At 71.0% G+C, this 55885-nt stretch carries 56 protein-coding genes (2 of these 56 running past the window's edge); 25 read left to right on the plus strand and 31 right to left on the minus strand.

The window, feature by feature from the left end:
* Positions 1 to 220, plus strand: partial view of a TetR/AcrR family transcriptional regulator gene (locus tag AB0I04_RS09145; protein ID WP_360881343.1) — the 3' end only. The gene continues 476 nt to the left of window position 1, outside the view; 220 of the gene's 696 nt are visible here — the last part of the coding sequence; its start codon lies off the left edge, out of view; its stop codon occupies positions 218 to 220.
* A gap of 497 nt (positions 221 to 717) precedes the next feature.
* Positions 718 to 1980, plus strand: coding sequence for a glycoside hydrolase family 76 protein (locus AB0I04_RS09150; RefSeq protein WP_360881345.1), 1263 nt, complete (start codon positions 718 to 720; stop codon positions 1978 to 1980).
* A 334-nt stretch (positions 1981 to 2314) separates the two neighbouring features.
* On the opposite strand, the gene AB0I04_RS09155 is transcribed toward AB0I04_RS09150, so the two are convergent.
* From AB0I04_RS09155 to AB0I04_RS09165, 3 genes are read right to left on the minus strand one after another with little or no spacing between them, the layout of a single operon-like run.
* Positions 2315 to 2872, minus strand: coding sequence for a hypothetical protein (locus tag AB0I04_RS09155; RefSeq protein ID WP_360881347.1), 558 nt, complete (start codon positions 2870 to 2872; stop codon positions 2315 to 2317).
* Between the two features lie 50 nt (positions 2873 to 2922).
* A complete protein-coding gene (locus AB0I04_RS09160) occupies positions 2923 to 3846 on the minus strand; it encodes an ATP-binding protein (RefSeq protein WP_360881349.1) in 924 nt (307 codons plus the stop codon).
* A complete protein-coding gene (locus tag AB0I04_RS09165) occupies positions 3843 to 4784 on the minus strand; it encodes an MEDS domain-containing protein (RefSeq protein WP_360881351.1) in 942 nt (313 codons plus the stop codon). Before AB0I04_RS09165 ends, AB0I04_RS09160 begins: the two co-directional genes overlap by 4 nt.
* Positions 4785 to 5110: 326 nt before the next feature.
* On the opposite strand from AB0I04_RS09165, the gene AB0I04_RS09170 reads away from it, so the two are divergent.
* The 3 genes from AB0I04_RS09170 to AB0I04_RS09180 are packed head-to-tail and all read left to right on the plus strand — an operon-like array spanning position 5111 to position 8318.
* A complete protein-coding gene (locus tag AB0I04_RS09170) occupies positions 5111 to 6478 on the plus strand; it encodes a glycosyltransferase (protein ID WP_360881353.1) in 1368 nt (455 codons plus the stop codon).
* Entirely contained in the window at positions 6475 to 7365 is an 891-nt protein-coding gene (locus AB0I04_RS09175) for an SGNH/GDSL hydrolase family protein (RefSeq protein WP_360881355.1), read from the plus strand. The genes AB0I04_RS09170 and AB0I04_RS09175 overlap by 4 nt, the downstream gene beginning before the upstream one ends.
* The gene (locus AB0I04_RS09180; protein ID WP_360881357.1) at positions 7365 to 8318 is read left to right on the plus strand and encodes a DMT family transporter; all 954 of its coding nucleotides are present in this window, start codon (positions 7365 to 7367) and stop codon (positions 8316 to 8318) included. The genes AB0I04_RS09175 and AB0I04_RS09180 overlap by 1 nt, the downstream gene beginning before the upstream one ends.
* Here the strand turns inward: AB0I04_RS09180 and AB0I04_RS09185 are convergent.
* The 4 genes from AB0I04_RS09185 to AB0I04_RS09200 form a co-directional block, all read right to left on the minus strand.
* Positions 8304 to 9449: a glycosyltransferase gene (locus AB0I04_RS09185; RefSeq protein WP_360881756.1), complete on the minus strand. Its 1146-nt coding sequence runs from the start codon at positions 9447 to 9449 to the stop codon at positions 8304 to 8306. The genes AB0I04_RS09180 and AB0I04_RS09185 overlap by 15 nt on opposite strands.
* A gap of 5 nt (positions 9450 to 9454) precedes the next feature.
* Positions 9455 to 10210, minus strand: coding sequence for a polysaccharide deacetylase family protein (locus AB0I04_RS09190; protein WP_360881359.1), 756 nt, complete (start codon positions 10208 to 10210; stop codon positions 9455 to 9457).
* 337 nt (positions 10211 to 10547) lie between these two features.
* Positions 10548 to 11666 carry a glycosyltransferase family 1 protein gene (locus AB0I04_RS09195; protein WP_360881361.1) on the minus strand — a complete coding sequence of 373 codons (1119 nt, stop codon included), beginning with the start codon at positions 11664 to 11666 and terminating at the stop codon, positions 10548 to 10550.
* Between the two features lie 159 nt (positions 11667 to 11825).
* Entirely contained in the window at positions 11826 to 15119 is a 3294-nt protein-coding gene (locus AB0I04_RS09200; protein WP_360881363.1) for an AAA family ATPase, read from the minus strand.
* 175 nt (positions 15120 to 15294) lie between these two features.
* On the opposite strand from AB0I04_RS09200, the gene AB0I04_RS09205 reads away from it, so the two are divergent.
* The 3 genes from AB0I04_RS09205 (at position 15295) to AB0I04_RS09215 (ending at position 21372) form a co-directional block, all read left to right on the plus strand.
* Entirely contained in the window at positions 15295 to 16968 is a 1674-nt protein-coding gene (locus tag AB0I04_RS09205) for a LuxR C-terminal-related transcriptional regulator (protein ID WP_360881365.1), read from the plus strand.
* 122 nt (positions 16969 to 17090) lie between these two features.
* The gene (gene lanKC / locus AB0I04_RS09210; protein ID WP_360881367.1) at positions 17091 to 19652 is read left to right on the plus strand and encodes a class III lanthionine synthetase LanKC; all 2562 of its coding nucleotides are present in this window, start codon (positions 17091 to 17093) and stop codon (positions 19650 to 19652) included.
* A 439-nt stretch (positions 19653 to 20091) separates the two neighbouring features.
* Positions 20092 to 21372, plus strand: coding sequence for an MFS transporter (locus AB0I04_RS09215; RefSeq protein WP_360881369.1), 1281 nt, complete (start codon positions 20092 to 20094; stop codon positions 21370 to 21372).
* A 213-nt stretch (positions 21373 to 21585) separates the two neighbouring features.
* Here AB0I04_RS09215 and AB0I04_RS09220 read toward each other — a convergent pair whose 3' ends face one another.
* The 4 genes from AB0I04_RS09220 to AB0I04_RS09235 are packed head-to-tail and all read right to left on the minus strand — an operon-like array spanning position 21586 to position 27231.
* Positions 21586 to 22734 carry an acyl-CoA dehydrogenase family protein gene (locus AB0I04_RS09220; protein WP_360881371.1) on the minus strand — a complete coding sequence of 383 codons (1149 nt, stop codon included), beginning with the start codon at positions 22732 to 22734 and terminating at the stop codon, positions 21586 to 21588.
* Positions 22731 to 23663, minus strand: coding sequence for a hydroxymethylglutaryl-CoA lyase (locus AB0I04_RS09225; RefSeq protein ID WP_360881373.1), 933 nt, complete (start codon positions 23661 to 23663; stop codon positions 22731 to 22733). The genes AB0I04_RS09220 and AB0I04_RS09225 overlap by 4 nt, the downstream gene beginning before the upstream one ends.
* Positions 23663 to 25651, minus strand: coding sequence for a biotin carboxylase N-terminal domain-containing protein (locus AB0I04_RS09230; RefSeq protein WP_360881758.1), 1989 nt, complete (start codon positions 25649 to 25651; stop codon positions 23663 to 23665). Before AB0I04_RS09230 ends, AB0I04_RS09225 begins: the two co-directional genes overlap by 1 nt.
* 2 nt (positions 25652 to 25653) lie before the next feature.
* Positions 25654 to 27231 (minus strand): carboxyl transferase domain-containing protein, encoded by a 1578-nt coding sequence (locus tag AB0I04_RS09235; RefSeq protein WP_360881760.1) that lies wholly within the window; start codon positions 27229 to 27231, stop codon positions 25654 to 25656.
* Positions 27232 to 27334: 103 nt separating this feature from the next.
* Between AB0I04_RS09235 and AB0I04_RS09240 the strand changes: the two genes are divergently transcribed.
* Complete coding sequence (locus tag AB0I04_RS09240) at positions 27335 to 27916, plus strand: TetR/AcrR family transcriptional regulator (RefSeq protein WP_360881375.1); 582 nt, start codon at positions 27335 to 27337, stop codon at positions 27914 to 27916.
* On the opposite strand, the gene AB0I04_RS09245 is transcribed toward AB0I04_RS09240, so the two are convergent.
* Together AB0I04_RS09245 and AB0I04_RS09250 are read right to left on the minus strand one after the other, a co-directional pair.
* Positions 27894 to 29156 carry a hypothetical protein gene (locus AB0I04_RS09245; RefSeq protein ID WP_360881377.1) on the minus strand — a complete coding sequence of 421 codons (1263 nt, stop codon included), beginning with the start codon at positions 29154 to 29156 and terminating at the stop codon, positions 27894 to 27896. The two genes, AB0I04_RS09240 and AB0I04_RS09245, sit on opposite strands and share 23 nt — an antisense overlap.
* Positions 29144 to 30013, minus strand: a complete 870-nt coding sequence (locus AB0I04_RS09250) for an alpha/beta fold hydrolase (RefSeq protein WP_360881379.1) — start codon at positions 30011 to 30013, stop codon at positions 29144 to 29146. The genes AB0I04_RS09245 and AB0I04_RS09250 overlap by 13 nt, the downstream gene beginning before the upstream one ends.
* Positions 30014 to 30136: 123 nt before the next feature.
* Between AB0I04_RS09250 and AB0I04_RS09255 the strand changes: the two genes are divergently transcribed.
* Positions 30137 to 30667: a hypothetical protein gene (locus tag AB0I04_RS09255; protein ID WP_360881381.1), complete on the plus strand. Its 531-nt coding sequence runs from the start codon at positions 30137 to 30139 to the stop codon at positions 30665 to 30667.
* Positions 30668 to 30704: 37 nt separating this feature from the next.
* Here AB0I04_RS09255 and AB0I04_RS09260 read toward each other — a convergent pair whose 3' ends face one another.
* Positions 30705 to 31682, minus strand: a complete 978-nt coding sequence (locus tag AB0I04_RS09260) for an NADP-dependent oxidoreductase (RefSeq protein WP_360881383.1) — start codon at positions 31680 to 31682, stop codon at positions 30705 to 30707.
* 114 nt (positions 31683 to 31796) lie between these two features.
* On the opposite strand from AB0I04_RS09260, the gene AB0I04_RS09265 reads away from it, so the two are divergent.
* The 4 genes from AB0I04_RS09265 to AB0I04_RS09280 all read left to right on the plus strand — a co-directional run bounded on the left by AB0I04_RS09265 (position 31797) and on the right by AB0I04_RS09280 (position 34001).
* Positions 31797 to 32390, plus strand: coding sequence for a helix-turn-helix domain-containing protein (locus tag AB0I04_RS09265; protein WP_360881385.1), 594 nt, complete (start codon positions 31797 to 31799; stop codon positions 32388 to 32390).
* Between the two features lie 139 nt (positions 32391 to 32529).
* Complete coding sequence (locus AB0I04_RS09270) at positions 32530 to 32871, plus strand: metalloregulator ArsR/SmtB family transcription factor (RefSeq protein ID WP_075033765.1); 342 nt, start codon at positions 32530 to 32532, stop codon at positions 32869 to 32871.
* Between the two features lie 3 nt (positions 32872 to 32874).
* A complete protein-coding gene (locus AB0I04_RS09275; RefSeq protein WP_360881387.1) occupies positions 32875 to 33381 on the plus strand; it encodes an SRPBCC family protein in 507 nt (168 codons plus the stop codon).
* A complete protein-coding gene (locus tag AB0I04_RS09280; protein ID WP_360881389.1) occupies positions 33381 to 34001 on the plus strand; it encodes a dihydrofolate reductase family protein in 621 nt (206 codons plus the stop codon). The genes AB0I04_RS09275 and AB0I04_RS09280 overlap by 1 nt, the downstream gene beginning before the upstream one ends.
* A 265-nt stretch (positions 34002 to 34266) precedes the next feature.
* On the opposite strand, the gene AB0I04_RS09285 is transcribed toward AB0I04_RS09280, so the two are convergent.
* Positions 34267 to 34677 (minus strand): nuclear transport factor 2 family protein, encoded by a 411-nt coding sequence (locus AB0I04_RS09285; protein WP_360881391.1) that lies wholly within the window; start codon positions 34675 to 34677, stop codon positions 34267 to 34269.
* Positions 34678 to 34802: 125 nt separating this feature from the next.
* Between AB0I04_RS09285 and AB0I04_RS09290 the strand changes: the two genes are divergently transcribed.
* Positions 34803 to 35633, plus strand: coding sequence for a MerR family transcriptional regulator (locus tag AB0I04_RS09290; RefSeq protein ID WP_360881393.1), 831 nt, complete (start codon positions 34803 to 34805; stop codon positions 35631 to 35633).
* Here AB0I04_RS09290 and AB0I04_RS09295 read toward each other — a convergent pair.
* Both AB0I04_RS09295 and AB0I04_RS09300 read right to left on the minus strand, forming a co-directional pair.
* The gene (locus tag AB0I04_RS09295) at positions 35622 to 35726 is read right to left on the minus strand and encodes a DUF397 domain-containing protein (RefSeq protein ID WP_360881395.1); all 105 of its coding nucleotides are present in this window, start codon (positions 35724 to 35726) and stop codon (positions 35622 to 35624) included. The two genes, AB0I04_RS09290 and AB0I04_RS09295, sit on opposite strands and share 12 nt — an antisense overlap.
* On the minus strand, positions 35714 to 36514 hold the full coding sequence (locus tag AB0I04_RS09300) for a helix-turn-helix transcriptional regulator (RefSeq protein WP_360881397.1): 801 nt from the start codon (positions 36512 to 36514) through the stop codon (positions 35714 to 35716). The genes AB0I04_RS09295 and AB0I04_RS09300 overlap by 13 nt, the downstream gene beginning before the upstream one ends.
* A 153-nt stretch (positions 36515 to 36667) precedes the next feature.
* Between AB0I04_RS09300 and AB0I04_RS09305 the strand changes: the two genes are divergently transcribed.
* Both AB0I04_RS09305 and AB0I04_RS09310 read left to right on the plus strand, forming a co-directional pair.
* Positions 36668 to 36949: a hypothetical protein gene (locus AB0I04_RS09305; RefSeq protein WP_360881399.1), complete on the plus strand. Its 282-nt coding sequence runs from the start codon at positions 36668 to 36670 to the stop codon at positions 36947 to 36949.
* Between the two features lie 415 nt (positions 36950 to 37364).
* Entirely contained in the window at positions 37365 to 37946 is a 582-nt protein-coding gene (locus AB0I04_RS09310) for a hypothetical protein (RefSeq protein WP_360881401.1), read from the plus strand.
* A gap of 144 nt (positions 37947 to 38090) precedes the next feature.
* On the opposite strand, the gene AB0I04_RS09315 is transcribed toward AB0I04_RS09310, so the two are convergent.
* The 3 genes from AB0I04_RS09315 to AB0I04_RS09325 all read right to left on the minus strand — a co-directional run bounded on the left by AB0I04_RS09315 (position 38091) and on the right by AB0I04_RS09325 (position 40517).
* The gene (locus tag AB0I04_RS09315) at positions 38091 to 38594 is read right to left on the minus strand and encodes a hypothetical protein (RefSeq protein WP_360881403.1); all 504 of its coding nucleotides are present in this window, start codon (positions 38592 to 38594) and stop codon (positions 38091 to 38093) included.
* 38 nt (positions 38595 to 38632) lie between these two features.
* On the minus strand, positions 38633 to 39430 hold the full coding sequence (locus AB0I04_RS09320; RefSeq protein WP_360881405.1) for a metalloregulator ArsR/SmtB family transcription factor: 798 nt from the start codon (positions 39428 to 39430) through the stop codon (positions 38633 to 38635).
* Positions 39431 to 39593: 163 nt separating this feature from the next.
* The gene (locus AB0I04_RS09325) at positions 39594 to 40517 is read right to left on the minus strand and encodes a LysR family transcriptional regulator (RefSeq protein WP_360881407.1); all 924 of its coding nucleotides are present in this window, start codon (positions 40515 to 40517) and stop codon (positions 39594 to 39596) included.
* A gap of 117 nt (positions 40518 to 40634) precedes the next feature.
* Here AB0I04_RS09325 and AB0I04_RS09330 point away from each other — a divergent pair, with 117 nt between their 5' ends.
* The 4 genes from AB0I04_RS09330 (at position 40635) to AB0I04_RS09345 (ending at position 44055) form a co-directional block, all read left to right on the plus strand.
* Positions 40635 to 41318, plus strand: coding sequence for a type 1 glutamine amidotransferase domain-containing protein (locus tag AB0I04_RS09330; protein ID WP_360881409.1), 684 nt, complete (start codon positions 40635 to 40637; stop codon positions 41316 to 41318).
* A gap of 113 nt (positions 41319 to 41431) precedes the next feature.
* A complete protein-coding gene (locus AB0I04_RS09335) occupies positions 41432 to 42448 on the plus strand; it encodes an NADP-dependent oxidoreductase (RefSeq protein WP_360881411.1) in 1017 nt (338 codons plus the stop codon).
* Positions 42449 to 42563: 115 nt separating this feature from the next.
* Complete coding sequence (locus AB0I04_RS09340) at positions 42564 to 43325, plus strand: SDR family NAD(P)-dependent oxidoreductase (RefSeq protein WP_360881413.1); 762 nt, start codon at positions 42564 to 42566, stop codon at positions 43323 to 43325.
* A 127-nt stretch (positions 43326 to 43452) separates the two neighbouring features.
* On the plus strand, positions 43453 to 44055 hold the full coding sequence (locus AB0I04_RS09345) for a TetR/AcrR family transcriptional regulator (protein WP_360881415.1): 603 nt from the start codon (positions 43453 to 43455) through the stop codon (positions 44053 to 44055).
* Between the two features lie 54 nt (positions 44056 to 44109).
* On the opposite strand, the gene AB0I04_RS09350 is transcribed toward AB0I04_RS09345, so the two are convergent.
* The 5 genes from AB0I04_RS09350 to AB0I04_RS09370 form a co-directional block, all read right to left on the minus strand.
* Entirely contained in the window at positions 44110 to 44523 is a 414-nt protein-coding gene (locus AB0I04_RS09350; protein WP_360881417.1) for a VOC family protein, read from the minus strand.
* A 94-nt stretch (positions 44524 to 44617) separates the two neighbouring features.
* Complete coding sequence (locus tag AB0I04_RS09355; RefSeq protein WP_360881419.1) at positions 44618 to 45145, minus strand: GNAT family protein; 528 nt, start codon at positions 45143 to 45145, stop codon at positions 44618 to 44620.
* 4 nt (positions 45146 to 45149) lie between these two features.
* On the minus strand, positions 45150 to 45953 hold the full coding sequence (locus AB0I04_RS09360) for a class I SAM-dependent methyltransferase (RefSeq protein WP_360881421.1): 804 nt from the start codon (positions 45951 to 45953) through the stop codon (positions 45150 to 45152).
* A gap of 64 nt (positions 45954 to 46017) precedes the next feature.
* Entirely contained in the window at positions 46018 to 46980 is a 963-nt protein-coding gene (locus tag AB0I04_RS09365; RefSeq protein WP_360881423.1) for a MerR family transcriptional regulator, read from the minus strand.
* A gap of 98 nt (positions 46981 to 47078) precedes the next feature.
* Complete coding sequence (locus tag AB0I04_RS09370) at positions 47079 to 47891, minus strand: helix-turn-helix transcriptional regulator (protein WP_360881425.1); 813 nt, start codon at positions 47889 to 47891, stop codon at positions 47079 to 47081.
* Positions 47892 to 48099: 208 nt separating this feature from the next.
* On the opposite strand from AB0I04_RS09370, the gene AB0I04_RS09375 reads away from it, so the two are divergent.
* The 4 genes from AB0I04_RS09375 (at position 48100) to AB0I04_RS09390 (ending at position 51066) form a co-directional block, all read left to right on the plus strand.
* Positions 48100 to 48480, plus strand: coding sequence for a nuclear transport factor 2 family protein (locus AB0I04_RS09375; protein WP_360881427.1), 381 nt, complete (start codon positions 48100 to 48102; stop codon positions 48478 to 48480).
* Positions 48481 to 48512: 32 nt separating this feature from the next.
* Complete coding sequence (locus AB0I04_RS09380) at positions 48513 to 49370, plus strand: DUF72 domain-containing protein (protein WP_360881429.1); 858 nt, start codon at positions 48513 to 48515, stop codon at positions 49368 to 49370.
* 104 nt (positions 49371 to 49474) lie between these two features.
* Positions 49475 to 50050: a phospholipid scramblase-related protein gene (locus tag AB0I04_RS09385; RefSeq protein WP_360881431.1), complete on the plus strand. Its 576-nt coding sequence runs from the start codon at positions 49475 to 49477 to the stop codon at positions 50048 to 50050.
* A gap of 206 nt (positions 50051 to 50256) precedes the next feature.
* Positions 50257 to 51066, plus strand: a complete 810-nt coding sequence (locus AB0I04_RS09390; protein WP_360881433.1) for an SAM-dependent methyltransferase — start codon at positions 50257 to 50259, stop codon at positions 51064 to 51066.
* Positions 51067 to 51126: 60 nt separating this feature from the next.
* On the opposite strand, the gene AB0I04_RS09395 is transcribed toward AB0I04_RS09390, so the two are convergent.
* From AB0I04_RS09395 to AB0I04_RS09420, 6 genes are all read right to left on the minus strand, one after another.
* A complete protein-coding gene (locus tag AB0I04_RS09395; protein ID WP_360881435.1) occupies positions 51127 to 51879 on the minus strand; it encodes a methyltransferase domain-containing protein in 753 nt (250 codons plus the stop codon).
* A 45-nt stretch (positions 51880 to 51924) separates the two neighbouring features.
* Positions 51925 to 52749: a hypothetical protein gene (locus tag AB0I04_RS09400; protein ID WP_360881437.1), complete on the minus strand. Its 825-nt coding sequence runs from the start codon at positions 52747 to 52749 to the stop codon at positions 51925 to 51927.
* A 258-nt stretch (positions 52750 to 53007) separates the two neighbouring features.
* A complete protein-coding gene (locus tag AB0I04_RS09405; protein WP_360881439.1) occupies positions 53008 to 53661 on the minus strand; it encodes a TetR/AcrR family transcriptional regulator in 654 nt (217 codons plus the stop codon).
* A gap of 265 nt (positions 53662 to 53926) precedes the next feature.
* Positions 53927 to 54598: a GntR family transcriptional regulator gene (locus AB0I04_RS09410; protein ID WP_360881441.1), complete on the minus strand. Its 672-nt coding sequence runs from the start codon at positions 54596 to 54598 to the stop codon at positions 53927 to 53929.
* Between the two features lie 323 nt (positions 54599 to 54921).
* A complete protein-coding gene (locus tag AB0I04_RS09415) occupies positions 54922 to 55632 on the minus strand; it encodes an ABC transporter ATP-binding protein (RefSeq protein ID WP_360881443.1) in 711 nt (236 codons plus the stop codon).
* A protein-coding gene (locus tag AB0I04_RS09420) for an ABC transporter ATP-binding protein (protein WP_360881445.1) crosses the window boundary here: on the minus strand, positions 55616 to 55885 show its 3' end. It continues 540 nt past the right edge of the window; 270 of the gene's 810 nt are visible here — the last part of the coding sequence; its start codon lies off the right edge, out of view — the gene reads right to left on this strand; it ends in the stop codon at positions 55616 to 55618. Before AB0I04_RS09420 ends, AB0I04_RS09415 begins: the two co-directional genes overlap by 17 nt.

The following is a 55885-nucleotide window of genomic DNA, read 5'->3' on the forward strand; positions in this document are numbered from 1 at the left end:
GGCCGAGCACGCCACCCGGGACGAATCAGCCACCGCCCAGGACGAGTGGGACGCCATCTCCCGGGCCGTGCACGGTGCGTCCGCGCAGACGCACCCGCACATCGCCGCGCTCGCCTCGCAGCTGCTGTCCGGCACCGGGCCGGAGCGGCTGTCCTGGGGCGTCCAGGCCCTGATCCACGGCATCGCGCACACTGCCACACCCGCCGACGACGTGACATGACACGACGCCGCAACGGATGACGTCCGTCCCTCCCATGCGGGCGACCGGGGTCGGTCGCCGATCCCGCAGGTGACCCATGCTCTTCGGGTCGCGTCATTTGTCTGACCGCGATGTCAATTGATGCTCGGAGGGAACGGCGGCGACCCACCCGTCTCGATGCCGACGGGCATCGCCATCCGCCCTCCACGGGCACTCAGGTCGGTTCGGTCGCACTCAAAAAATAGCCTCTGAGCTGGGATTATCATGCTCCGATGGCGCGTGACCGTCCGGAGGTGGCGACAGGCGGCGCGCGGCGGCGTCTCCGGGTCATCGCTCTCGCCGGGCCAGAGATTCGCACTCTTTACTTCTCGACCGATTTGCCATTATTGTCACTTTGCTCACACCGAGTGGCCGGATCTCGGGCGCGCCATCCGACCCCTTCCCGCCCCTCTGCGTGGCGACCACGCGCGTCGTGTCGCGCCGTCCGTCGCCCGCCTCTACTCGATCGGACGAGCGCAATGACCATCGAGCTTCACCATCACCCCGGCCGGCGTCGGCCGAGCGGGACCGGGCACGACCCGGCGCCGAAGAAGATCAGCACGACGATGCGGGTCATCTGGTCCGTGGTCGCGGCGGTGGTCGCCACCGTGCTGGCCGTGCCGCTGACCGCGGGCCCGGCGACGGCGAGCGACACCAGTGGCGCGGTGGCCCGTGCCACGGCCTCCTACCGCGCCCTCCAGCGTTACCTCGCCGCCGACCACGGCCTCTACCTCGAGACCTATCCACACCGGGAACAGGACAACCCCTACTCCTACGTCTGGCCGTACTCGCAGGCGCTCGTCGGCACGCTCACCCTCGCCGGCCTGCCCGGGGGCGGCCGCTACGCCGGCGACGTCACCGACCGGCTGCGGGCGCTGGAGGCGTACTGGAACGGCCAGACCGATCCGCCCGGCTACGACTCGTACCTGCGCCCGCCGCTCGGCCAGGGCGGCGACAAGTTCTACGACGACAATGAGTGGATCGGGCTCGCCCTCGTCCAGCACCACAAGCAGACCGGGGACAAGGCCGCGCTGGCCCGGGCCGACCAGATCTTCCGCCTCGTGGTGCACGGCTGGGACACCGACCCTTCGCACCCGTGCCCAGGCGGGGTGTACTGGACGCAGGCCCCGTGGAGCCAGGACCGTAACACGGTGTCCAACGGCCCCGGCGCGGAGCTCGGCCTGCAGCTGTACCTGCGCACACGGAAGCCGGAGTACCTGACCTGGGCGAAGCGGATGTTCGCCTGGGCGGACGGCTGCCTGCGCGCGCCCAACGGCCTCTACTGGGACCACATCGACCTCAAGGGCACGATCGAGAAGACCCAGTGGTCGTACAACCAGGGCGTGATGCTCGGCGCGGCCACGCTTCTCTACCAGGCCACGGGCGACCGGACGTACCTGGACAAGGCACGGGCGATCGCCGCCGCGGCGATCTCCTTCTACTCCGCGGACGACCGGTGGTTCACCCAGCCGGCGCGGTTCAACGCCATCTTCTTCAAGAACCTGCTGATCCTCGACTCCCAGTCCCCTGACCCGGCGTACCGGAAGGTCATCCAGCGCTATGCCGACACGGTCTGGGACAAGGTCCGGGACCAGCGGACGGGCATCTTCCCGACCGACCTGGACAGCGGCCGGTTCAGCTTCACCGGCGGGAACCAGGTGACGCTCCTGGAGCAGTCGGCGATGGTGCAGATCTACGGCCTCCTGGCCTGGAGGCCGCGCGACTATCGGCTGCTGGCCTGAGCTCACGGCCGGAGACGGCTTACGGGCGGGGTGCCGGGGGGCACCCCGCCCGTGAACCAGGGGGAAGGGGCGAGCATCGGCTCCGCTCGGCGGAGGTGCGCGGCGGGTCCGCTTCCTCGGCGGAACCGGCCGGCGGCTCGTACGTCATGGGCTCTGGAGGACGGTCCGTCCCTGTGGCCTTCCGGGACGCTATGAGGCACATCCGGGCACGTCAACAGCGTCCTGCCGACAATGTCGAACGGTGGCGCGGGCACGCCGCAGCCCAGGGCGGCTTCAGGCTCAGACCGGGTTCAGTCAGACTCAGGCCGGCTTCAGACTGCGACCGACTTCAAGCTCAGGCCGGCTTCAGGCGGAGGACGGCCGAACCGTTGCCGACCGACACCACCTGGATGACGAGCCGGTTGACCGTGATCACCGCACCGGCGTGCGCGGTCACGTTTCCCGTGTTGGTGTTCGTGCCGCCGACGACGCTGCTGTCGCAGTCCTCGTCGCTCTGACAGTCGAGGCGGTTCGCGGACCCGGGAAGCGTGATCACCAAGGACACCTGGTGATCGTCGATGGACCGGACGTTGATGGTGCCGACCTGGAATCGCCGCGCGTCCACCGGGATATCGACCCCGCGGGTCACCGTGACCTCGCACTTGCCGCTCTTGCAGGCCTTCAGCGCGCTGCGGTTCGCCGTCGGCCGCGGGGTGGGCGACGCCGGAGTCGGCGTCGCAGTCGCGGCGGCCGAGGCGGGAGCCGGTGTCGCAGAGGTCACGACCGGGGTCGTCGGGGCGCCGCCGGCAGAGCCGTGCTCTCCCCGCGCGCACCCGGTGAGGACCGCGGCGGCCGCGATGACCGTCAGGCTCAGGCGCGTACGGCGAGGAAGACCAGCACGTCGAGGCATCATCTCACCGAACAGTAGCACGATGACTACGGAGAGTATATCTCCCGCTACCGTCAGTCCGCCGAGTCGCGGCCGGTGTCCTCGGCCGGGCGGACGGCGGCGTCGATGTCGTCGGCGAACGTGAGCTTCTCGGCGAGGCCGGCGTTTCGGAGGCGTCGGTGCAGCGCTTCCGGGCCCACGATCGTGACGCTCGCGGCCGGATCCTGGTCGACGTGGTGCTGGACGGAGGACACCGAGGCCATCCCCGCGGTGTCCCAGAAGGCCAGCCCCCGCAGATCGAGGATCAGGTCCGCCGGGTGATCCTTCAGGAGGTCGGTGACCGTGGCGAGGAGTTCCGAACCCGCCCGCAGGTCCAGATCGCCGGTGGCGGTGACCACCAGGCGCCGCCGGCCGGTCTCCTCATCGGCCGGCAGGGCGCGTGAGGTGAGGTGGAAGGGCGGGCGGGGGCCCGGCCGCGGAAGCGTGAAGGTGAGGATGGCATGGGTGCCGGCCGGGCCGGAGTGGAGGCTGAGGGTGTCGGCGGCACAGCGGATGAGCCACAGCCCGTGGCCGTGCCGGTAGGGCCACCGGTCGGCGATGTCGTCACCGGGCGTCGGCCGGCCGCCTGGATGGACCGGATCGGCGCCGTCGGCGGCCGGGTCATCACGAACGGCCGAGGGCGCGCCGTCGCCATCGTCGACCTGGCAGCGAAGATGGCCGGGCAGGTGCCAGATGCGCGCCCGTCCTGCCCCGGCACCGTGCCGGATGGCGTTGGTCGCCAGTTCGTGCACGCAGATGACGATGTCCTCGGCGCGGCCCTGCGGCATGCCCGCCGCGACGGCGTGGGCCTCGACCGCCGAACGCAGGGCGTACAGGGAGCCGCCGTCGAAGAGCTGGTCGAGGATCGGCGGCGAGGCGTCGCGGGCCGCCGGCGCCGCTTCGTCACCCTGTACGCGGCCGGGGCCCGGGCGGCGGTCGTACGGCGTGTCGTGGCTCATCGTCGGCTCACATCGACGTTGGGCAGATCGGCGACGCCCAGGATCACGAACCGGGACTCGATCGCCGGATGGGACTTGAGGATCACGCGGCGAGGGTGGGCGATGCTGCGCGCGGCATCCACGATCATGCGGGTGGTGGAGACGTCGATGAAGGTCAGCTCCGCCATGTTGACGGTGATGTCGCCGTCGACGCGGATCGCCTCGCTCAGGGCGAGCGCGAGGGCCTCCTGAGCCTGCACGTCGATCTGTCCGGCGATGCGGATCCCCGGCGGCGCGTACTGACGGCAGATCCGCAGCAGTTCGTCGTCGTGATAGGTGGCCGCCGCGACCGAATGGGCGTGGAAGGGGGTGACCGAGGCGAGGGTCACGGGGTCGAACCGTTCCCGGTCGTACTGGCACAGCACCGACAGAGCGGCGGTGGCCTCTGCGGTCGAGCCCGGGCCACATGCCGTTCGCGTCGCCAGCTCGCCGACCATGGCGGCGATCTCCCGCTCGAACACGGGGAGCTGCTCGATACCGTCGACCGGCCGCAGCGCCCATGCCATGTCGAGAGCGACCCGCAGGCCCCGGTACCCCTTCCGCTGGGCGACCGCGACCTGCTCACGCAGCCAGCCCACCGCCCGCTCGACCTCGAACGCCCGCCCGGCCATCAGACCTTCCTGGCAGTCCACGACCGCGATCGGCCCGGCGCCCGCGGCCGCCGTCCCTTCGGCCGAAGGATCCGCCGGGGCGGTGGCGGTGCCGAGTCCGCGCCTGCCCAGCTCGACCGCTGCCGCCTGCGGGGTGTCGCTGAGCCATACCACCCGCGATCCCGCCGCCAGCCCGTCGCGGACGAACGCGGCGGTCAGATCGGCGAGCTCTTCGCTCTCCCCGAAGGTCAGGCACGCGTGATCGTTGACCGTCAGGTCCGTGACCTGAGCCCCTGTTTCCAAGCTCACCGCGCCACCTCTTCCACCGCACCGACGGCCGCGACCCGCCGGCGCGACTGGGATCGTACGAATGTAACGGCCCGCCGGTCCGCCCGGGGCGCAAGCCCCCAGCACGCCGGATCGCGACCAGGCCGGTCACGCCTCCCACGAACGCCGGGCACCTCCGTACGCCCCCCCGGCCGGGCCGTCCTCCCTCCGTTCGCCCCGTCTACCCGGAAAAGCGCCCTTATCACCCACTTCGCGGCTGTCCAGCGCTGATCACCCTTCGGCGAAGATTCGCCCTCAGCTCATCTCCCCGTCGCCGCCCCGCGTGCCCGAAAGGCGACTTTTCTGATGTGGGTGGTTTCAAGGTGGTGCGGCTGGCCAACGCGGTCGCACCCCATTCCGGCGGACTCCGGACCGCGCTGCGCGAGCTGGGAACGGGCTATCTCGAGGCCGGGCACGAACCGGTCCTCATCGTTCCGGGGTCCGGTCCGCACGACGAACAGACGTGTCAGGGACGGGTGATCACGGTACCGGCGCCCATCGTCCCGAAGACCGGCGGCTATCGGCTGATCGTCGCGCGGCGTTCGCTGCGGCGGCTGCTGGAGCGGCTGGAACCCGACCGGCTCGAGGTCTCCGACCGGACGACCCTCCGCTGGACCGGTGAGTGGGCCAGAGCACACGGTGTGCGCTCGATGATGGTCTCCCACGAGCACCTCAGCGGCCTGCTGCGCGAGCTGGGTCCGCCGGGATTGCCCACTGAGCGCCTCGCCGACCGCATGAATCGCGCCACCGCGGCCTCGTTCGACGTCGTGGTCTGCACCACGGACTGGGCGGCGGAGGAGTTCCGCCGGCTCGGCGTGCCCAACCTGGTCCGCGTGCCGCTGGGCGTCGATCTGGCCTCCTTCTCCCCCTCCCGGTACGACGAGGAACTCCGGTCCTCGATCGTGCGCCGCGACGAACACCTCCTGGTGCACTGCAGTCGGCTCTCCCCCGAGAAACGTCCCGACCGGCCGATCGCCGCGCTCGCCGAACTGCGGCGCCGAGGGGTACCCGCCGTCCTCGCCGTGGTCGGGGACGGGCCTCGTCGGCGTGCGTTGGAAGCGCAGGCCGCCGGGCTGCCGGTCCGGTTCTTCGGCCATGTCAGCGCGCGAGGGCTGGTCGCGTCCCTGCTGGCCACCGCCGACGTCGCCATCGCGCCCGGTCCGGTGGAGACCTTCGGCCTGGCGGGGCTCGAGGCGCTGGCCAGTGGGACCCCGGTCGTGGCCAATCGGGCGAGCGCGCTCCCGGAGGTGATCGGGCCGGCCGGGCTCGCCGTCGAGGACGACCCGAAGGCGTACGCGGACGCGATCGAACGCCTCCTCGCCCGGCAGCGTTCGTTGCGCAGGAGCCTGGCGCGCGCCCAGGCGGAGCGGTTCGGCTGGTCCGGGGCCGTCGAAGGCTTCCTCAGGGCGCATGACGTGACGGGCGGGCCACCGGGTCGCTCGGATCCGCGACGTTCGCAGGTCGCCCCGGCCGCGGGCCGGTACTGCGTGGTGGACGAGCCAACGGGCGGGGGCGGCGCGGTGCACGAGCCAACGGGTCGGGGCGACGCAATGGACGAGTTGGCCGGCCGGACCAGCGCAATGGGCGAGCCAGCCGGCCGGACCAGCGCGGTGGGCGAGCCAGCAGGCCGGACCAGCGCGGTGGGCGAGCCGGCTGCGAGCGGGGACGCGGAATGACGGCGGTCTTGGGACACACCGATGTGCTGCGTTTCGTGGCCTTGGGCGACTCGGTCACGGTCGGGCTCGGCGATCCGGCGCCCGACGGGGGCTGGCGCGGTTGGGCCGCGCTGCTGAGCGAATCGCTCGCGCCTCCGGGACACGTGGAGCTGATCAATCTCGCCCGTTGCGGCGCGCGGGTCCGGGACGTGGTCGCCGACCAGCTTCCGTACGCGTTGGCGGGGCATCCGACGCTGGCGTCGGTGGTGGTCGGCGTCAACGACACGCTGCGCGGGAGGTTCGAGCTCGCGACGATCGCGTCCGACCTGGACGAGGCCATCGCGCAGCTCAGGGAGGCCGGGGCTCTGGTACTGACCGCGAGCCTGCCGGATCCTGGCATCATGCTGCGGATCCCCGGCCTGCTCCGGCATCCCCTGGCCCGCCGGATCCAGGCGATCAACACGGTGCTCGACCACCTCGCGGCCCGACATGGCACGGTCCACCTCGACCTGACCCGGCACCCGGCCCTCTACGACCGGCACATGTGGGGGGTCGACCGCATCCACCCGAGCGAACGCGGGCACCGCCTGCTGGCGCAGCTGTTCGCGGTCATGCTCGCCGACCATGGGGTTCACCTGTGGGACCGGCTCGACCCGCGACCCAGCCATCCCGCCCCGAGCACCTGGGCCCAGGTGCACTGGCTGGCGACCAAGGGGACGGGGTGGGTGCTGCGGCGATCCCTCGACCTGCTGCCTCACCTGGTGCGCATGGGGATCAGCGAGTGGTGGCACCGAGTCCGGAAGCGGACCGCACGGCTCGACGCGCGCCTGCGCTCGGAGATCGACAACGTCCTCGCGGCCCTGACACCCGAGCCCGCCGCGGGCAGCGGTGTCCTCGAGGATTCCTGATGGTGCTGAGCGTCCCGCTGGCGCTGCTCGGCGCGCTGCTGTTCGCGGTCTCCGCCGCCCTGCAGCAACGTGCGGCACGAACCGCCGCACAGCGGCACCACGCCGCGCGGCGGCGGTCGCCGACCCGGGTCGGCGCGGGCGGCCACCCCTCGTCCGCCGAGGAGGGAGCCCCGCCGCCGCGCGTATCGAAACTGCTCGTCCGGCTCGCGCGCGACCCCCTGTGGTTGCTGGGCTGGGCGGCGGGTGTCACCGGCTTCGGCGCCCAGGCGCTGGCACTGCACTTCGGGTCGATCGTCATCGTGCAGGCTCTGCTGGTCACCCAGCTGCTGTTCGCGATCCCTCTCGGCGCGATGTTCGGCGGCCGTCGGCCACTGCGCCGGGACTGGTCGGGGGCGGCCGTGGTCTGCGCCGGGCTGGTCCTGCTGGTGACCGTCCGCGGCGCGGTGCCGCAGACCACCGGGCAGGGATCCGCCGTGGCAGTGGTGGTGGCGGTGGCGGCGGGACTGATCGGCCTGCTTCTCCTCGCCGCCCGGTCGCTCCGGTCGTACGCGCAGTCCCGCACCGCCGCGCTCGCCGTCGCGGCCGGCATCTGCTTCTGCCTGACCGCCGTATTCGTGGTGTTCGCCGGCGACGACCTGGCCCGGCGCGGCCTGCTCGCCACCGCCCTCGACTGGCCGCCGGCCGCGCTGGCCGCCTCGACCGTGCTGGGCACGATCCTGGTGCAGAGCGCCTTCGCGGGCGGTTCGCTGGCGACCGCCATGACGGCGATGACCGTGACCGACCCGGTGGCCGGCTGGATCGCGGGCATGGTGGTCTTCGACGCCCCTCCGGCCGCGAACGCCGGCGTGATCGCGGGGAGCGCGGTCGCGATCGTGCTCATCGTGGTCGGCGTCGCGGTGCTCGCCACCTCGCCGAGCCTGCACGATGAGCGACGCGGTTCACCGGGAGGGTGAGACCTCCGCGTCGGCAGGACCGATGACCTCGTAGTCGCGCAAAAGCCCGGCGACGGTCTCCGTCCAGGGGTAGCGCTCGGCGGCGGCGCGAGCCGCGGCACGACGCCGGGCCGCCGGAATCGACAGCAGGCCGCGCACCGCGTCCGCCATGCCGCTCGGCGTACCGTCGCTGACCGCCCCGGAGCCCGGGCCGTCCAGGAGCTCCCGGGCCGCTCCCTCCGGAGGCACCACGACCGGTGTGCCGCAGGCCAGGGCCTCCAGGGTCGCCAGCCCGAAGGTCTCCGCCGGGGAGGGGAACAGCGCGACGTCGGCCGCGGCGACCAGCCCGGCGACGGCCCGCCGGTCGGACAGATGCCCGAGGAAGGTGACCGGCAGGCCTCGGGCGCGACGCCGGAGCCGCCTCCGGTGCGGGCCGTCACCGATCACGACCAGGGCGGCGTCCACGCCTTGGTCGCGCAGCGCGGCCAGGGCGTCGATCGCGTTCTCCGGGCGCTTCTCCCGCGACAGACGGGTGACCGTGACCAGGCGTACCGGCCGGTCGCCGTACGGGTCCGCGGAGGTCGCGGAGCACGGCGGGACCTCGGGCTCCGGCCGGAAGGTGGCGAGGTCGACGCCCAGCGGGATCCGGCGGACGCTGGGCGCGCCGATCCGCTCGAACTCGGCGGCCGAGAAGGCGGAGGTGACGATGACCCGGTCGGCGAGGCGGCTGAGGCGCCGGTTGACGATATTCGCCGCCGTACGCAGCGGGAACCAGCGTGGCACCCTCGGCAGCAGGATCGCGTCCAGGCGTTCGTGGGAGAACAGTACGAGCGGCACGCCGTGCCGGCGGCTCCACCGGGCCAGCCAGCCAAGGCTGATCTTGTCGCTGACCTCCAGAACGTCCGGTGGCATGGCGTCCAGCAGCCGGAGCACCCGCCTTCGACCGGTCAGGATCCGGTAGTCGCCGAGGCCGGGCAGGCTGAGGCCGCGCACCGTGATGCGCTGCCCGGCCGGCGTCTGCTCCACCGACTCGGCCGGCCCCGGCACGATGAGGACCCGCTCATGGCCGGCCTGCCGGTAGCCGCGGCCGAGTTCGTCGAGCGCGATGCGCAGGCCGCCTGACGTCGGGGTGTAGAAGTTGGCGACCTGCACGATCCTCAATGCGCACTCACAGCGTCCGCCGCCACCACGTCCGAGTAGGTCATCGCCCGGCCTCCCGCCGCGAGCACCGCTTCGATCGCACGCAGCGTGGTGTCGCGCAGGCCCGGGCGGTCCAGTTCGTCGGGGTGCAGGGCGATGCGCACCAGGCCGCCGCGCTTCGCCCGCCATCGCGCCCACTCCTTCACCAGGACGGCCCCGAGCCGCTCGCCGGCGCCCCCGGGCCGGTGCGACAGCGCGAACCCGCGCCACAGCCGCCCGTTCCGCAGGTCGCGTACGCCGAAGTGCGACGTGGTGTACCGGAATCCGGCCTGACGCAGCGCCCGGTTGGTGGCGGGCGAGGCCAGCCACCCCGGTGGCGTGAAGCCCGAGGCGACCAGGCCCAGCTCCCGCAGGACGGCCCGCCCCGACATCAGCCGGTCGGCCGCCTGCACCTCGTCGAGCGCGCCGAACTCGGCCGCGCCGCGAGCGACCAGTCGGCCCACCACCCGGCGTGGCAACGACCCTTCCGGGCCGGCCTGGTGGCTCCAGCCGTGCATCACGAGTTCGTCGCCGTCCGCGGCCCGGGCCCGGAGCACCGCCGCGTACCCCGGCTCGTCGGCGAGCGAGGTGCCGCGCCACGGTCCGGGGACCACGAGGAGCGACACCGGGATCCCCAGCGAGTCCGCGTCCGCGCACCAGCGTCGCGTCTGTTCGGCGGTCACGGGAGCGACATCGTGCACGCTCACCACCAGGTGCGTCACGCCGCGCCGCACCGCGAGTCCTCGACCATCCGGTCCCCCTGCTTGTCTGAGATGATTCGAACGGACGGCGGGACGATATGCCGGGTGGCGGTCGCGGAGAGGACGACCCGGTAGCGGGAACCTTCAGGGCACCCGACCATTCCGTGACCGACCGCCGCGTCCCCCGCCGTCGTAGGTGTCTCTCCGCCCATGCCCATCGGCCGGCTCCGCGTCATCCGAGCCTCTACACCCGTGCCTGTCGGCCGACCCACCGTCATCCGGACGGCTCCGCGCGAGCGACCGGGCCGCCCGCCGATGCCCGGACGCATCCGTCGGCGTCCGGTCGCCCGGACGTCTCCGCCGCCGCGCATCAGGCGGCCTGCCGCGCGGACCGGTCGTACCGGACGGCCTGGTAGTGGCCGACCAGTTCCTCACAGACGCTGCTCCAGTCCCGCCCGCGAACCGACAGCAGGGCCTGGCCGGCCATCTGCCGGCGCAGCGCGGCGTCGCCCACCAGAGTCGCGACCGCCGCCCGGAGCATGGCCGGGTCGTCCGGAGGATAGAGCAGGCCGTTGTAGCCGGGACGGACCAGGTCGAGCGGGCCTCCGGCGGCGGGCGCCACCACCGGGACCCCGGCCGCCAGACCCTCCTGAACGGCCTGGCAGAACGTCTCGTCCGCGCCGGTGTGCACGAACACGTCGAGGGAGGCGACCAGTTCCGACAGTTCCCGGCCGGTACGGAACCCGGTGAAGACCGCGTCCGGCAACATGCGCCGCAGCCTCCGCCCGGCCGGGCCGTCGCCGACCACGACGAGCCGGACGCCCGGCATGTCGGCCAGGTGCCGCAGGAGGGACACGCGTTTCTCGACGGCCAGCCGGCCGACGTAGCCCACGAGCACCTCCCCGTTGGGGGCGAGTTCGGCGCGCAGCGCGGCCGACCGGTGCCGTGGGTTGAAGCGCTCGTCGTCCACTCCCCGCGCCCACAGCGCCAGCCGGGGAACGCCGCGCCGGTGGAGCTCGTCCAGCGTGGGTCTGGACGGTGCCAGGGTGCGGTCGGCCTGTTCGTGGATATGGCGCAGCCAGGCCCATACGAGGTGGTCGGCGCCCCGCAGGCCGTACCGGCGGGCGAAGCCGACGACATCGGTCTGGAAAACCGCGACCGTCGGTACGTCCAGTCGGCGGGCGGCCGCGACGCCGGATGCGCCGAGCGCCAAGGGAGCGGCCAGGTGGATGACGTCCGGGCCGAATTCGTTGAGTGCGCCCGTCACCTGGCGCGTTGGTATTCCGACGACGAATGAGCGGTAGAACGGCAGTGCGACCCCCCGCGTCAGCCGTACCGGCTGACCCGCATGGCCGTCGGGCCCGGGCCCTGGTGCGACCACCAGGACCTCATGGCCTCGACCGGCCAGATGCTCCACCACACGGCATACCGAGTTCGTCACCCCGTTCACGCGGGGCAGGAACGACTCGGTCACGATGGCGACCTTCACGGCCGTGAGCCTGACTGCGCCGTACGACCACCGGGCCGCCTCGCGGTTCCGACCGAGGAAACATCCGAGGAACGGCGTTGATCGCAGCCGGTGAGCGATACCTCGCCGACCGTGGAACGGTCCTATCGGCATCCGGAAGAGCCAGAGAACCTCGCGACGTCACTCGGGCGACCACGTGAGCGGTCGTTCGGCGTCCGGGGTGTAGCAGCAGGTCGCACCGGTCGTGATCGAGGATCGCAGGATGCCGCCGATCTCGGCGTCCGCAGCGTAGATGTCATCGATCGCCCGCTTGATCGCTTTTCGTACGGCGGTGCGGGCGCGCTCCCGCGGGTCCGGGAACGACCGGGTACGGCCGCCTCTGTCGGCCGTACGGCTCAGCTCCTGCAGTAGCGCCTCACGTTCGGCGTGCAACCGCTCGTCCGGTTCCGGGTCGGAGGAGGCGGCCTGCGCGAGCCGGCGGGTCAGCTCTTCGGCCCGCCTCCGGTACGCGCTTCGCGCCCTTTCGTCGACCATCGGGTGACGTGTCGGTTCGGCGAGGGTGGTGTCGCCGGTGGCGGACGTGGCCAGCTCGAGGGCGGAGATCGGCCGGTGCGGGCTGGTCAGCAGGCGCGCGAGGTACCCGACCCCGAGACGGTGGGGGACGACCGCCTGGTGGTCTCCGAGCGACAGGACCCACAGGCGCCCCTGCCGGCGGATGGTGGCATGGCCTTCGTCGAGCCGGCGGCTGCGCTGGGCGAAGCGGTCGGCCCGCGACTTCAGCCCGACGGCCTCGGCCTCGCGCCGGGCCTGCTCGAGGAGGTCGGCCGCTCGCTCGCGGTCGCCCGCCCGATGGCGCCGGAGCAGCGCCTCGGCGAGGTCGCCCAGAGTGACGGCGGTCAGCGGCCGGTTCCCCAGGAGACGATCGGCGGTCACCGCGCGCTCGAGGTGTTCGACGGCGCGGTCGGGGCGGCCGAACGTGAGGGCGGCCATCCCGAGGGGGCGTTCGACCGAGCCGAGGCAGGTCACCGCCAGCGACGGCGTGATCGAGAGCTCCGCGTACGGGACGAGCAGGTCATAGCCCTCCCGGGCGACGGCGGCGTCCCCGAGGAGGAACGCGGTCTCCACGATCGACATCATCCCGCCCAGCCACGTGCTGGACTCGGGCAGGGCGGCGAGCCCGGAGGCGGTGAGCTCGTCGAGGATCCGCCGGGCGTTGCCGTGCTCACCCACGCGGGCGGCCATGACGGCGGCGGTCGCCTGGAGCCCGAACTCGGTTGGGATGAGCGTCGGTGAGGCGACGATCTCCTCGAGCATGGGGAGCATCTCGGCGTCTCGCTCCTGGAGCCAGCGAATGGTGACCAGCTGCGCACCCAGGTAGGCGAACGCGTCGGCGTCGCCGACCTCGCTGCCGAGTTCGAAGCACTCGGCGGCCCTCGCCTCCGCGTCCTCCAGCCGACCGGCACGGATGAGGAGCATCGTCTTCATGACCTCGGCGATGTACAGGACGCTGCGGCAGTTCAGGGCGTCCGCCCGGTCGCGCAGCTCGGCGAGGGCCCGCGGCGCCCGAGGATCTCCCAGGTGGAACAGGTCGGTGGCCCGCCAGCACAGGCCCATGAGCACGAGCATCCCCGCACCCGCCGGGGACGCGACCGCGATCAGTTCCTCGGCCAGTTTCAGCCTGGTCCGCGCGTAGCGGGGAGCGAGCAGCGCGTGGTGGGTGAGGGAGAGCGCCTCGGCGAGCACGTCGCTGTGGCCGAGCCGCCGCGCCTCCTCGAGGGCGTCGAGGACGGGGTCGACCGGACCGCCCTGGTACACGTCCTCGGCCGCCAGCCGAACGGCGAGCCGGCAGCGCAGCCGGTGTTCGCCGGGGAGCAGCGCCGTCAGCGCCTGGCGCTGCAGGCCGAGGACGCGCTCGTGGTCAGGCCGGGAACGGTGCTCGTTCACCCAGACCCCGCCGAGGCCGAGCGCCGCATGGGCCAGCTCGATCCGGTCCCCCTCGGCGGTCGCGGCGTCGACCGCCCGGCCGAACAGCACACGGGCCTCCGCCAGCCGGCCGGACATGAGCACCGTCTGCGCCCATTCGACCAGCAACGCCGCGACCGGGTCGGCCAGGCCCGCCTCCTCGTGCACGTTGACGGCCGCCTCCAGGATCGAGGCGGCCTGGTCGTAGTCGAAGCCCCCGACCATGGCCCTGGCGGCGGCCCGGCAGGCGGTGATCGCGCGGCGTCCGTCCTCCGGCGAGCGTGGCGCCGCCCGCAGGGCGTGGTAGGCGTAGCGCGTGAGCTGCCGGGGGGCTGGTGCCGCGGGTGGCCGGCCGGGAGGCGAGGAGGCGGTGAGCGGCGGACCGGAAGGCGACGGGGCGGTGAGCGGCGGACCGGAAGGCGAGGAGGCGGTCAGCGGCGGACCGGAAGGCGACGAGGCGGTCGGCGGCGGGGCGAGGACGTCGGCCGCCCTGGCGTGCGCCGCGCACCGCTCGCCGACGGTCAGGAGCTCCTGCAGCGACTCGCGGACGAGTTCGTGGGTGAACGCGAAGTCGCCCTGTCCGGGCGGCGCGACCAGCCCGACCTGCTCGGCTTCGACCAGGGCCTCGCCTAACTCGGCCGTCGTACAGTCGGCGACGGCGGCCGCATGCGCGATGGGAACCGAGGAACCGAGCACTGACGAACGGCTGAGGACCTGGCGCGCCCGCTCACCCAGCCGGTCCACGGCCTGGACGATCGCGGCCCGTACGTCCTCCGGGGGCAGCCGCCCGCCCACGGGATCGGCCGGTCCCAGGGCGATCACCCGGTGCAGGAAGAGCGGGTTGCCGCCGGTGAGCCGCCACAGCGTGCGCCGCAGGTCCGGATCGACGTCGCGATAGCCGTACGACCGGAGGAAGAGGTCGGTCTCGTCGACGTCGAGGTTGCGCAGCGTCAGCGATCCGGCCTGCCCCTCGAGTTCGGCCAGCAGCCCGGCGGCCGGCGAACGGCCGCCCGCGCCGTGGCGGCGGGTGAAGACCAGCGTCAGGGGCCGCCGGGCGAGGGCGCGGGCGAGGAATCGGGCGAGCAGGACCGCTCCCGGATCCGCCACGTGGATGTCGTCGATGACGACGAGCACCGGTGAGGCGTCACAGGCACGGGCGAGCTCCTCGCCGACCGCGGCGAACCGCGCGAACCGCTCGGGGTCGACGACCGGCCCGCCGCGATCGGCTCCGAGCAGGTCCGTCGCCGCTTCACGACCCAGGTCGGCCAGGACCGCCTGCCAGGGCCACAGCGGCGGAGCTCCGCCCTCGGGCCAGCAGGTGCCCCAGCCGACCGCGAACCCGGCGTCCGCCGCACGGGAGGCGATCTCCCGGCACAGGCTCGTCTTGCCGATCCCCGGGTCGCCGGCCACCACGACGAGGCGGCCTTCCCCGCCGCGCGCCGTGGTCAGCGCGTCGTCGAGCACGCGAAGCTCTCTCCCCCGGCCGACAAGGTGACGGTCAACCCCCGGCATGCCGTCATGGTGTCACCCGGGGTCCGGGGTGACGGTGCGTGAGCAGCGAAAGAAGTGGCCAGATACGGACAAATTCCCGGCGTCATGCGGGTGTGCCACGCCGTGGCACACCCCCCGCCGTCCACGTCACGCCGTAGGGGTCAGAGACGAAGCACCGGGGGATCAAGGGGGTCTCATGACGACGGTGTCGAACGAGATGACGGATGACCTCGTGGCGGCTCGATCCGCCTTCGAGCGACGCGCCTGGATGGACGCGTGGAGCGGGTTCAGGAAGGCCCGCGAGAGCGGCCCGATGCCGGCCGACGACCACGACGCCCTCGCTCAGGCGGCATGGCGGGTGGGCGAGATCGACGAGTCGCTGGCCGCCTTCACCGACGCGTACCGGCTGTACCAGTGGGAGGCACGACCGCGCCCGGCGGCGATGGCGGCGGTGCTCCTGGCCGTGCACCACCTCGAGTGGGGAGACGGCGCGATCGGCTCCGGCTGGATGAGCCGGGCGCACCGGCTGCTGCGCGACGAGGCGGACTGCGCCGAGCATGGCTATCCGATCTACCTCGACATCGCCTCCGCGCTGACGCGCGGGGACAATGACGAGGCCGCCGACCATGCCCGCAGGATGCAGGGCATCGGACGCCGGTACGGCGACGCGTTCCTGCTCGCCGCCGGCCTGCTCGGCGAGGGACGGGCGCTGGTCGGCCTCGGCCGCGCGGGCGACGGGCTCTCGCTGCTCGACGAGGCGATGCTCACGGCGTTCTCCGACGGGCTGCACCCGATATGGTCCGGCGCGGTCTTCTGCAACCTGATGGACGTCTGCCACGAGCTGGGCGACCTGACGCGCGCCGCCGAGTGGGCGCGGACCGCCACCCGGTGGTCCGACGTCGTCCCCGCGACCGTGCCCTACCGCGGTGCCTGGCGGGTCCACCGGGCGCGGATCCTCCGGATGCGTGGGGCGTGGGGACCGGCCGGACGCGTGGCCGAGCGCGCCGCCGGGGACCCGGCACACGTACGCGTCTGCGTGCTCGCCGAGGCGCTGTACGAGGCCGGTGAGGCCCGTCGGCTCCGTGGCGACGCGACCGCCGCCGAGGACTTCTTCCGCCGGGCCCATCAGCTCGGCCGCGATCCGCAGCCGGGGCTGGCGTCGCTCCGGCTTTCGCAGGGCCGGCCGGACGCCGCCTCGGCGTCCATCCGGGCCGCGCTCGTCGCCGAGAGCGGGAACGCCCTCGCACGGGCGCGGCTGCACCCCGCCCAGGTGGAGATCGCGCTCGCCGCCGGCGACCTGGACACGGCCCGGGCCTCCGCCGCCGAGCTCGAGGCCACGGCGGCGGCCTACGGCAGTTCGGGTCTGCGGGCCGAGGCGGCACAGGCCCTCGGCGCGGTCCTGCTGGCCGATGGGAAGGCCGACGACGCGCTGGCCGTGCTGCGGACCGCGCGCCGGATGTGGCAGGAGCTCGACGCGCCCTACGCCGTCGCGCGGACGCGGCTGCTGCTCGCCGAGGCGTACCGGTCGCTCGGCGACGAGGACGCCGCGCACCTGGAGTCCGAGGCCGCCCACGACCGGCTACGGGAGCTGGGCGCGCCGTCCGGCGACCGGGTCGGCGCGCCGGTCCGGGACGGACGCCTGGGCGGGCGGGCCCTGCTTCCCGACGGGTTGACCGAACGCGAGGCCGAAGTGCTGCGCAACGTCGCCGCCGGAGGCAGCAACCGGCAGGTCGCGACCGCTCTGCGCCTGAGCGAGAAGACGGTGGCGCGGCACCTGTCGAACATCTTCACCAAGCTCGGCCTGTCCTCGCGCACCGCCGCGGCGGCCTACGCCTTCGAGCACGGGATCGCCGCTCCACCGCATGGGTAGAACGACCCATTCCCCCGAGAATCGCGGCTACATGATTCGGCCGATGTGCCGGAATCGACGCGCCGCCTAATCTTCAGTCCAAGCGGTTTCAAAACGATTCCTCGCAGCACGCCGGGGGAAGCATGACGCACACCAATTTCACGATCTCCGACCCCGATTTCTACGACAGCCTGGAGAGAATGCCGGACGAGAAGATGCGGTTCGCCGCCGCGAGCCGTCCGGTGCCGGACGGCTGGAAGCTCGAGCAGCTGCGGGAGTGGGTGTACGTCCGGCCTGTGGAGGCGCACCTCCCCGACCAGGGCTGGAAGATCCACGTCGGCGTGCGCCTGGACGACGCCGTGGCGGCGATCGACATCGTCTGGAATTACTGCATGTCCCGCGGAATCGCCTTCAAATTCCTGCGCAGCCGCCCGATGGCGCTCATGTCGAACTTCAAGTACGCGCATCGCGGCTCCAGCGGGAAACTGATCACCATTTATCCGCAGGACGAGAACGAACTGCGTACGACTCTGGAAGAGCTCGACCGCGAACTCGCCGGATTCACCGGACCGTACATCCTCAACGACCTGCGCTGGCGCAACGGCCCGCTCCACGTGCGGTACGGCGGGTTCACCCTGCGGTACTGCGTCTCCGGCACCGGGGAACTGCTGCCGGCCATAGCGGACCCGAACGGGCGGCTGGTCCCCGACGAGCGCCAGCCGTCCTTCCGCGTGCCGTCCTGGGTGACCGTGCCGGACTTCATCGCGGCCCAACAGGCGGCGGGTTCGGAGTCGGACGCGGAGTTCCCGTACCGCGTCGAGGAGGCCCTGCACTTCTCCAATGCCGGCGGCGTCTATCGCGCGGTGGACCTGCGCACCGGGAAGCGGATCGTCCTCAAGGAGGCCAGGCCGCACGCGGGCCTCGACCGCAACGGCCACGACGCGATCGCCCGCATGGCCCGCGAAGAGCGCGCCCTCCGGCTGCTCGCCGGCCGGCCCTTCGTGCCCGCGCTGGTGGAGTCCGCGCGTTACTGGGAGCATCACTTCCTCGGCCTGGAGTACATCGAGGGCGAGACGCTCTTCCGCGCCAGCGGGCTCCGGGATCCGCTGATCCACCACAGCCCCGGCGAGCGGGAGATCGCCGAATACACCGAATGGGTGCTGCACGTCGTCGCCCAGGTGGAATCGGCGCTGCGCGCGATGCACGGCGAAGGCATCGTCTACGGCGATCTGCATTCGTCCAACGTCATCGTGCGCCCCGACGACCGCATCGCGCTGGTCGACTTCGAGTCGTCCTCGCACATCAGCGAGAACCACCGGCCCGGACTGGCCGCGACGGGTTACGCCGGACCCGACACGCTGACCGGTTTCGACGTCGATGAGTACGCGCTGGCGTGTCTTCGGCTGGCGGCCTTCCTGCCCCTCACCGCGATGATGCAGTGGGGTCCCCGCAAGGCGCTGGACCTGCTCGACATCATCGTCGACCGATTCCCGGTGCCCGCGGACTTCGGCTCGGTCGTCGCCCGTGGCCTGTTCCCGGAGGAACGGCCCGTGGCCTGGAGACGCCGCGCCGCCGACCCCGGCTGGGACTCCCTGTTCGACTCGTCGGTGGCCGGGATCGTGTCGAGCGCGACGCCCGAGCGAAGGGACCGGCTGTTCCCCGGCGACATCAACCAGTTCCGGTACGGCGGCGCGAACCTCGCGTACGGCGCCGCGGGCGTGCTGTACGCGCTCGCGGCCATCGGGCGGGCCGACCACCCGGAGTTCGCCGACCACGTGGACTGGCTGGTGAGCTCGTGCAGGGGCACGCCCCTTCCGTACGCGGGGTTCTACAACGGGCTCCACGGCATCGCTTTCGCCCTGGACCGCATCGGGCAACCGGACGAGGCGCTCACCGTCTTCGAGCGGGCCTTGGACATGCGCGACACCATCCGCTCGGTCGACCTGTTCGGCGGGCTGGCGGGAGTCGGCCTCAATGTCCTGTACTTCGCCGGCCGGACCGGTGACCGGGCGCTGCTGGACGAGCCGCTCGAGTACGCCGCGCGGCTCGCCCGTGCCGTCGCGGAGGACCACGCCGACCTCGCGCCACCCGAGCGACCCGGCCTGATGCACGGGTTCGCCGGAGTCGCGCTGTTCTTCGTGCGGCTCTTCGAGGCCACCGGGGATCCCGGCCACCTCGACGTCGCCGCGGCGGCGCTGCGACGCGACCTGGAAGGGTGCAAGGAGGCACTGGACGGCCTGTACGTCCGCGAGCCGTCGCGCATCCTGCCGTACCTCGACGACGGCAGCGGAGGGATCGGCGTCGTGCTCCACGAGTACCTGCGCCATCGCCCGGACCCGGATTTCGAACGGGCCCGGGACCTCATCCGGGACACCTGCCGCGCCGAGTTCGTGGTGCTGCCCGGCCTGTTCTCGGGCCGTACCGGGCTCATGACCTGCGCCCGCCATCTCGGCGACGGTCATGACGCCGGCGTCGACGTGCACCTACGGCGCATGTTCTGGCACTCGGTCGAGCACCGGGGTGCGGTGTTCTTCCCAGGCGACGGCATGCTCCGCCTCTCCACAGACCTGGCGACGGGATCCGCGGGGATCCTGCTCGCCGTGCACATGGCGGTCGAGGGGAGGCCCGGCGGTCCCCTTCCATTCCTGACCGCCGGACACCCGGCGACCGCCGTGATCCCGACGCTCGAGACCGGACGGAGGTGAAAGACATGAAGGCGATCCTCGACCTGCAGAAACTCAAGCAGGAGGCCTACTCGCGGGAGCTGTCCAGCAACAAGAGCTCGATCTGCTGCATCAAGACGTCCTGATCGACCATCGCGACGCCCGATCGGCGTCGGCCCTCCCGGGCGGGGCGGCCGGCCCTCTCCGAGCACGGAGGGTGCCGGCCGCCCTCCGCCCCACGACCCCGGCGACCGGCACGTCCCGGGACTCCCCCTCGGACGGAGGTGAACGACATGAAGGCGATCCTCGACCTGCAGAACCTCGAGCAGGAGGCTCCCGCGGCGGAGCTGTCCAGCCAGCAGAGCAACATCTGCTGCATCCAGACGCACTGATCCACCGGGCGGCGGTGCCGGCCTCACGGGGCGCCGGCACCGCCGCCCGCACCACAGCAGACCCGCCGCTCATCGATCGGGAGAATGGCGTGAGAACCTCCGAACCGCTGCGCGCCAACCGCGAGTTCCGCGACATCTGGATCGCGCAGGCACTGTCCAAACTGGGATCACAGGCGTCGTACCTCGCACTGCCGCTCCTCGTCCTCTCCCTGACCCACTCCCCCGCCCAGGCGGGCCTGGTCGGCCTGGTCAAAGGGGTGGCGGAGGTCGCCTTCCTGCTCCCCGGCGGCACCCTCTCCGACCGGCACGACCGCCGGCGGACCATGCTCACCTGCGACATCGTGCGCTCCCTCGGCATGGCGGCGCTGGCGTACTCGGTGGCCGTCCACCGCACGGTGCTACCGCTCATCCTCCTCGTCGCGGCGGTCGACGGTGCCTGCACGAGCGTCTTCGCCGGAGCGGTGAGCGGCGCCGTACGACGCCTCGTGCCCGAGGAGCGCTTCGCCTCCGCCATCGCGTTGATCCAGGCCCGCAACGCCGCCGTCTACACGGCGGGTCCCGCGCTCGGCGGGCTGCTGTTCGAGCTGTCCCCCGTGGTCCCGTTCGTCGCCGACGCGGGCTCGTACCTCTTCTCCATGGCCGCCGTGCTGGCCATCCGCACGCCCATGACCGCGCGGCGGGGCGGCGGCGAGACCGGCACCGGTTTCTGGCGGGACACCGCCGAGGGGCTCCGCTTCGTGATGCGCTCGGCGTACCTGCGCAACGTCGTGCTCAACGCGACGGTGAGCAACTTCACCTACGGCGGCATCGTCCTGGTCGCGGTGGCGGCGAGCTACGAGGGCGGCTCGTCCGGGTTGTCCGTGGGCAGCATCGTCATGCTCTCGGGACTCGGCTCCCTGGTCGGCTCCCTCTTCGCCCCGCGTGCCATCGGACGCCTCGGTACGCGGCAGATCGTCCTGGCGGTCTGCTGGGCCGACGCCGTCCTCGCGCTCCTGATGGCGACCACCTCGCGCCCCTTGGTCCTCGGGGCGCTCATCGCGCTGAGCGGCCTGCTCACCCCGGCCCTCAACGTCGTCTTCGGGAGCACGCTGCTGCGCATGACCCCCGACCACCTGCAGGGCCGGGTGCAGAACACCGTCAGCTTCACCGCGTTGTCCCTGGCACCCCTCGGCCCGATGTTCGCCGGAGCACTGCTCGGCGGGCTCGGCGCCGTCGTGGCGTTCGTGTCCTTCGGACTGTTCCTCTGCTTGATCGCCGGCGTCAACACCGCGAAACGGCACCTCTTCGACGCACCGGCGACCGATTCCAACGCCGAGCGGCCCACACCGGACACCGCCGCCGCCGAGCCACCTCCCGCTCCGGCCCGCTGAGGAAGTACGACCGAGATGGCCGGGTCAGGACCGTACGAGTTGCCCACGACTCCGTGAGCCGCTCCGGCCGGGCGACGCGCCCAGGCGGCCCGTGATCCCGCCGCGGGGTCGCCCCCGGCGCATGAGCAGCCGCCGCGCCCCAGGAACGGAATCCCGAGGGTCGCCCCCGGCGCACGAAGAGCGGCCCCCGCGCGAACGAGCCGCACGGACTGCTCAGCGGGCGGGGAGGCCGAGGTGGCGGGCGATGAGCATTCGCTGGACCTCGGAGGTGCCCTCGCCGACCTCGAGGATCTTGGCGTCCCGGTAGAACCGGCCGACCGGGTACTCGTTCATGAAGCCGTAGCCGCCGAAGATCTGGGTGGCGTCGCGGGCGTTGTCCATCGCGGCGTTGGAGGCGACGAGCTTGGCGATGGCGGCCTCCTTCTTGAACGGCTCCCCGGCCAGCAGGCGGGCCGCCGCCGCGTAGTAGGCGAGCCGTGCCGTGTGCGCCCGTGTCTCCATGTCGGCGATTTTGAACTGGATGGCCTGGTACTCGCCGATCGTCCGGCCGAACGCCTCGCGTTCGCGCACGTACTTCAGGCACTCGTCGACGCAGCCCTGGGCGAGGCCGACCGAGAGCGCGGCGATCGCGATGCGGCCCTCGTCGAGGATCCGCAGGAACTGCGCGTAGCCCCGGCCGCGCTCTCCCACGAGGTTCTCCTCGGGGACGCGGACGTCGGTGAAGGACAGTTCGCGGGTGTCGGAGGCGCTCCAGCCGACCTTGGAGTACTTCTTCCCGACGGTGAAGCCGGGGGTGCCGGACGGCACGATGATCGTGGAGATCTCGCCCTCGCCGGTCAGCGCGGCCACCGTGACCGCCACCGTGACGTCGGTGCCCGCGTTGGTGATGAACGCCTTGGACCCGTTGATCACCCAGTGCCCGTCCTCGAGCCGCGCGGTGGTGCGCATGCCGCCGGGCACGTCGGTGCCGCCGCCGGGCTCGGTCAGCCCGAAGGCGGCCAGCCGTTCGCCCGAGCACAGGCGTGGCAGCCACTCGCGCTTCTGTTCCTCCGTGCCGAACCGGAAGATCGGCATGGCGCCCAGGGAGACCCCCGCCTCGAGGGTGATCGCGACCGAGGAGTCGACGCGGGCGAGCTCCTCCAGCGCGACGCAGAGCGCGAAGTAGTCGCCGCCCATCCCGCCGTACTCCTCGGGGAAGGGCAGCCCGAACAACCCCATCTTCCCCATCCGGGCGACGATGTCGTAGGGGAACGCGGCCCGCTCGTAGTAGTCGCCGATGACCGGCGCCACCTCGTCGCGGGCGAACGTCTCGACGGTGCGGCGCAGCGCCTCGTACTCCTCGTCGAGGGTGAATCCGATCATTGGTCGCTCCCTTGTTCTTTGGACAGGGCCTGGACGACGCGGGACGGGCTGGGGCGTCCGAGGCGTTCGGCCATCCAGAGACTCGTCTCGGCGAGGCGGCGCACGTCGACGCCGGTCTCGATGCCCAGGCCGTCGAGCATCCACACGAGGTCCTCGGTGGCCAGGTTCCCTGTCGCGCTCTTGGCGTACGGGCAGCCGCCGAGGCCGCCCGCCGAGGCGTCGACGGTCGTGACGCCGCAGCGCAGCGCGGCCAGCGTGTTGGCGAGCGCCTGCCCGTAGGTGTCGTGGAAGTGCACGCCGATCCGGTCGACGTCGACGCCCGCCGCCGGCAGCGCGCCGATGAGGGCCGTGACGTGCCCGGGTGTGGCGACGCCGATGGTGTCGCCCAGGGACAGCTCGGTGCAGCCGAGGTCGAGCAGGCGGGTGGCGACCGAGACGACCTGCTCGATCGGCACGTCGCCCTCCCACGGGTCGCCGAAGCACATCGACACGTACGCGCGCACGTCGAGGCCGGCCGCGCGGGCCCGTTCGACGACCGGCGCGAACATCGCCACCGACTCGTCGATCGTCCGGTTGAGGTTGCGCCGGGCGAACGTCTCGGTCGCGCTGCCGAAGATCGCGATCTCGGTGACGCCCGCGTCGAGCGCCCGGTCCAGGCCGCGCTCGTTCGGGACGAGGACCGGATAGCGGACGCCCTCGGCGCGTTCCAGCCCGCCGAGCAGCTCGGCGGCGTCGGCCAGCTGCGGCACCCACTTCGGGTGCACGAAGCTCGTCGCCTCGATCACCCGCAGCCCGGCCCCGGCGAGGCGGGTGATGAACTCCCGCTTCACCTCGACCGGAACGATCGCCGATTCGTTCTGCAGGCCGTCCCGCGCCCCGACCTCGTAGACGGTGACCCGGGACGGCAGGCCCTCGAGCGGCACACGCATCAGTTGTCTCCCTTCGGGGTGACGACGGCGAGGACCTCGTCGAGGGCGACCTGCGCGCCGGGCTGCACCGTCAGCCCGCTGACGACGCCGTCGACCGGTGCGGTCACGGTGTGCTCCATCTTCATCGCCTCGACGATCACGAGCGGCTGGCCGGCCGCCACCTCGTCGCCGTCGGCCGCCTTGACGGCCGCGACGGTGCCGGGCATGGGGCTGCGCACGGCACCGGCGGAGGCGGTGGTCTCGGTGGCCTGCGCGGCGAGCGGTTCGGTCTCCTCGAGAGACCAGACCCGGCCGTCCCGGCCGAGTCGGCAGACGTCGCCGTCGCGGGCGCACACGAAGCGCGTGCGGTCCCCGGCGTAGTCGACGAGCAGGTCGGCGCCGTGGCGGCGGGCCGCGGCCCGTACGGGCTCGGCGCCGTCGACCGACACCTCCGCGTCGGCGGCCCGGCCGCGGACCCGTACCTCGCGTCCGGCGATCCGCCAGGTCGTCCAGGCGGGCCGGCCGACGCGCCAGCCGTCCGGGACGTCCCAGGGGCCGGGGTCGGGCACCTCCAGCGCGAGCATGCGCTCCAGGGCCGCGGCGGCGAGGACGTCTTCGGGGATCTCTTCGGCGGGCTCGGCAGGGCGGCGCTCGACCAGGCCGGTGTCGAGGCGCCCGGCGACCACGTCGGGGTCGGTCAGCAGGGACCGCAGGAACGCGACGTTCGTCCCGACGCCCAGCAGCGTGTACGAGGCGAGCGCGCGGTCAAGCCGGCGCAGCGCGGTCGCGCGGTCCGGCCCGGCGGCGATGACCTTGGCCAGCATCGGGTCGTACGAGCCGCCGACGACGGTCCCCTCGACCAGGCCCGAGTCGACCCGCACGCCGGGACCGGTCGGCTCGGCCAGCAGCAGCACCCGCCCGCCGGTGGGCAGGAAGCCCCGGGCGGGATCCTCGGCGTACACCCGCGCCTCGACCGCGTGCCCGGCGAACGCGACCGCGTCCTGCGCGAACGGCAGCGGCTCCCCCGCGGCGACCCGCAGCTGCAGCTCGACCAGGTCCAGGCCCGGCCGGGAGCCGATCGCGACGGCCATCTCGGTCACCGGGTGCTCGACCTGCAGCCGGGTGTTCATCTCCATGAAGAAGTACTCGTCGGGGCGGTCGGCGGAGACGATGTACTCGACCGTGCCCGCGCCGACGTAGCCCACGGCCTTCGCGGCGGCGACGGCGCTCGCGCCCATCGCGGCGCGGATCCGCTCGCCCTCGGGGCCGGTACCGAGCAGCGGCGACGGCGCCTCTTCGACGATCTTCTGGTGCCGGCGCTGCAGGCTGCACTCGCGCTCGCCGAGGTGGACGGCGTCGCCGTGCGCGTCGGCGAACACCTGGATCTCGATGTGGCGGGGACTGTCGATGTAGCGCTCGACGAGCAGCGTGTCGTCGCCGAACGCCCCGAGCGCCTCCCGCCGGGACGCCGCGATGGCGTCCCGCAGCCCACCCGGGTCCTCGACCCGGCGCATGCCCTTGCCGCCGCCGCCCGCCGACGGCTTGAGCAGTACGGCCGCGCCGGCGTTCAGGCCGACCTCCATCGCCGCGGCGGCCAGCTCGTCGTCGCTCAGCCCCGCCTCGTCGCGCCCCGGCACGACGGGAACACCCGCGGCGGCGACCGTCCGCTTGGCCCGGATTTTGTCGCCCATCGCGGCGATCGCGTCCGGCGGCGGGCCGACGAAGACGATCCCGTGCTCGGCGCACGCCCGGGCGAGGTCGGGATTCTCGGCCAGGAAGCCGTACCCGGGGTGCACCGCCTCGGCGCCGGCGCGCACGGCCGCCCCGACGACGTCGTCGACGTCGAGGTAGCTGCGCACCCACAGGGCGGTGTCGGCCTCCCGTACGTGCCGGGCGTCCGCGTCGGCGTCGGTGTAGGTCGCCACGGACCGGATTCCCAGCCGCCGCAGCGTACGGATGATCCGGCAGGCGATCTCGCCGCGGTTGGCGATCAGGACGGAGTCGAACATGGTCACATCCGGAAGATGCCGTAGCCGACGGGTTCGAGTGGGGCGTTGGCGCAGGCCGCCAGGGCGAGGCCGAGCACCCGGCGGGTGTCGAGGGGGTCGATCACGCCGTCGTCCCAGATCCGCGCCGTGGAGTAGTAGGGGCTGCCCTGACGCTCGTACTGTTCCCGGATCGGCTTCTTGAACTCCCCTTCCTCTTCGGCCGGCCATTCGTCGCCGAGCTGGTCGCGGCGTACGGTCGCCAGCACCGACGCGGCCTGCTCCCCGCCCATGACCGAGATCCGGGCGTTCGGCCACATCCACAGGAAGCGCGGCGAATAGGCGCGGCCGCACATCGCGTAGTTCCCCGCGCCGAACGACCCGCCGATGATGACGGTCAGCTTCGGCACCCGCGCGCACGCGACGGCGGTGACCATCTTGGCCCCGTGCTTGGCGATGCCTCCGGCCTCGTACTCCCAGCCGACCATGAACCCGGTGATGTTCTGCAGGAACACCAGCGGGATCGACCGCCGGTCGCACAGCTCGATGAAGTGCGCTCCCTTGAGCGCCGACTCGCTGAACAGGATGCCGTTGTTCGCGACGATCCCGACGGGCTGCCCGTGGATGTGGGCGAAGCCGGTGACGAGCGTCGGCCCGTACCGCTCCTTGAACTCGTGGAACCGGCTGCCGTCGACGATCCGCGCGATCACCTCGCGCACGTCGTACGGCGTCCGGGGGTCGGGCGGGACGATGCCGCGCAGGTCCGCGGGGTCGGCGGCGGGCTCCTCGGGCTTCAGGAGGGCCCACGGCGCGGGGCCGGGCGGCTCGAGCGTGGCGACGATGGACCGGACGATGCGCAGCGCGTGCGCGTCGTCGTCGGCGAGGTGGTCGACGACGCCCGAGACGCGCGAGTGCACGTCCCCGCCGCCCAGCTCCTCGGCGCTGACGACCTCTCCGGTGGCGGCCTTCACCAGTGGCGGGCCGCCGAGAAAGATCGTGCCCTGCTCCCGGACGATGACGGTCTCGTCGCTCATCGCCGGGACGTACGCGCCGCCGGCCGTGCACGAGCCGAGCACGGCGGCGATCTGCGGGATGCCCCGCTCGGACATCGTCGCCTGGTTGTAGAAGATCCGGCCGAAGTGCTCCCGGTCGGGGAAGACCTCGTCCTGCCTGGGCAGGAACGCTCCCCCGGAGTCGACGAGGTAGACGCACGGCAGCCGGTTGTGCAGCGCGACCTCCTGGGCGCGCAGGTGCTTCTTCACCGTGACCGGGTAGTACGTGCCGCCCTTGACCGTCGCGTCGTTGGCCACGATCACGCACTCGCGCCCGGACACCCGGCCGACGCCGGTGATGATGCCCGCCGCCGGAGCCTCGTCGTCGTACATCCCGGTCGCCGCCAGCGGCGACAGTTCCAGGAACGGCGAGCCGGGGTCGAGCAGGGCGTCCACCCGGTCCCGCGGCAGCAGCTTGCCCCGCGCGACGTGCCTCTGCCGGGAGCGCTCGGGACCGCCCTGAGCCGCCCGCTCCAGGCGCTCGCGCAGCTCGGTTGCGAGCGCGAGGTTCTCCTCGGCGTTGCCCTGGAATGCCGCACCACGCACGTCCACGCGGCTCCCCAGCCGCGGAGCTTCCACCACAGGCCCTCCTGTTAACGATCGTTAACAAGTCCGATGTTAATCAACGTTAACAGCACCGTCTAGACTCTTGGGCATGGCCGAGGCGACCGCTCCACCGACCCGCCGGCTGGAGATCCTCTCCGCGGCGGCGGAGCTGTTCGCCCGGCGCGGCTACCACGGCGTGTCCATCGGCGACCTGGGGCGGGCCGTCGGCCTCACCGGACCGGCGCTGTACCGGCACTTCCGCGGCAAGGAGGCCCTGCTCGCCGAGATGCTGCTCGACATCAGCGAACGCCTCCTCGCCGAGGGCGGGCGGCGCGTCGAGGCCGCCGAGAGCCCGGCCGCCGCCCTGGACGCGCTGCTGCGCTGGCACATCGACTTCGCGCTCGACAACCCCGCCCTCATCACGGTGCACGTACGGGAGCTGGGCAACGTCCCTCAGCCGCAGCGCCGCGAGATCCGCCGCCTGCAGCGCGCCTACGCGGAGGAATGGGTGAAGGTGCTCCGCCTCATCCACCCGGAGTCGACCGACGACCGCGCCCGCTCCGCCACCCACGCGGTCTTCGGCCTGCTCAACTCCACCCCGCACAGCACCGGTGACCTCAGCCGCGACGCGATGGCGGGGCTCCTGCACGCCATGGCCTCCGACGCTCTCACCGGCGCGTTCCGGTCGTAGACCGTGACGGCGGTCGCGGGACGAGCCTCGCGATCACCGACGGGAGCGGGTCGCCGCCGAGCGCCTCGCGCAGTTCCCCGACGCCCTCGGTGCGCCGTCGCGGATCGAGGGAGACATAGTGCTCGATCCGTTCGTTGAACGTGCCCCGGAAGCGCCGATAGAGCCCGTCGTCGTCATGGATCCGGCCGGCGATCCCGGCGATGGCCGCAGTCCCGGCGAGGTCGTCCTCGGGCACCGGGTGATGCGGCAGGACGTCGGCGAACCGGGCGGCCGCCCTGCCGAAGAGCGTGTCGGCGAGCCGCCGGATCGTGAAGACGTGCGCGTAGTGCTGTTCGGGCAACGCCAGCGGCAGCCGCCCGAGGGCCATCGCCTCGTGCAGCGCCGTCAGCCCCGGAGCGAGCAGGTGGTCCGGAACGGCCGCCACGCACCGCAGCAGGTCACGCTGCGCCAGGAGACGGAAGTCGGCGCGACGACCCGCGACCGAGACCGTCCGCTCGTGGCCCGGGCCGAAGGGCCCGCCGCACACCAGGACGCGCGCGAATCGCGGCCAGTCGCGCAGCAGGTCCGGAATCCACCGGTGGAGCAGCCGCAGATAGTCGTTGTTGACGTCGAAGTCCAGCAGGAAGTTCTGGAATCCGCCGACGTTGATCAGCAGGTCGCACCCGGGATCAGCGTCGACCGGCAGGTGCCGCAGCCCCTCCAGGTCGATGATCGAGCCGGTCAGGTGGATCTCGGGGCCGATACCGAGAGCGGCGAACTCGGCCACCCGCTTCGGCACGCCGGGGAAGTTCTGCACGACGCTGTGCGTGGCGAGCAGGTGCGCCGCGACGACACGCTCGTGCGGGGACAGGCAGGCCAGGTGCCGGTCGGCCGCCGCGAAGGACGAACGCGGCAGGCTCCCGCACAGATCGCGGACGGCCGCCGCGGGGCGGCGGAGCAGCCAGAAGGCGAACAGGCTGTCCACCATGACGACCGGACGGCCCGCCACGGCGGCCCGCAGGACCAGGTCGGCGTCCATCACCGAGATCACCAGGCCGCCGGCCTCGACCAGGTCGTCGATCGACGCGTTCCTCGGTGCCTCGTGGATCTCGTCGAAGGCGTCGGCGTTGCGGCGAGCGAACAGCGCCGACACCCCATCACCGACGAACACCCGCTCATGGCCGGCCAGCAGCCTCGAGACCGCGACCAGCTCGGCCGCCGGGCCGAAACCGCAGTTCTGCGCCCCCATCACGATCCGCATGTCATCGCCCCCCGGTCTCGCGATGCGGGCGGGGCCGTGAACACCTCGACGAGCCGCCCGGCGAAGGCGACGGGATTCTTCGCGTAGCCGGCATGGCCGCCGGGGAAGAGCACCGGGCGGCGACCGAGCCGTTCGGCGAGGGCGACCGCCGGGCGGTGGACGGTGTAGGTGCGCGAGTCCTCGCCGCCCGCCATCACGATCCGCTCCGCCACGGCCCGGAGCCCGGCGAGGTCGGGAACGTGACGGGTGAAGGGCCGGACGACGTGGGCGAGGAAGAACGGGTTGTTGTCGTACGCCTCGGGCAATGCCGGCGCGGGACGGCCGCCGAAGACGGCACTGAGCCTGTCCAGCGCCGAGGCGACACCCTCGTGGTGGAACACCGCGTGGACGTCGTCGAAGAACGCCGGGTGAGCCTCTTCCTCCGGCAGCAGCGCCATCACGGGTGGCTCGTGGGCGACCACCGTACGGACCCGTTCCGGGTGGCGGATCGCGAGTTCGAGCGCGACGAGCCCGCCCGCGCAGCCCCCGAACACACGCACCGGCTCCCCGTCGGCGGACAGGTGGTCGAGCAGGCGGTGGGCGTCGTCGGCGTGGACGTCGACCCGCTGGTCGGCCGGCGGCCCGTGGAGGCGGCTGCGGGAGTTGCCGCGCGGATCGTAGGAGACCACGCGGTGGCGGGCGGCGAGGACCGTCGCCAGCGGTTCGAACACAGCCGCGTCCGAAGCTCCTCCGGCGATGAGTAACAGCAGGGGCCCCGCGCCGCGTACCTCATAGTGCAGTGTCGCGCCGGGCACCGCCAGCGTGCCTGTCTCCAGGGCGTCCATCGCGCTCCAGCCGGGAATCGGGATGACCGTCATCATCGCACAGCGTTGCCGAATCTCCACGGAAAGTACACAAAGGCGTGCCGGATGTGCTCTGATTGCCCAGCCGGATCACTCACCGTCGGTGAGCAATTAATCACGGAGACGAAGGAGGCGTTCATGGCCGTCCGCGGAACATCGGCGCGCGCCCTGGTCAGCGTGGCCGTCGCGGCGCTCGGAGCGCTCGCGCCGGTCACGCGTCCCGCCTGGGCGGGGCCACCCGCACTTCTGCAGTGCCAGGGCACCGAGACCACCACGTACCAGCCCGGAGTGGTCTTTCGGCCGCGGAACATCGAGATCACGACCAGCGGGCGCTTCGCCTCCTGCGTCGGCGGCGCGGGCGCCGTCACGAGCGGATCGTACGGAGAGCGGTTCACGATCCTCGTCGGCTGCGACGACCTGCTGGACGGGTTCCACCGCTCGCGGACGTTCCGGTGGAACACCGGTGACACGAGCGTGATCGACGGCACCGGAAGCAGCACGGCGGCGGCCGGCCAGGTCATCACCACGATCACCGGGCCGATCACCACGGGCCGCTTCCGGGGCCGGAAGGCAATCGAAGTGATCACCCTTCCGCAGCCGAGCGCGCTGCGATGCCTCACCACCGGCCTGACGAACGCGACCGGAGTGACGACGCTCACCATCGCCTGAGCCCGTCGACTGACGGCCTGGGCCGGGCCGTGGCGGTCTACTCGTCGATGACGCGCAGGACGATCTTGCCCTGGACGTGTCCCTGTTCTGCGCGCTCGTGAGCCTTGGGGGCGTCGATCAGTGGGAAGACGCTGTCGATCCCGGCGCGCAGGCGGCCGGCGTCGACCAAACGCGCGAGCTCGGCCATCTGCGGTCCGTCGGAATGAACCTGACTTCCTCGGAAGGTGATGCCCAGCTCGGCCGCGCGTTCGCGGCGGTATTCGCCGTAGAAGACCGGGCTGATCGTGCCGCCGGGTTCGACCACCGAGAGGAACCGGTGCCCGTGCGGACCTCCGACCGTGTCGAAGAGATGGTCGACGCCGCGTACGACGTCCTCGACGGTCGTGGTGGTGTAGTCGATGAACCGGTCGACGCCCAGCTCGCGCAGGAATCCTTCGTGCCGCCCGGAGGCTACACCGATGACCTGGGCGTTCTTGGTCTTGGCGAGCTGTACGAGGAAGTGGCCCACGCCGCCGGCGGCACCGTTGACCAGGACGGTCTTGTCCGGTTCGAGCCGTACGTGGTCGAACAGGTACTGGTAGGCGGTGAGCCCGGCCAGCGGCATCCCGGCGGCCTCGACATGGCCGATACCCGCCGGCTTGCGCGCGAGACTGGACGCGGGCGCGGTGGTGTACTCGGCGTAACCCCGGCCGTTGTTGTCCAGCTGGGGGAAGCGCACCAGGCCGAACACCTCATCGCCCACCTCCCACTCGGCAACCTCCGGGCCGACCGCGACGACGACGCCGGAGACCTCCTCGCCCGGCGTGAAGGGCAGCGGCAACGACGGCCGCATCGCCTCCGGCAGGTTCGCGAACCCCGCCCGGGCGTACCAGTCGGCCGGGTTCAGCCCGGCGGCGTGCACCTGGATCAGCACCTCGTCGGGTTCCGGTTCGGGCAGCGGCGCCTCCTCGTACACCAGGGCCTCTGGGCCGCCGAACACGTGCACGCGGACGGCCATCATCGTCTGTCTCGGCATGGTCGCTCCCCTGTCGTCGACTGGTCGTCGGTTCCGGCCCCGCCTAAGATGCGGAGCAGTGCTCCGGAATATATCCGGAGCACTGCTCCGGTTGTCAACGCTCAGGATGGTCCCGTGACCGAGAAGGCGACGCCCGCCACCCCAACGCCGCGTGCGCAACGCGTCGACGCGCAGCGCAACCGCACGCGCATCCTCCAGGTGGCACGCACCGTCGTGGCGGAGCAGGGAACGCAGGCCTCACTCCGCGACATCGCACGCCGCGCCGGCGTCGGCCTGGGAACGCTCTACCGCCACTTCCCGACCCGCGAGGAACTACTCGAAACGCTCCTCGGCGAAGGGTTCGACCGCCTCGCCGCGAAGGCCGCGTCACTCGAGGACACCCACGCGCCCGGCGAAGCCCTCGTGGAGTGGCTGGGCGACTTCGCGTCCGGCACCACCGCCTATCGAGGCCTCGGGGCATCGATGATGGCGACCCTGGAGGATGCGGACTCCTCGTTGCACGCGTCATGCCTGGCGATGCGGCAGGCCGCAGGCCGTCTGCTCGCGAACGCCCAGGAGGCCGGGTTCATCCGCCCGGACGTGGACGGGACGGACCTGTTCGCGCTCGTCAACGCCGTTAGCTGGATCGCCGACCAGGCCCCGTCCATCGCCGCCCGGCGCGAGCATCTTCTCGCCCTCATCCTGGACGGGCTCCGGCATCCGTCCTAGCCCGGGTCTTTCCGCGGAGACCCCGAAGGTGTCGGTGGACACCGGCACCGGCCCATCCCGAGCGCTCCCGCGGCGACGGTCAGCCGGACCACACCTTGCCGGCGTCTGACGTATGCCGATATGGGCATATGATGACGACATGGCACGAGCAGCGACGACGTCGGACGTCTTCAACGCGATCGCCGAGCCGCAGCGCCGGGAGATCCTGGTACTGCTGCGGGCGGGTGAGCGGCCGGTGACCGAGTTGGCCCAGGAGCTGGGGATGACCCAGCCGGGGGCGTCCAAGCACCTGCGGGTGCTCCGGGAGGTCGGGCTGGTGCGGGACCGCAAGGCAGGCAAGCAGCGTCTGTACGGCCTTGACGCCCGCGGGCTGCGACCGGTTCACGAGTGGACCGGCGGGTTCGAGCGGTTCTGGAACGAGAGCTTCGACCGGCTGGACGCGTACGTGCAGGACCTCAAGCAGGCAAGGCAGGAGGAGTAGCTGATGAGCGCGACGGGACGAGGAGCGCCGGCGCAGTCCGCGACGGCCGACCGCGAGATCGTGATCTCCCGGGTCATCGACGCCCCACGGGAGCTGGTGTTCGAGGCGTTCACCGAGGTGCGGCACCTGTCGCGGTGGTGGGGACCGGAGGGGTTCACCACCACCACGCGGGCGTTCGAGTTCCGCGCCGGTGGGGAGTGGGACTTCGTGATGCACGGACCGGACGGGACGGACTACCAGGAGTGGATCACCTGGACCGAGATCGCCCGGCCGGAGCGGATCGCGCTGCTGCACGGTGAGTTCCGCGGTGACCCGAACGCCTTCGAGTCGGTCCTCACGTTCGAGCCCGACGGTGCGGCGACCCGTATCGAGATGCACACGGTGTTCCCCACCAAAGAACTGCGCGACGAAGCGGTCGAGAAGTACCACGCGGTCGAAGGCGGCCAGCAGACCCTGAGCAACCTGGCTGCCTACGTCGCCGAGATCACCCAGAAGCAGGAGAGCCGCTGATGGCCGGGAAAGTGTTCTTCAGTGTGTCGATGTCGCTGGACGGGTTCATCGCGCCCGGGTCTCTCGGGGACTTGATGGGGCGGCAGTGGACGGAACTGCAGCAGTGGATATTCCCGCAGCGGTTCTTCCGGGAGAACCTGAAGCTCGGCGAGGGCGGCGAGGAAGGACGCGACAACGACATCGTGCGGGAGACGTTCGAGCGCACCGGCGCGAGCGTCATGGGCAAGCGCATGTTCGACGCCGGCGAGCAGATGTGGCCGGAGGAGGCGCCGTTCCACACGCCGGTCTTCGTCGTGACGCACGAGAAGCGCGACCCATGGGAGCGGCCGGGCGGGACCACCTTCCACTTCGTCAACGACGGCATCGAAACCGCGCTCGACCAGGCCCGCGAGGCCGCCGGCGACCGAGACGTCCGCATCGCGGGCGGCGGCGCAACGATCCTGGAGTACGTGAACGCCGGCCTGATCGACGAGTTCACGATCGCGCTCTCACCCGTGCTGTTCGGCTCCGGAATCCGCCTGTTCGAGGGCGTGGACGCGGGCCGCGTGGCCTTGGAGCCGGTCCGCACGGAGCCGACGCAGCGGGTAACCCACCTGACCTACACGGTCCACGAGCGGTAGGCGCACGGCGTACACGAAGGAGCACCCACTCGGTTGGTGATACGGACAGTCCCTGCTGGGATGGCCAGTTCACCTGCTGGAATCGCCAGGAACGGGCCGGGAGGATCCGGGGACACCGGCCTCTCGGCCCTCCGGTGAGACGGTTCGCCAGGTGGGATGGCCAGGAACGGGCCGAGAGGATCCCGGGACTCCTGGTGATGGGTGAACCGGGCGGCTCCGGGCGGGAGCGCGATGCCCGGCCCCGGAGCCGCCCGTCGGGCCGGTCCTACTGGGGGGCGAGGGGTTTCACGGTCAGGTGGTAGTCCTGCCGGATCAGGCCGTCTTCATCGAGGATGAGGAAGACGCGGGCGGCCCAGGCGGCCTCGTCGCCGCCTTGGGGGATCAATTGGACGGTGAGGGTGATGATGTCGCCATGGACGGTCACGTCATCGGCCGACGTGACTGCGTATTCGCCGCTCTCCACGAATTGCCGATAGGCCTCGGTGATTCTGGCGTGGAGCTCCTCGTGCCCACGGAACTGCACGCCCTCGACGAACTCCACGCCGTCGGGCGCCCAAAGGCCGGCGATGGCCCGGCGTCGCGATTCGGGGTCGGGTTCGCTCCACACGGCCACGTAGCGGCCGACGATCTGTTCGGGATCGATGGTCGATGTCTTCGATGCGGTCATTTCCACCATGGCTGTCCGTCCTTTCCGCCGGCCGATGTGGCCGTGGAGGCAACGTTCACCGCTGCCACAGCGGAAGGGTCAAGCCGGAACACGGGCGAAACTCTCCCCCAAGGGGAGGCCGCACAATGGAGCCCATGCTGAGGTACCTGTCCATCGGCGACTTCTCCCGTGCCACCCACATGACGGTGAAGACGCTGCGCCACTATCACCGCATCGGGCTGCTCGAGCCCGCCGCCGTGGACCCGCACACCGGCTACCGCCGCTACACCCCCGAGCAGATCCCCACCGCCCAGGTCATCCGCCGCTTCCGGGACCTGGACATGCCGCTGGAGGAGATCCAGGCCGTGCTGACCGCCCCCGACCTGCGGACCCGCAACGACCGGATCAGCGCGCACCTGAACCACCTGGAAGAAGAACTCGGTCGCACCCAGCGCGCCGTCACCTCACTGCGCGACCTCCTCGCGCCTCCCCCGGCCGACCTCCCGGCCGGCATCGAACTGCGCAGCGTCCCGTCGACCCCCGCCGCGGCGATCAGCGAGGTCGTCGACGCGGAGGACTCCGCCTCCTGGCTCCAGGGCGCCCTCGGCGAGCTGTACGCGACCCTGACCGCGCAGAACGCGTCACCCAGAGGGCACGCGGGCGGAATCTACGCCGACGAACTGTTCACCGACCACCGCGGGCAAGTAACGATCTTCGTGCCCTGCACCCGCGAGATCCGCTCGGTAGGCCGGGTCACCTCCCTGGTCGTGCCACCGGCCGAACTCGCGGTCATCACCCACGCGGGACCTCCCAGCGATGTCGACCGCGCCTACGGCACCCTCGCCTCGTACGTGACGCGCCATGCCCTCGCCGTCGACGGCCCCATCCGCGAGTACTACCTCGTCGGCCAGCGCGACACCCCCGACACCTCCCAATGGCACACCGAGATCGGCTGGCCGATCTTTCAAACAGGCTCAGGCGCCTGACACCGAACGCTCCTTCTCAACGACAGCGACCTCCACACACTGTCCGCCATTAGAGCCCGAATCAGATGACTTTCGCCAGGTCAGAGCTCCCACTCTTCCGTCACCTTCTCCATTAGCGCAACAGAATCTTGGGGCGGTAGCGCCGCCTCTCGAATATCTTCCCAGATTTTTGCCATCTCGACTACTTCAGCGCCCCCTTCGATAATGCGCCCGATGAGGGCGTCATCCAGATTGACGAGGTCCACCCCGTCGAGCCTCGCGATCATGAACGGTGTTGACACAAAATAGTCGGCACCGGAAGGCACGATCTTGATGACGATGTTGGGTCGCATCGCCAGGTCGCACAGCTGCCTTAATTGCTCGATCATAACGTCGCGTCCGCCGACCATGCGTCGTAGTGCGTGTTCGTCGATGACGAAAATGCACATCGGCGGGCTCTCATCGTCGAGAACCGATCGCCGCTCCAATCTGCGGCGCACCCGCTCATCAATAGCGATCGGCGAGTGCCGATTATGCCGAAGAATCGCGCGAATGTAGTTGGGTGTCTGGAGCAGGCCGGGAATCGATGACGGATCATAACTTTGAAGCAGGTTCGCGCGAGCCTCCGCCTCCCGCCACCGACCAGCCCACTCAGACGGGATCTCTCGCGTCACCCACTTTTTGAAGTACCGGGCGAGATAGCCGTTGGTGCTGAGCGCCTCATCGCAGCGCTCGACGTCGTCCAGATGCGGCGTACGGCGGCCGTTCATCCACTGGCTCACGGTGGAGGGCGCGACGTGCAGCGTTTCGGCGAGCTGTTTGCCGGCCAGGCCAGCCGCTTCGCAGGCGTAGGCCAACTCCCTACCCCACGCGTCGAGCGCTGTCTCTCGTTTCGGTGCCATTGGGGGTTCACATCCTCATGTGAATGGCTCTCGGGACTTCACGCACGAGCGACGGGGCCTTAGCCTTTCACAGCTTAATCTCTCACCACCACGCTGTGTAGCAACAATCTCACGCTAGGAGATTAGCCAATGAGGCCGCACACGAGCGAAGAGATGAGCGCATTCGCGAAGTGGCTCGCGCAGGCCTGCCAGGAGGCAGGGATGCGTGCGGAGCAGTACGGGGCAAAGGTCCGGATTATCGCGAGCTCCCACTTTCTCACCGAAGAGGTCGAATGCCGCTCCGACAGCGACGGAGACCTCCGATGGTGGTGGTCCTGGGGCAAGCCGATCGCCGCCGGAAACGACTCCGCACGCATCCTCACCCCGGACGAGGTCGACGATCTCGTGGACGCCATCGCCCGCGTCGTCGCCGTACCGATCAGGCGGCGGCCGTGACCGAGCCTCAGGAGGTCACCGACTCGATCGCTCGGGCGACCCTGGAGTCGGTCCGGGCGTTCAACGCCGCCATCGACCGGCTCGGGCTGCCCGCCATGACGGCGGCGTGTGAGCTCACCCAACTCGACCGCCTTATCCGCAAGTATCCCGAAGCAGCGCGTAAGAGCCTCCAGCTCCACGACCGCGAGAAGCGTCTCCGGCCCGAAGCCCCGAGACGCACCGGAACGACGCGAAGACCTCGACCGTCGAAGTCCGCATGTCCCGACGGACCGCAATATCTATTGCATGGTTGGCCGCTGCCGTTCTCTTCGGCGCGGGATGTTCACCGGCACGCCCTGGTGATCCGGTGCTGCCGGATCACGCCGCAGCCTGCGCGACACGGTCGCCGAAACCCACCCCGCGTCCCAGCCCCAGCGTGACGAAGCTGGCGTGGCGGGCCGAGGAGACCTCGGACGGTGCCGTTCGGATGACGGTCGGCGACGTCGATGCGGCGCCACGGACCCCCGGGGCTCGACGAAGAGCGGACTTCCGCCACCCGTGGAACCCGAACGACTGCGACGACGAACGGATCGTGCGGGTCAAGGGCTGGTGGTGCACCACTACCGTGGACAAGATCCAGGAGTCGGGAGAGATCGTGGTCGGCGGCGGCAAGTCACGCGCCCGAATTCATGGTGCGGGCTTTTCGACCCGATGCTCCGGCCGCCCGCACCGGATGCGCCAGCGGTACGAGATCCAGCGGGACAGCTGGGACGGCATGCGTCCCTACACCTCTTTGCAGGAGACACACTGGACTGCGGATCAGAACCAGACGGGTCAGCCGATCTCCGTGGGGTGTCCACGTGGAAGAGTCGGAACGTACACCTATCGCCTGGCGGTCGCGATCGAACTCGATGATGACCGTCTTCCCATCGGGGGCACAGCCGACGACTCATCGGTCGGAGACTCTCCCGCGACCAGCCCGGTCATCCGCACCAGTTGCGGTACCGGCGACAGCTGACCGCCATCGCACTGTCCGCCGTCCATCTCCGTACCGCCCGAAGTCCCGGACCGGTACACACCGTCGGCCCCAGGGTCAGTGCCGCTCCGCGTGAAGCAGCGCAGGGGCACTGAGCCCACGAGCGGACCGGCGTCCGGAGGAAGGTCACGCTACGGCGCTGGCGCCTTCCGGGAGCAGGGCCAGGAGTTGTTCCGTGTGGCCGGGCAGTTCCGCTTCTGCGAGGCCCGTGATGAGGTCCCTCAGCGACACGCACTGATCGGCCAGAACTCTGCCGTTGGAGAGGAGCCGGGTGGGCACCAGGGCGTCGAGTTCGGCGTCGCTGAGCATCGGTCCGCCGAGTGCGCAGAGGGCGTCCGCCTGGATGCGGATGCGGTCCCGAAGTCCCGCGTTGCCGCCGGTGAGCGTGATGACGCGTTCGATGGTCCAGGCGTCGAGCGCCGTGCGGTTGTCGTACGTCGTGTTCGCTCCCGCAGCGATCGAGGAGACGGCGGCGAGGGTGGCGGCGTTGATGAGGGTGACGTGCGCCAGGATCTGGTCGGCGTTCCATTCGCCGGCCGGCGGGACGGGGCGCGTGTCCGAGTCGGCCACCGTGGCGGCGGCGTCCAGCAGGGCGCGGTAGGCGTCCCGAATCGGGGCGTTGTCCATCATGTCTTCTCTCGTGGTGGATTGCTGTGGCGGCCGCCGTCTCAGGCGTGCGCGCCGGACATCTCCCATGGCGCCTGCGGGAGGACGTCGCCGGTCTCGAGAAGCGACTTGAGGTTCGCCAGCACCGCCGGCCAGCCCTGCGAGATACCGCCGAGCATCTCCAGGTTGGGGAGCTTCTCGTGGGTCACGGTGAGGCGGACGATGTCGTGGTGCGGCTCGACGAGAAAGGTGACGACCGACGGCTCTCGCTCGGCATCGGGGACGTCGTCGAAGGTGATGACCAGGCGCGTCGGGGGCTCGGTTTCAAGCACTCGGCCCACGACGTCGACGGCGCCTGATCCGTCGACGCGTCGGTGCTCCCAGGTCGAGCCCGGCTGCCAGTCCGAGACGTTCGCGTGTCCCCAGTAGCGCGCCGTCAGGTCCGCGTCCGTCAGCGCCTTCCACACCTGCTCCGCGCTCGCGCGGATGTAGGTGACGTAGACGTAGGTCGGCACGGTGGTGGGTGCGTCGGTCATGGCGTACTCCTCTGCTTGGTTCTTGATGGCGCTGATCGCCTGCAGACGGGGCTTGTCGAACTCCGAGATCCAGCGCTCCTCGATCTCGTGGATCGGCGCCGGGTTGAGGTAGTGGAGCCGCTCCCGTCCGCGCCGTACGACGGTCACGAGGTTGGCGCGCTCGAGGATGTCGAGATGCTGTGTCGCCGACTGGCGCGCCATGTTCAGCCGCTCGCACAGCTCACGCAGCGTCTGGCCGTTGTGCTCGCGCAGACGGTCGAGCAGGAGTCGTCGGGTGGGATCGGCCAGCGCTTTGAAGACCGAGTCCATCGCTTCGAGGCTCACGAGACCATTATGCAGGTATTTACCTGCATAATGTCAATGCCGAACTGTCTTCGGCCTGGTCATGGCCTGTGACTCCGTCACCGGTAGACGACCTGGGCCATGCCTGCTGCGAGTTGGTTGCGGCCGGGCCGGCCCGTGTTGTTCCCGGTCATCTGTCTGCGGATCAGCATGGGTGTGTCACCTGGAGAAGGTGGTCGCGGACGAGGGCGACGTGGGGGAGAGGGTGGGCGCCGCTGCGCTGGGCGAGGAAGCCGGTGTTGATGGGGGCGTCCTCGGGGTCGAGGAGGAGCCGGAGCGTACCGTTGGCGAGTTCGGGGCCGCACAGGTAGCGAGGGAGAACGGTGACGCCGAGGCCTGCGACGGCGGCGGCTTTGACCGCTCGGAGGTCGGGGATGACCAGGACGGGCTCGGCGACCAGGCGGGTGTCGAACACGTGTCGCCAGTAGCGGCGAAGAATGGGCAGGTCGTCGGCGTAGGAGATGAGGGGGACGTCGGCGAGGGCGGCGGGGCCGTCGCGGGTGAGGAGATCGTGGTCGATGCGGTCGGTCCAACCGGGGGCGCCGACGAGCACGAAGTCCTCGTCGGCGAGCGGTTCGGAGGTCAGGGCTCGGCCGCGCGGCCGGATCGTGGAGACGACGAGGTCGTAGCGGCCGGCATGAAGGCCAACGAGGAGATCTTCTGACAGGCCGGTGGTGATACGGAGCCGGACGCCCTTCTCCAGCAGCGGGCCGAGGCTGGGAACGACGGCGGCGGCCAGGAACTCCGCGGGCCCGGCCAGAAGCACCGGGGGCTCGGGCACCGCCTTATCGAGGGTGCCACCGCCGGCGATCGCCTCCAGGGCGTCCATCGGTGCGGCGAGCCGGGCGGCCAGGTCGTCGGCCGCGGGGGTGGGTGTCACGCCGCGGGGCAGCCGTTCGAACAGCTGGCGGCCCATGTGATCTTCCAGGGCGCGCAGCTGGGTCGTCACCGTCGGCTGCGAGAGCCCGACGAGCCGGGCTGCGGCGGTCAGGGAACCGGCGCGGTAGACGGCCAGGAAGGTCCGCAGCTGCGCGAGGTCCAACGGCCCATTGGATTTTCTATCGCTCACCTAGAAGAGTCTATTTTGCAGCTGCGAGTACGGGTCTTAGCTTGAGGTAACCGGCGGATCGACGATCTGATCGCAGAACGTTGAGCTGCCGGTTCAACGACTTCCAAGGAGACCCTGATGTCCAAGATTCTTTTCGTGGTGACCGGTGCGACCTATTGGACGCTCAATGACGGCACCCGGCATCCGACCGGTTTTTGGGCCGAGGAGCTCCTGACTCCGTACAAGACGTTCACACAGGCGGGCCATGAGGTCGTCTTCGCCACGCCGGGCGGCGTGGTCCCGGTCGCCGACGCGGGCAGCCTCGCGCCGGAGGTCAACGGTGGCCGCGACGTCGCCCCCGAGTTGGACGGGATCGCCGGTCTTGCGTCGCCGCTGAAGCTGGAGGAGGTCGATCTGGCCGACTACGCGGCGGTGTTCTACCCCGGCGGCCACGGTCCGATGGAGGACTTGACGGTCGATGCCACCTCGGGTCGCCTGCTGGTCGAGGCGTTGGAGTCGGGCAAGCCGCTGGGCGTGGTGTGCCACGCACCGGCCGCGCTGCTGGCCGCCAACCGCGCCGACGGCACCTCGGCCTTCGCCGGCCGGAAGATCACAGCCTTTTCCAATGAGGAGGAACGCCTGGGTGGCCTGGCCGACAAGGCGATCTGGCTGCTGGAGGACCGGCTGAATGCCATCGGCGCGGACGTGCAGGTCGCGGCCCCGTGGACGCCGAACGTGGTCATCGATGGCAACCTTGTCACCGGCCAGAACCCGATGGCGTCCGGCCCGCTCGCCGCCGAACTGCTCAAGCACCTGGGCTGACCGTTCCTGCCGACCGGCTGTCGGCGGTCGTTCCGAAGCTCTCATCGACGGCCTCCTCCAACCCGCCCGGCGGGCTACATCCGCCAATCGTTGTTCACACCCGGAGTACTGCCATGTCTGAAACAAGCCGCGAGATCCGCCTCGCCTCCCGCCCGGTGGGCGAACCGACCTCGGCGAACTTCTCGGTAGCCGACGTCCCGGTCGGCGAACCGGGCCCTGGCCAGGTCCTGGTCCGCAACACCTGGATGTCGGTCGACCCCTACATGCGCGGTCGCATGAGGGACGCCAAGTCCTACGTGCCGCCGTTCCAGATCGGCGAGCCGCTGCAGGGCGCGGCGGTCGGCGAGGTGATCGCCTCCAACGCCGACCAGGTCCCGCTCGGAGCGATCGTGCTGCACTTCCTCGGCTGGCGGGAGTACGCGATCGTCGACGCCGCCGCGGTTCAGGTCCTCGACACCTCGATCGTCCCCGCGCAGGCCTACCTCGGCGCGCTCGGCATGGTCGGCCTGACCGCTTACGCGGGTTTCAAGCGCGTCGCTCCGGTCAAGGAGGGCGATATCGTGTTCATCTCCGGTGCGGCCGGCGCGGTCGGCATCATCGCCGCCCGCGTCGCCAAGTACTTCGGCGCGGCGAAGGTGATCGGCTCCGCTGGAGGCCCGGTCAAGGCCAAGCGGCTGGTGGAGGAGTTCGGCTACGACGCCGCCATCGACTACAAGGCCGGTGACCTGGACGGCCAGCTCGCGCTCGCCGCCCCGGACGGCATCGACGTCTACTTCGACAACGTCGGCGGCGACCACCTACGCGCCGCGATCAATGCGATGAACCCCAACGGCCGCATCGCTCTGTGCGGCGCGATCTCCATCTACAACGCCGCCACTCCGCCGCCCGGCCCGGACAACCTGTTCCAGGCGATCGGCAAGCGGCTCACTCTGCGCGGCTTCATCGTCGGTGACCACCAGGACCTCGCCGCCGAGTACGCCCAGCTCGCAGCCGGATGGCTGAACGACGGTTCGCTCCAGTACGAAGAGACCATCGTCGACGGCATCGACAACACCGTCGAAGCATTCCTCGGCCTGCTCAAGGGCGCCAACACCGGCAAGATGCTCATCCGCCTCCTCAAGGAAGCATGACGTTCAGCCGCCTCACGCTTGGTGAAACAGGTCCTGGAAAGGGCCCGACGCCCGTCGATCTCCCCATCCCGTACGGCCTACAGCAACGCGGCCGTTCGTCGAAAGGCTTGAACCCATGACTCGTCGTCTAGACGGAACCGTCGCCCTGGTCACCGGGGCCTCCAGCGGCATCGGCCACGCCACCGCCCTGGAACTCGCCCGCCAGGGCGCCTCCGTCGCCCTGGCCGGACGGCGCGAGGACCGGCTCACCGACCTCGCCGCGGAAATCTCCCGTGCCGGCGGGCAGGCCCTGGTCGTACCCGCCGACATCACCGACGCCCAAGCCGCCGCACAAGCGGTCGAGCGGACCGTCGAAGGCCTGGGCCGCCTGGACACCCTGGTCAACAACGCCGGCCTCATGCTGCTCGGCCCCGCCCCCGGCGCGGACCTCAACGACTGGCGCCGCATGATCGACATCAACCTCATGGGCCTGATGTACACCACCCACGCAGCCGTCCCCCACCTGGTCAAGGCAGCCGCCGACAAGCCGCGCCAGGTCGCCGACATCGTCAACATCGGCTCACTCGCCGGCCGCGGTGCCCACGCCATGTTCGCCGTGTACTCCGCCACCAAGTTCGGCGTCGGCGCCTTCAGCGAGGCGCTGCGCCAGGAACTCGCACGCCAGCACGTCCGCGTCTCCGTCGTCGAGCCGGGCAGCGTCGACACCGAACTCCGCACCCACAACCCGGACGTCATCCAGCAGCAGATCGACGCCGCCCTCGGCGACATCGAACGGCTCGAGAGCCAGGACATCGCCGACACCGTCGGCTACATCGTCACCCGCCCCCGGCACGTCGCCGTCGCCGAACTCCTCGTACGCCCCACCCAGCAGGTCTAAGCACCACGACCGTGCCGTGGGCCTCCTCGGCCCAGCGCGGAGATCCGGCATGACAGCCCCCAGATCGAACCGGTCGGTACGACCTGGACGATAACAGTTAATCGAACCGAGCGGTACCATCTATGCCATGCCGGTCCCCAAGGGCTCGACCATCGACCCGGCGCGCACCCGCGCCGCCATCCTGGAAGCCGCCACCCCGATGCTGTACGAGCGCGGCCTCGACGGCATCGGCGTCGCCGAGCTGTGCACCCGCCTCGGCGTCTCCAAGGAGACGCTCTACCGGCACTTCGGCACCAAGGACGGGCTCGTACAGGCCATGCTGGAGGCGCGCAGCGAGCGGGTGACCCGGTGGCTGGCCGAGGGCGTCGCGGCCGCCGGGCAGGACCCCGCCGACCAGCTCGCCGCGGTGTTCGACGCGCTCCAGCAGTGGTACGACGACCCGGTCTTCCGCGGCTGCGCGATGCTGAACGCGGCCGCCCAGCACCACGTCGAGGCCGTGCGCGCCATCACCGCGCGACACCTGGACCGCTACCTCGAACTCCTGACCGGCATCGCCGGGCGCGCCGGGGCCGCCGACCCGCACACCCTGGGACGGCAGTTGCTCATGCTCGTCGAAGGAGCGACCGTCGTCGCCGCGTATCACGAGGCGGCCGGCGCGGGCGAGCACGCCCGCCAGGCCGCGCTCGCCCTCCTGTCCGCCGCCACCACCCGAACCGACCCTCGGGACTGATCCCGTCGGATCGGCGCGTCGAGCAGCGGCGGCGGATGCGGGAGTACGGTGCGACTACTCTGCCGACTGGCCGATGTTGACCATCCACGAGACGCCGAACCGGTCGACGCACATGCCGAACTGGTCGCCCCAGGCCTGCTTCTCCAGCGGCATCCTGATCGTCCCGCTCGCGGACAGCTTCTCCCAGTAGCCGCGCAGCCGGTCGGCGTCGTCGCCGCTGAGACTCAGCGAGACGCCCGTCATGGGCTGGTACTCCATCTCGCTGGTGACGTCGGCGCCCATGATCGTGTACCCGGCGTCGGTCTCCAGCATCGCGTGCATGATCCGGTCGGCGTCGGGTGAGTCCGCGGCGCCGAACTCGGCGAAGGTGTTGGACAAGAGGTTGCCGCCGAACACGCCGGCGTAGAACTCCATCGCCTGGCGGGCGTTGCCGTTGAAGCTGAGATATGGGTTCAGCCGAGAGGCCATGATTCCTCCTGGAACTGCGGGCTCCGGACGAGAGCCCGGTCGGCCGAGGCGGCGTGGGTGCGAGCCACCCGGACACGCGCCCGCCCCGAGGGACTCAGGTGACGATGGCCCAGACCTGGACGTCACGATGCTCGCCGTCGAGGTGGAAGGCCTTGCGATGAGTGCCCTCGTGGGTGAAGCCGAGGCGCCGGGCAGCGGCGATGCTCGCCTCGTTACGAGGGTCGCACAACCACTCGACGCGGACCATCCCTCGTACGTCGATCGCCCAGTCGATGAGCACACGGCAGGCACGGTTGACCAGACCCCTGCCGCGTGCCTCCGGGGCGAGCCAGACACCGAGCTCGCAGACGCCCTGGGCGGCGTTGAAGGTGCGGAAGATGACGCCGCCCTGCAGAACGCCCGAGACGTACAGGCCGAAGATGCGAGCGCCGTCGGCGGCCTGACGGTCGGCATAACCCTGCAGGTAGGCGCGGGCCGACTTCTCGTCGACGACGGTGTACGCCCACGGGATCCACGGCTTGAGCGCGGCCCGTACCCGGTCTGCGAATGCGGCGAACTCGGCCGCCTGCCACGGCTCCAACGGACGCAGTTCGGCGTCGTCTCCCAGCGATGTGCTCAGCATCCCGTCATCCCACCGGAATCGCACGTACGACGACAAGTGAGCCGTTCAGGGACGGCTGACCGCGCAGGGCACCGTGGCGTTCATCCCAGGCTCCCGAGCGAAGGTCGCCCCGGAGCCGCTCCACGTACTGCTCGCACAGCTCCGATTCGACGAAGCTCCACGCCGAGCACGCCTGCCGCGCCCCGGGGTCGAGCAGTCGCTCCGGTCGCGCGTAGTACGCCTCGTTGAAACCGTCGGTGCAGTCGGCGGGGATGGGCACCGGCCGCACGGACACCTCACCGCCGAGCGCGTCGGCGATGTCGCCGATCGCCGGATAGCGCCGCGCCTCGGTGTCCAGGACGAGCGGCGCGTATTCGTACAGCCAGAAGTCGCGCACCAGGTCCGGGTCGCAGGTCAGGACGACGACGGGCCCGCGCGCGACGCGCCGCATCTCCCGCAGGCCGGCCTTCAGGTCGCTCCACTGGTGGACGCTGAACGTGGTCATCGCGGCGTCGAAGGCGTCGTCGGCGAACGGCAGGTTCTCGGCCGTGGCGTCGACGGCCGGCGGCAGGTGGGCGGGGCGCTGGGCGCGCATGGACTCCGACGGCTCCACCGCCGTGACCCGCGGCGCCACGGACTCGTACGCGCCGGCGCCCGCACCGACGTTCACCAGGGACCGCACGTCGCCCAGAGCGTCGGCGATGGACCGCGCGATGCGGCCGTCCGGCCGACGGTAGTCGGTGTAGCCGATGCCGATCCGGCCGTAGTCCGCGTCCCCCGCGCTGCCATCCGAGCTGCGCCCGCTCGTGCCCCTCGATGCGTGATCCATGATCGGCAACCTAAACCTTGCCCCCATGGGCAACGTCAAGCGGACCCCCGACGGGATCGGCCGCTCAACCGACGGGATCGGCGTGCAGCCAGCGCAGCACCTCCTGAGCGTGCTGGTCGGGCGGGAAGATCGGGTAGAAGACGTGCTCGATCCGTCCGCCGCGGATGACGAGCGTCAGGCGCTTGTAGAGCCGGGACCCGCCGGCGTGGAAGGTGGGCAGGTCGAACGCGTCGGCGAGCCGGAAGCCGGTGTCGGACAGCATGGCGAATGGCAGGTTGAGCCGGTCGACGACTTCGCGCTGGTAGTCGGTGTCCTGGCTGGACAGCCCGAACACGCTGCTCACCCCGGCCGCCCTCAGTTCGCCGTGGTGGTCGCGGAAACCGCACGCCTCCGGTGTGCAACCGCGGGCCCCGGGAATGGCGTCCCAGCCCTCGGGCAGATCGGTGTCCGGCCTGCCCGTGAGGGGGTAGCAGTAGAGGATCGACCGGCCCGTCCGTCCGAGTTCGGCGAGGTCGATCACGTCGCCGGTCGTGCTCGGCAGCCGTAGCGAGGGGACGGCGAGACCCGGCAGGTGATCCGCCGCGCCGTCGTCCTGTGGCCGCGGCAGGTCCGCCGGAATTCTGGTCCAGTCGTGCATGACAATCCTTTCGTCGGAGGGATCGCTCACCGCGCTGCCGCGGTAGGCGGCCTGTCGCAGGTGGTGGACGAGGAGGTCCCGCCGCGCGGTGAGCGCCTCGATCCGCGCGTTGAGATCCGTGATGGCCTCGCGGTAACCGGCCAGCGCGGCCGGGCAGTCGTCGGCGTGCTCCCGGCCGGATGCCAGACATTCCAGGAACGGCCGGGTCTGTTCGACCCGGAGCCCCAGTTCGCTCAGCGCACGTGCCTCACGGACGAGCCGGACATCGTGCTCGGAGTAGTCCCGGTAGCCGTTGGGCAACCGCTCCGGCGTGATCAACCCCAACGATTCGTAGTACCGGACCGTCTTGGTGGTCACTCCGGCACGCCGGGCGAGCTCTCCGATCCTCACCGCTGCCTACCTGCGAAGACGCTCGTGTCCTCCATGAGGACGAACCTAGACCTTGCCCTGGTGGGCAGGGTCAAGGGATCTCTCTGTCGGCAATGGGTTCAGGTCGGTGTCTTCTGCGTCTGGCGGAAGGTGCCGGGCGTGGTGCCGGTGTGGCGGGTGAAGAACTTGCCGAAGTTGGTGGGGTCGGCGAAGCCGAGGCTGCGGCCGATGTCGGCGATGGGGTTGTCGGTGTAGGCGAGCAGGCGTTTGGCCTCCAGGACGACGCGGGCGTCGATGAGGTGCTTGGCGGGGTGGCCGGTGGCGGCGACGCAGGCGCGGGTGAGGGTTTTGACGGTGTAGCCGAGGCGGGCGGCGTAGTGCTCGGCGGAACGGGTGATGGCGTAGGAGCGTTCGAGTTCGGCCTGGAACCGGTCGAAGAGTTCGTCGGTGGCGGATCCGACGCGATGAACGTCCTCGGTGGGCAGCCGGTCGATCCGCAGGAGCAGGACGGCCAGCAGGTGGCGCAGCAGGGCGACGGACATCGCAGGTATGGGTGCGGAGCGTTCGGCGGCGATCTGGTCGATCGTGGCGGAGATCGCGGTGAGGTCGGGTTCGGCCGCCGGCCGGAAGGGGGAAGCGAGCCAGTCGGACAGGCGCGGCCCCGCACCGCCGAGATCGGGCGGGAAATCGGCGGTGAACAGCACGACCATGCCTTCGAGGTGGCCGGGGAGGTGGAAGCGGTGGGCCTGGCCCGGTCGTATCCACAGCAGGGTGCCGGGCCGGGCGGGGTGGGGAACGAAGTCGATCTCGTGATGGCCGTTGCCGGCGGTGATCAGGATGAGGGTGTGGAAGTCCGCCCGATGCGCTGAGGCCAGCATGTGGGCGGGGATCCGGCCGCTGATGTCGGCCAGCGTCACGACCTCGATCCCCACCGGGCGGCCGTCAGCCGGGCGATACCCGATCTGACGCACACCGACTTGTCGCCGATTGACCATGGACGATCTCCGATTCACCACGCTGACCGTTGTTCTTATTGTCGCAAGCGCAGCACAGGGTCGTAAGTGACCATGCCGTGCGCAATGCCTTGCGCGGCGACGCACTCACCGCGCCACACCCGGCGCCCGACCCGCAGGGAGCACCATGAGCGACCCGGAGACCAACAAGGCCACCGCCAAGGCGTTCTACGACCTGATGTTCAACCAGAACCGACCCGCCGAGGCCATCGACCTGTTCGCGGGCGACGCCTACATCCAGCACAACCCGCACGTCGCCGACGGCAAGCAGGCGTTCATCGAGTACTTCAACCGCATGACCGCCGAATACCCCGGCAAGCACGTCGAGTTCAAACGCGCGTTCGCCGACGGCGACCACGTCATCCTGCACTGCCACCAGACCTGGCCCGACGAGGAGTACGCCGGCATCGACATCTTCCGCTTCGACCCAAACGGAAGGATCGTCGAACACTGGGACGTCCTCCAGATCATCCCGAGCGCCTCCAAGAACGACAACACCATGTTCTGACGGACCGCGGGAATTTGGGTAGCGTCGCGTCCGTGCGGCTTCATGTGGGATGCGCGATGTGGACGCATGCGCCATGGCAGGGGCGTTTCCTGCCCCAGCGGCTGCCTCCCCAGGAGCGGCTGAAGGCGTATGCGTCCTGGTGCAACGCGGTCGAGGGGAACACCACCTTCTACGCCATTCCGGCGAGAGACACGGTGCAGACCTGGGCGGACCAGACCGATCCTGACTTCCGCTTCGTCCTGAAGCTGCCCAGGTCGATCACGCACGAACGCCGCCTCGGCGACGTCGGCGCGGAACTGCGGTCGTTCCTGCACGCGATCGAACCGCTCGGGCCGCGCGCCCATGCCCTGTGGATCCAACTGCCGCCGGCGTTCGCGCCGGCCGACGTCGGAGTGCTGGCGGGCTTCCTGCGCCGGCTCCCTTCTTCGCACCGGTACGCCGTCGAGGTCCGTCACCCCGCGTTCTTCGAGAACGAGAGCGCCGCGCGGCTCCTGGAGAAGGCGCTCGCCGGCGTCGGCGCGGAGTGGATCCCCTTCGACACGACGACCCTCTTCCAGACCCCGCCGACGAGCGACATGGAACGGGACGCGTGGACGAAGAAACCGCGCGTGCCGCGACGTACGGTCGCCCTCACCGACCGTCCCATCGTCCGGTACATCGGCCGGGACTCCGCCGACCGTACGGTCGAGGGCTGGCGGGGATGGGTCGGCCAGGTCGCCCGGTGGCTGCGCGAAGGGCGTTCGCCGACCGTGTTCATCCACACGCCCGACAACGCCGACGCGTTGTCGCTCGCCCGCCGGTTCCACGAGGACGTACGGGCGCGGCTGCCCGAGGTCGAGCCGCTGCCCGAGCCGATACGGGCACCGGCCGAGCCGCCGACCCTGTTCTGACCGGCGGGCACCGAACTTTCGAATGGCCGGGGGTCGCACTGAGATCGGAATGAGGCGCCCCGGCAACCCCGATCGGCCGAATTCACGAGGCATACTCGGTGAGTGTGGACGTGCTCTTCGATTCCCCGGTCGTACGGGTGCGACAGCCTGGAAAGATTCTGCCTACCCAGGCGAAATACGAGATCTTTGACGACAGGCGCAACCGCCTGGCGTCCGCCACCGAAACCGACAAGCGCACGCGTCTGCAAATACTGAGGGCGACGCTTCCCACCGCGCCGCCGGCGGGCGCCCGGATCCTCACGGTCACGGCGGCCGACGAAGACCCGATCCTGCTCCTGACCCGGCATCCGGACGGGCGGCTCAGCGAGGTGCATCAGCCGGACGGCCGCCTGGTCGGCCGGATCCTCGCGACCGGGACCACCCGCCATTACAGCCTCACCGACGACCGGGAGCAGGTCGTGGCGGAGATCGTCGGGGAGCTGTCGCTCAAGCATTTCAACGTCACCGGGCCCTCAGGTGCGCGGATGGCCCACCTGAGCAAGACCTGGGCCGGGCCGGTCAAGGAATGGCTCACGCCGGCCGACAACTACAAGGTGACGTTCTCCGGCCCCGCACCCGAACCGGCCCGCACGCTGATCGTCATGACGACGATCGTGCTCGATCTGGCACTGTACGAATAGGGTTCCGCGGCGCGTTTTCGGCGGCCTCGCCCGGGAAATGACTCCGATTCACAAGTCACGGAGGGCATGCGGCCTATATAACGGCAGATAGTGATCTTGATCCGCAATTCGACAGATGTGACAACTTAGCGCAAATGGTCGCGTTTGCGACGGGGCGGGCCTACGGTGTGATCGATGCCCGTGACCACTGCGCCAGGAGAGTCTTCATGACCGACGACACTTCCCCGTCGCGGCCGGCTCCGAAGATCGACACGTCCCGGCCGCATTCCGCCCGGATCTGGAACTACTGGCTCGGCGGCAAGGACAACTACCCGGTGGACCGCCAGGTCGGCGACGAGATCGAGCGGCTCCATCCCGGCATCATCACGTACGCGCTGGCCGACCGGGCGTTCCTCGGGCGCGCCGTGCGGTACCTCGCGGAGGAGGCGGGGACCCGCCAGTTCCTCGACATCGGCACCGGCCTGCCCACCGTCGACAACACCCATGAGGTCGCCCAGCGGGTCGCGCCGGAGGCCCGGATCGTGTACGCCGACAACGACCCTCTCGTGCTCGTCCACGCCCAGGCCCTGCTCACGAGCACCCCCGAGGGCAGCACCGACTACGTCGACGCCGACCTGCACGACCCGGACGCGATCGTGACCGCCGCCGCCAAGACCCTGGACTTCGACCGGCCGATCGCGATCATGCTGCTGGGCATCGTCAACTTCATCGCCGACCTCGACGAGGCGTACGCGATCGTACGGCGGCTCATGGAGTCCGCACCGGCCGGCAGCCACCTGGCCATCTCCCACACCACGTACGGCCCGGCGATGGACGCCGCCGTGGAGTACTGGAACCGTTTCGGCACGCCCAAGCTGACCCAGCGCACACCCGAGCAGATCGCGGGGTTCTTCGACGGGATGGACCTGCTGAAGCCGGGTGTCGTGTCCTGCTCGCGATGGCGGCCCGAGGCGAAGCCGTGGGGCGAGCCCGAGGAAGTGGCCCTCTTCTGCGGACTCGCCCGCAAGCGCGCGTAACCGGATGACGCCTCAAGGTCTCCGGCCACGGTAACGTCCCGGCGGCCACGGTGGCGGCGCTCAGGGTCTCCGGGCGGCCGCCACGAACATCGGGACGGCGAGGAGCATCCGGTCCGCCTGGGCGCGTTCGGTCTGCTCGGCGATCCAGGTGTCGGCCTGCTCCCCCGCGACCGAGCCCGTCGCCTTCGCCGCCTCGGCGAGCCCGTCGAGCATCGGCAGCATCGCCGTACCGGTGAACACCGCGGTCCGTACCTCGACGGTGACGTCCGCGAACCCGGCGTCGAGCAGCAGGTTGCGGTAGCGGCGAGCGACGCGCGGAGCGGGGATCGTGGCGGACCTCGCCTGGGCGATGGTCCGGGTGAGCACCGGGTCGGCGGAGTCGATGACGAAGGCGTCCCAGTCCTGGCCGATGAGCACGACGCGCCCGCCCGGCGCGAGCACCCGCCGGGCCTCGGCGGCGGCGCGGTCCGGGTCGTCGAGCTCGTGGTAGACCTTGTCCGCTCGATAACCCGAGAGTTCGCCGTCGCCGAACGGCAGCCCGTAGGCGTCCGCGAGACGGACGTCGGCTCCGGGCCACCGCCTCCGCGCCACCGCCACCATCCGCTCACTGGCGTCGACGCCGACCGCCTTCGCGCCGCGCTCGGTCAGCTCCACGACGGCTCGGCCCGCGCCGCACCCGACGTCGACGACCAGAGCGTCCAGGGTCGGCTGGAGGAGCTCGTACGAGCGGGCCCGCAGGTCGGCGGCGCCGGGCATGGTGTCGGCCGTGTCGAGACGGCGGATGAGGGCGTCGATGTCAGAGTTCGTGGACATGCGCGGCATCCTGCTGCTTCAAGCCGACTTGAAGTCAAGCCGCTCTCACCGGATCAGAGAGATCACCAGGGCCGCGACGGCGGCGGCCACGTACAGGGCGACGGCGGCCGCCACGGCCCTGGACCGGCGTCGCGGTGCCCAGCCGAGAGCGCCGAGCAGCACCGCGAGCGCGGGCAGGACGAGGACCGCGTGCAGGGTGATGCCGTGCACCCACTTCAGCGACCCGGCGGTGTCGTACGCCTCCTGCCGGTGCCCCGACCGGATCAGGACCTCACCCTTGGCGATCATCGCCGCGCCGGTCGCCAAACCGACCATGAGCAGCCCGAAGCCCGCCCGCAGCGCCAGCCGCAGATCCGCCGGGCCGCTCGTCCGGCCCCGGAACGCGACGACCGCCAGGGTGCCGAGCACCGCGATGAGGACCGCGCCGCCGAAGGCGAGGCTCATCGCGATCGCCGTGCTCAGCGGCGTCTCGGTGTTGAAGTGCGAGGGGACGTGCCGCCAGGCCTGCACCGTGATGCCGGCGACCTCCAGCACACAGTCGGCCGCGAAGACGCCGAGGAGCCAGGCCCGTACGCGCGGGCGCAGCGTCAGGTACGACGCGACCCACGTGATCGTGATCAGGGTCAGCCCGAACGACAGGCCGAACGTCGTCGGCTTGCGCCACGACACCGGCCCCTCCCACGGCCCGCCCCGGACCAGGAACACCCCGAAGTGGAAGACGCCCGAAGCGATCAGCAGGGCGCCGATGAGCAGACAGGCGCGCTCGATCCGGCGAAGACCCGCCCACCGGCGGCGGACCCGGTCGGCGTTCTTCGCGCCTCGGACGGTCAGGGCCGTCCTCGCCGTCCGGGCGGTCGATGGAGCTGTCATGATGCCTCCCGTTCGCTCCCCTGAAGGATCGCGGGAGGACCGGCGGCCGGTCATCGGGCGGGAAGATGCAGCGACGCTGCGCCGACCACGGTAGGCCGCCGATGGACCGCCTACTCCCCGGGGAGTACGCCGTGGCGCTTCGCCCGAGCACGGCCTCGTCGGCTTTCCGGGACGTACGAAACGACCCTCTCCTCTCGAAGTCGCCGCGAAGTGACAATGCGGCGCGACCCGACCGCATAGCACTCGTGATCCGCCACGTCAGGGGATCTGGGCCTCGATGTGGGCGAGTTGGGCGGCGAGGATCTCCTCGAACGCGGCGCGGCGGTCTGCTCCGAGGGGGCGGATGTCGCGGGCGAAGTGGGCCAGGGCAGGAAAGCGCTCGGGGTCGGCGCCGAGCACCGCGACCCTGAACTGCTCCATGCCCTGTTCGTACTCCTTGGGGGTGACGGTGCTGATACCGGCCTCGGAGGCGATCAGCGCGGCGATGAGGATCACGATGCGGTGGTAGCGCGCCGGGACCTCCTCGTCGGGCAGGCCCGACGCTCGCAGGGCCTGCAGCACCTCCTCCATGACCAGCCGGGATCCGGTACCGCCGGACCCATAGCGTCCCCATACCGCGGCGAGTTGGGGCTGCTCACCGAAGGCTTCGCGCACGCGCAGGGCCAGGGCGGTGACGCGCTGCTTCCAGTCGCCCTCGGGGCGGTAGCCGTCCATGGCGGCCAGCAGGATCCGGTCGGCGATCGCGCGCAGCAGTTCGGTCTTGTTGCGGAAGTGCCGATAGAGGCTGGAGGAGTCGGTCCCGAGCGCCGCGGCGAGTTTGCGCACGCTGAACGACTCGGCGTCGCCCGCACGCAGCAGTTCCGCCGCCGTGTCCAGGATCTCCTCGGTCGACCATCGCCTTCGGCCCGTCATCTCGCCCCTCTCGTCGAGCCTCAGCCTAACCTATGCACTTGCCTATGCACTCAGTGCGTGCATAATGAGCTACAGGCCGATGCCGCCCAGGCTGAGATCCTCCAGTTCCTCAGCGCGGCCCTGGCAAAGTGACGGAGGAACGATGCACCCCACCTCGGCGCGATGCGTACAGATCGCATGGATGGGGCAGCTCGGGTGGCAGGAAGCCGCGGATGGCCACATGCACACCCCGAGGCGTCCTGGATCTGCCGATCCCCCGCGCGGGTCAGCTGCCGGTCGCGTCGGCGGGGCCGGCCCAGATGCCGCGGACGTGCCGCAGGTGGTGGCGCATCAGCGTCTCGGCACCGCCGGCGTCGCCGCGTGCGATGACGTCGAGCAGGCTCAGGTGCTCGCGCGCCGAGGGCAGCAGCTCGCCGCGCTCGGCGAGCTTCGGCACGCCGTACAGCCGGGAGCGGTGGCGCAGCTCCCGTACGACCTCGACGAGCTGTGCGTTGCCGGCCAGGGCGAGCAGCTCCAGGTGGAAGGTCTGGTCGGCCTCGATGTAGGCGAGGATGTCGCGGCGTTCGGCGGCGTCGACGATGGCCTCGGCGAGCGGCCGCAGCTTCTCGACCCCGGCGGGGGACGCGGCGACCCGGCCCACGGTCGGCACTTCGATCATCGCGCGGATCTCGGTGATGTCGTCGAGGTCGCGGTCGGACAGCTCGGTGACCCGGAAGCCCTTGTTCCGGACCACGGTGACCAGGCCCTCCTTGACCAGGTCGAGCATCGCCTCGCGGACCGGGGTCGGTGAGACTCCGAACCGCTCGGCCAGCGCCGGCGCGGAGTACACGACGCCCGGCCGCATCTCCCCCGCCACGAGCGAGGCACGCAACGCCTGCGCGATCTGCTCGCGGACGTTCTGCCGCGCCCCTAGCTGCGGCAGGTTCAGCTCCCTCATGCCGCGTCCTTCCTATGACCGCCCCGGCGACGAGACGATCCTCCCAGGTCCGTACCGGTGCGGATGCACGGCCTCCGACGTTCGCACCACCACGTATGCCTCTACGAGCGGCACCCGCTCGCCGGTTCCCGGCCGCACCCGCTCACCACCACCGGGCCGCACCCGCTCGTCACCGCCAAGCCACACCTCACCACCGCCCGGCCACACCCGCTCGTCACCGCCAGCCCACACCTCACCACCGCACGACGGCACCCGCTCACCTCCGCGGAGTCGCGGCCGGCTCGGGCGAGCCGGCCGCGACTCCGCGGCGCGCGGGGAGGGACTCACGTGACGCCGCCGAGGTAGGCCTCGACCACGCGCGAGTCGGCGGCCAGGTCGGCCGCAGGCCCGTCGAGGACGCAGCGGCCGTTCTCGATCACATAACCGCGATGGGCGATCTTCAGTGCGGCCTTGGCGTTCTGCTCGACGAGCAGCACCGACGTGCCGGCCTCGTTGATGTCGCGGATGACGTCCATCACCGCCGCGACGATCAGCGGTGCCAGCCCCATCGACGGCTCGTCGAGCATGAGCAGCCGGGGGCCGGCGACGAGCGCGCGGCCGATGGCGAGCATCTGCTGCTCGCCGCCGGACAGGGTGCCGCCGTGCTGGTCGCGCCGCTCGGCCAGTTTGGGCAGCAGGGCGTACGACCGGTCGACGCGACTGGCCAATTCCTTGGCGTCGCGCACGAGGTAGCCGCCGAGCAGCAGGTTCTCGTGCACGGTCAGGGTGCTGAAGATCCGGCGGCCCTCCGGGACGTGCACCAGACCCCGGCCGACGATCTTGGGCGCGGATTCGCGGGTGATGTCCGCGCCCTCGTACGCGATCCGCCCGGCGCCCGGCCGGACGAGGCCGGAGACGGCCGACAGCGTCGTCGTCTTGCCGGCGCCGTTGTTGCCCAGCAGTGCGACGATCTCGCCCTCGCCTACCGTGAGCGACAGCCCGCGCAGGGCCTGGACCCCGCCGTAGCTCACCTCCAGGTCACTCACCTCGAGCACCGCCGACCTCCTCTCTCGCCGCTTCGACCTCCGCCTCGTCGGCGTCCCGGCCGAGGTACGCCTCGATCACCGCCGGATCGCCCCGGACCTCCGCGGGCGGCCCGTCGGCGATCTCCTTGCCGAAGTTGAGCACGACCACCCGGTCGGAGACCTCCATGACCAGGCCCATGTCGTGCTCGATCAGCGCGATCGCGATACCGAGTTCGCGGATCCGCCGGATCAGGTCGAGCAGTTCGGCCTTCTCGCCGTGGTT

Origin of the sequence: Actinoallomurus sp. NPDC050550 (genome assembly GCF_040655075.1) — a bacterium.
Classification (GTDB): domain Bacteria; phylum Actinomycetota; class Actinomycetes; order Streptosporangiales; family Streptosporangiaceae; genus Actinoallomurus.

Coding starts and splice junctions, on each gene's coding strand:
- AB0I04_RS09150 (WP_360881345.1), top strand. CDS start 718: ATGACCATCGAGCTTCACCATCACCCCGGCCGGCGTCGGCCGAGCGGG.
- AB0I04_RS09155 (WP_360881347.1), bottom strand. CDS start 2,872: ATGATGCCTCGACGTGCTGGTCTTCCTCGCCGTACGCGCCTGAGCCTG.
- AB0I04_RS09160 (WP_360881349.1), bottom strand. CDS start 3,846: ATGAGCCACGACACGCCGTACGACCGCCGCCCGGGCCCCGGCCGCGTA.
- AB0I04_RS09175 (WP_360881355.1), top strand. CDS start 6,475: ATGACGGCGGTCTTGGGACACACCGATGTGCTGCGTTTCGTGGCCTTG.
- AB0I04_RS09180 (WP_360881357.1), top strand. CDS start 7,365: ATGGTGCTGAGCGTCCCGCTGGCGCTGCTCGGCGCGCTGCTGTTCGCG.
- AB0I04_RS09200 (WP_360881363.1), bottom strand. CDS start 15,119: ATGCCGGGGGTTGACCGTCACCTTGTCGGCCGGGGGAGAGAGCTTCGC.
- AB0I04_RS09205 (WP_360881365.1), top strand. CDS start 15,295: ATGACGACGGTGTCGAACGAGATGACGGATGACCTCGTGGCGGCTCGA.
- lanKC (WP_360881367.1), top strand. CDS start 17,091: ATGACGCACACCAATTTCACGATCTCCGACCCCGATTTCTACGACAGC.
- AB0I04_RS09220 (WP_360881371.1), bottom strand. CDS start 22,734: ATGATCGGATTCACCCTCGACGAGGAGTACGAGGCGCTGCGCCGCACC.
- AB0I04_RS09225 (WP_360881373.1), bottom strand. CDS start 23,663: ATGCGTGTGCCGCTCGAGGGCCTGCCGTCCCGGGTCACCGTCTACGAG.
- AB0I04_RS09230 (WP_360881758.1), bottom strand. CDS start 25,651: ATGTTCGACTCCGTCCTGATCGCCAACCGCGGCGAGATCGCCTGCCGG.
- AB0I04_RS09240 (WP_360881375.1), top strand. CDS start 27,335: ATGGCCGAGGCGACCGCTCCACCGACCCGCCGGCTGGAGATCCTCTCC.
- AB0I04_RS09245 (WP_360881377.1), bottom strand. CDS start 29,156: ATGCGGATCGTGATGGGGGCGCAGAACTGCGGTTTCGGCCCGGCGGCC.
- AB0I04_RS09250 (WP_360881379.1), bottom strand. CDS start 30,013: ATGACGGTCATCCCGATTCCCGGCTGGAGCGCGATGGACGCCCTGGAG.
- AB0I04_RS09255 (WP_360881381.1), top strand. CDS start 30,137: ATGGCCGTCCGCGGAACATCGGCGCGCGCCCTGGTCAGCGTGGCCGTC.
- AB0I04_RS09260 (WP_360881383.1), bottom strand. CDS start 31,682: ATGCCGAGACAGACGATGATGGCCGTCCGCGTGCACGTGTTCGGCGGC.
- AB0I04_RS09270 (WP_075033765.1), top strand. CDS start 32,530: ATGGCACGAGCAGCGACGACGTCGGACGTCTTCAACGCGATCGCCGAG.
- AB0I04_RS09275 (WP_360881387.1), top strand. CDS start 32,875: ATGAGCGCGACGGGACGAGGAGCGCCGGCGCAGTCCGCGACGGCCGAC.
- AB0I04_RS09280 (WP_360881389.1), top strand. CDS start 33,381: ATGGCCGGGAAAGTGTTCTTCAGTGTGTCGATGTCGCTGGACGGGTTC.
- AB0I04_RS09285 (WP_360881391.1), bottom strand. CDS start 34,677: ATGGTGGAAATGACCGCATCGAAGACATCGACCATCGATCCCGAACAG.
- AB0I04_RS09290 (WP_360881393.1), top strand. CDS start 34,803: ATGCTGAGGTACCTGTCCATCGGCGACTTCTCCCGTGCCACCCACATG.
- AB0I04_RS09300 (WP_360881397.1), bottom strand. CDS start 36,514: ATGGCACCGAAACGAGAGACAGCGCTCGACGCGTGGGGTAGGGAGTTG.
- AB0I04_RS09305 (WP_360881399.1), top strand. CDS start 36,668: ATGAGCGCATTCGCGAAGTGGCTCGCGCAGGCCTGCCAGGAGGCAGGG.
- AB0I04_RS09315 (WP_360881403.1), bottom strand. CDS start 38,594: ATGATGGACAACGCCCCGATTCGGGACGCCTACCGCGCCCTGCTGGAC.
- AB0I04_RS09330 (WP_360881409.1), top strand. CDS start 40,635: ATGTCCAAGATTCTTTTCGTGGTGACCGGTGCGACCTATTGGACGCTC.
- AB0I04_RS09335 (WP_360881411.1), top strand. CDS start 41,432: ATGTCTGAAACAAGCCGCGAGATCCGCCTCGCCTCCCGCCCGGTGGGC.
- AB0I04_RS09340 (WP_360881413.1), top strand. CDS start 42,564: ATGACTCGTCGTCTAGACGGAACCGTCGCCCTGGTCACCGGGGCCTCC.
- AB0I04_RS09345 (WP_360881415.1), top strand. CDS start 43,453: ATGCCGGTCCCCAAGGGCTCGACCATCGACCCGGCGCGCACCCGCGCC.
- AB0I04_RS09350 (WP_360881417.1), bottom strand. CDS start 44,523: ATGGCCTCTCGGCTGAACCCATATCTCAGCTTCAACGGCAACGCCCGC.
- AB0I04_RS09355 (WP_360881419.1), bottom strand. CDS start 45,145: ATGCTGAGCACATCGCTGGGAGACGACGCCGAACTGCGTCCGTTGGAG.
- AB0I04_RS09360 (WP_360881421.1), bottom strand. CDS start 45,953: ATGGATCACGCATCGAGGGGCACGAGCGGGCGCAGCTCGGATGGCAGC.
- AB0I04_RS09375 (WP_360881427.1), top strand. CDS start 48,100: ATGAGCGACCCGGAGACCAACAAGGCCACCGCCAAGGCGTTCTACGAC.
- AB0I04_RS09390 (WP_360881433.1), top strand. CDS start 50,257: ATGACCGACGACACTTCCCCGTCGCGGCCGGCTCCGAAGATCGACACG.
- AB0I04_RS09395 (WP_360881435.1), bottom strand. CDS start 51,879: ATGTCCACGAACTCTGACATCGACGCCCTCATCCGCCGTCTCGACACG.
- AB0I04_RS09400 (WP_360881437.1), bottom strand. CDS start 52,749: ATGACAGCTCCATCGACCGCCCGGACGGCGAGGACGGCCCTGACCGTC.
- AB0I04_RS09405 (WP_360881439.1), bottom strand. CDS start 53,661: ATGACGGGCCGAAGGCGATGGTCGACCGAGGAGATCCTGGACACGGCG.
- AB0I04_RS09410 (WP_360881441.1), bottom strand. CDS start 54,598: ATGAGGGAGCTGAACCTGCCGCAGCTAGGGGCGCGGCAGAACGTCCGC.